50 protein-coding genes, 4 tRNA genes and 4 pseudogenes (2 of these 58 cut by a window edge) are annotated in these 56,518 nt (G+C 68.0%); 31 read left to right on the forward strand and 27 right to left on the reverse strand.

Annotated features, from left to right (window positions below; all coding sequences use genetic code 11):
• Positions 1-507 carry the 5' portion of a thiamine-phosphate kinase gene (locus tag D0C15_RS01870; protein ID WP_116040674.1) on the reverse strand. The gene continues 492 nt to the left of window position 1, outside the view, so only the first 507 of its 999 coding nucleotides appear in the window; it begins with the start codon at positions 505-507; its stop codon lies beyond the left edge, outside the window.
• A gap of 119 nt (positions 508-626) precedes the next feature.
• On the opposite strand from D0C15_RS01870, the gene D0C15_RS01875 reads away from it, so the two are divergent.
• Both D0C15_RS01875 and D0C15_RS01880 read left to right on the forward strand, forming a co-directional pair.
• Positions 627-860 (forward strand): Lrp/AsnC ligand binding domain-containing protein, encoded by a 234-nt coding sequence (locus tag D0C15_RS01875; protein ID WP_091672234.1) that lies wholly within the window; start codon positions 627-629, stop codon positions 858-860.
• 19 nt (positions 861-879) lie between these two features.
• Entirely contained in the window at positions 880-1,425 is a 546-nt protein-coding gene (locus D0C15_RS01880; protein WP_116040675.1) for a DUF3515 domain-containing protein, read from the forward strand.
• Positions 1,426-1,480: 55 nt separating this feature from the next.
• On the opposite strand, the gene D0C15_RS01885 is transcribed toward D0C15_RS01880, so the two are convergent.
• Positions 1,481-2,578, reverse strand: coding sequence for a D-alanine--D-alanine ligase family protein (locus D0C15_RS01885; protein ID WP_116040676.1), 1,098 nt, complete (start codon positions 2,576-2,578; stop codon positions 1,481-1,483).
• A 36-nt stretch (positions 2,579-2,614) separates the two neighbouring features.
• The gene (pdxR, locus tag D0C15_RS01890) at positions 2,615-4,027 is read right to left on the reverse strand and encodes a MocR-like pyridoxine biosynthesis transcription factor PdxR (protein ID WP_245975519.1); all 1,413 of its coding nucleotides are present in this window, start codon (positions 4,025-4,027) and stop codon (positions 2,615-2,617) included.
• Positions 4,028-4,097: 70 nt separating this feature from the next.
• Here pdxR (D0C15_RS01890) and D0C15_RS01895 point away from each other — a divergent pair, with 70 nt between their 5' ends.
• Positions 4,098-4,790: a pyridoxamine 5'-phosphate oxidase family protein gene (locus D0C15_RS01895; RefSeq protein WP_116040677.1), complete on the forward strand. Its 693-nt coding sequence runs from the start codon at positions 4,098-4,100 to the stop codon at positions 4,788-4,790.
• Between the two features lie 257 nt (positions 4,791-5,047).
• Here the strand turns inward: D0C15_RS01895 and D0C15_RS01900 are convergent.
• The 3 genes and pseudogenes from D0C15_RS01900 to D0C15_RS01910 all read right to left on the reverse strand — a co-directional run.
• Positions 5,048-5,464 (reverse strand): annotated as a pseudogene (locus tag D0C15_RS01900) (cysteine dioxygenase); the annotation flags it as partial.
• 205 nt (positions 5,465-5,669) lie between these two features.
• Positions 5,670-6,686, reverse strand: coding sequence for an NAD(P)H-dependent glycerol-3-phosphate dehydrogenase (locus tag D0C15_RS01905; RefSeq protein WP_116040678.1), 1,017 nt, complete (start codon positions 6,684-6,686; stop codon positions 5,670-5,672).
• 164 nt (positions 6,687-6,850) lie between these two features.
• Positions 6,851-7,564 carry a lysophospholipid acyltransferase family protein gene (locus D0C15_RS01910; protein ID WP_116040679.1) on the reverse strand — a complete coding sequence of 238 codons (714 nt, stop codon included), beginning with the start codon at positions 7,562-7,564 and terminating at the stop codon, positions 6,851-6,853.
• Between the two features lie 222 nt (positions 7,565-7,786).
• On the opposite strand from D0C15_RS01910, the gene cofC (D0C15_RS01915) reads away from it, so the two are divergent.
• The 3 genes from cofC (D0C15_RS01915) to D0C15_RS01925 all read left to right on the forward strand — a co-directional run bounded on the left by cofC (D0C15_RS01915) (position 7,787) and on the right by D0C15_RS01925 (position 11,646).
• Positions 7,787-8,404: a 2-phospho-L-lactate guanylyltransferase gene (gene cofC / locus D0C15_RS01915; protein WP_116040709.1), complete on the forward strand. Its 618-nt coding sequence runs from the start codon at positions 7,787-7,789 to the stop codon at positions 8,402-8,404.
• A 126-nt stretch (positions 8,405-8,530) separates the two neighbouring features.
• Positions 8,531-10,675 carry an RNA degradosome polyphosphate kinase gene (locus tag D0C15_RS01920; protein WP_116040710.1) on the forward strand — a complete coding sequence of 715 codons (2,145 nt, stop codon included), beginning with the start codon at positions 8,531-8,533 and terminating at the stop codon, positions 10,673-10,675.
• Entirely contained in the window at positions 10,672-11,646 is a 975-nt protein-coding gene (locus D0C15_RS01925; protein ID WP_116040680.1) for an NUDIX hydrolase, read from the forward strand. The genes D0C15_RS01920 and D0C15_RS01925 overlap by 4 nt, the downstream gene beginning before the upstream one ends.
• A gap of 167 nt (positions 11,647-11,813) precedes the next feature.
• Here D0C15_RS01925 and D0C15_RS01930 read toward each other — a convergent pair whose 3' ends face one another.
• The 3 genes from D0C15_RS01930 to leuC (D0C15_RS01940) all read right to left on the reverse strand — a co-directional run bounded on the left by D0C15_RS01930 (position 11,814) and on the right by leuC (D0C15_RS01940) (position 14,906).
• Complete coding sequence (locus D0C15_RS01930; protein ID WP_116040681.1) at positions 11,814-12,530, reverse strand: HU family DNA-binding protein; 717 nt, start codon at positions 12,528-12,530, stop codon at positions 11,814-11,816.
• A 257-nt stretch (positions 12,531-12,787) separates the two neighbouring features.
• Positions 12,788-13,381 carry a 3-isopropylmalate dehydratase small subunit gene (leuD, locus tag D0C15_RS01935; protein ID WP_116040682.1) on the reverse strand — a complete coding sequence of 198 codons (594 nt, stop codon included), beginning with the start codon at positions 13,379-13,381 and terminating at the stop codon, positions 12,788-12,790.
• A gap of 49 nt (positions 13,382-13,430) precedes the next feature.
• Positions 13,431-14,906, reverse strand: coding sequence for a 3-isopropylmalate dehydratase large subunit (gene leuC / locus D0C15_RS01940; protein WP_116040683.1), 1,476 nt, complete (start codon positions 14,904-14,906; stop codon positions 13,431-13,433).
• Positions 14,907-15,038: 132 nt separating this feature from the next.
• Here leuC (D0C15_RS01940) and D0C15_RS01945 point away from each other — a divergent pair, with 132 nt between their 5' ends.
• Positions 15,039-15,758, forward strand: coding sequence for an IclR family transcriptional regulator (locus D0C15_RS01945; protein ID WP_211323062.1), 720 nt, complete (start codon positions 15,039-15,041; stop codon positions 15,756-15,758).
• 73 nt (positions 15,759-15,831) lie between these two features.
• Here the strand turns inward: D0C15_RS01945 and D0C15_RS01950 are convergent.
• From D0C15_RS01950 to gltX (D0C15_RS01965), 4 genes are all read right to left on the reverse strand, one after another.
• Positions 15,832-15,904: transfer RNA gene (locus tag D0C15_RS01950), tRNA-Glu, on the reverse strand.
• Positions 15,905-15,954: 50 nt separating this feature from the next.
• Positions 15,955-16,026, reverse strand: a tRNA-Gln gene (locus D0C15_RS01955).
• 104 nt (positions 16,027-16,130) lie between these two features.
• The gene (locus D0C15_RS01960) at positions 16,131-16,916 is read right to left on the reverse strand and encodes an HAD family hydrolase (RefSeq protein WP_116040685.1); all 786 of its coding nucleotides are present in this window, start codon (positions 16,914-16,916) and stop codon (positions 16,131-16,133) included.
• A gap of 80 nt (positions 16,917-16,996) precedes the next feature.
• Complete coding sequence (gene gltX / locus D0C15_RS01965) at positions 16,997-18,487, reverse strand: glutamate--tRNA ligase (protein ID WP_116040686.1); 1,491 nt, start codon at positions 18,485-18,487, stop codon at positions 16,997-16,999.
• A gap of 121 nt (positions 18,488-18,608) precedes the next feature.
• Here gltX (D0C15_RS01965) and D0C15_RS01970 point away from each other — a divergent pair, with 121 nt between their 5' ends.
• Positions 18,609-19,841 carry an FAD-dependent oxidoreductase gene (locus D0C15_RS01970; protein ID WP_116040687.1) on the forward strand — a complete coding sequence of 411 codons (1,233 nt, stop codon included), beginning with the start codon at positions 18,609-18,611 and terminating at the stop codon, positions 19,839-19,841.
• 3 nt (positions 19,842-19,844) lie between these two features.
• Here the strand turns inward: D0C15_RS01970 and D0C15_RS01975 are convergent, their stop codons facing one another.
• Positions 19,845-20,618 (reverse strand): fumarylacetoacetate hydrolase family protein, encoded by a 774-nt coding sequence (locus tag D0C15_RS01975; protein WP_116040688.1) that lies wholly within the window; start codon positions 20,616-20,618, stop codon positions 19,845-19,847.
• Positions 20,619-20,851: 233 nt separating this feature from the next.
• Between D0C15_RS01975 and D0C15_RS35640 the strand changes: the two are divergent.
• Positions 20,852-21,481 (forward strand): annotated as a pseudogene (locus D0C15_RS35640) (DUF998 domain-containing protein); the annotation flags it as partial.
• Between the two features lie 48 nt (positions 21,482-21,529).
• Here the strand turns inward: D0C15_RS35640 and cimA (D0C15_RS01985) are convergent.
• Complete coding sequence (gene cimA / locus D0C15_RS01985; RefSeq protein WP_116040690.1) at positions 21,530-23,146, reverse strand: citramalate synthase; 1,617 nt, start codon at positions 23,144-23,146, stop codon at positions 21,530-21,532.
• Positions 23,147-23,616: 470 nt separating this feature from the next.
• Between cimA (D0C15_RS01985) and cimA (D0C15_RS01990) the strand changes: the two genes are divergently transcribed.
• A complete protein-coding gene (cimA, locus tag D0C15_RS01990) occupies positions 23,617-25,233 on the forward strand; it encodes a citramalate synthase (protein ID WP_116040690.1) in 1,617 nt (538 codons plus the stop codon).
• A gap of 48 nt (positions 25,234-25,281) precedes the next feature.
• Here the strand turns inward: cimA (D0C15_RS01990) and D0C15_RS35645 are convergent.
• A pseudogene (locus D0C15_RS35645) lies at positions 25,282-25,911 on the reverse strand (DUF998 domain-containing protein); the annotation flags it as partial.
• 233 nt (positions 25,912-26,144) lie between these two features.
• Between D0C15_RS35645 and D0C15_RS02000 the strand changes: the two are divergent.
• A complete protein-coding gene (locus D0C15_RS02000) occupies positions 26,145-26,918 on the forward strand; it encodes a fumarylacetoacetate hydrolase family protein (RefSeq protein WP_116040688.1) in 774 nt (257 codons plus the stop codon).
• Positions 26,919-26,921: 3 nt separating this feature from the next.
• Here D0C15_RS02000 and D0C15_RS02005 read toward each other — a convergent pair whose 3' ends face one another.
• A complete protein-coding gene (locus D0C15_RS02005) occupies positions 26,922-28,154 on the reverse strand; it encodes an FAD-dependent oxidoreductase (protein ID WP_116040687.1) in 1,233 nt (410 codons plus the stop codon).
• A 121-nt stretch (positions 28,155-28,275) separates the two neighbouring features.
• Between D0C15_RS02005 and gltX (D0C15_RS02010) the strand changes: the two genes are divergently transcribed.
• From gltX (D0C15_RS02010) to D0C15_RS02025, 4 genes are all read left to right on the forward strand, one after another.
• Entirely contained in the window at positions 28,276-29,766 is a 1,491-nt protein-coding gene (gene gltX, locus D0C15_RS02010) for a glutamate--tRNA ligase (protein ID WP_116040686.1), read from the forward strand.
• Positions 29,767-29,846: 80 nt separating this feature from the next.
• Entirely contained in the window at positions 29,847-30,632 is a 786-nt protein-coding gene (locus D0C15_RS02015) for an HAD family hydrolase (protein ID WP_116040685.1), read from the forward strand.
• Between the two features lie 104 nt (positions 30,633-30,736).
• Positions 30,737-30,808, forward strand: a tRNA-Gln gene (locus D0C15_RS02020).
• A 50-nt stretch (positions 30,809-30,858) separates the two neighbouring features.
• Positions 30,859-30,931 (forward strand) — tRNA-Glu (locus D0C15_RS02025).
• A gap of 73 nt (positions 30,932-31,004) precedes the next feature.
• Here D0C15_RS02025 and D0C15_RS02030 read toward each other — a convergent pair.
• Positions 31,005-31,724, reverse strand: coding sequence for an IclR family transcriptional regulator (locus D0C15_RS02030; protein ID WP_211323062.1), 720 nt, complete (start codon positions 31,722-31,724; stop codon positions 31,005-31,007).
• A 132-nt stretch (positions 31,725-31,856) separates the two neighbouring features.
• Between D0C15_RS02030 and leuC (D0C15_RS02035) the strand changes: the two genes are divergently transcribed.
• The 3 genes from leuC (D0C15_RS02035) (at position 31,857) to D0C15_RS02045 (ending at position 34,949) form a co-directional block, all read left to right on the forward strand.
• Positions 31,857-33,332 carry a 3-isopropylmalate dehydratase large subunit gene (gene leuC / locus D0C15_RS02035; protein WP_116040683.1) on the forward strand — a complete coding sequence of 492 codons (1,476 nt, stop codon included), beginning with the start codon at positions 31,857-31,859 and terminating at the stop codon, positions 33,330-33,332.
• A 49-nt stretch (positions 33,333-33,381) separates the two neighbouring features.
• The gene (leuD, locus tag D0C15_RS02040; RefSeq protein WP_116040682.1) at positions 33,382-33,975 is read left to right on the forward strand and encodes a 3-isopropylmalate dehydratase small subunit; all 594 of its coding nucleotides are present in this window, start codon (positions 33,382-33,384) and stop codon (positions 33,973-33,975) included.
• A 257-nt stretch (positions 33,976-34,232) separates the two neighbouring features.
• A complete protein-coding gene (locus D0C15_RS02045) occupies positions 34,233-34,949 on the forward strand; it encodes an HU family DNA-binding protein (protein WP_116040681.1) in 717 nt (238 codons plus the stop codon).
• Positions 34,950-35,116: 167 nt separating this feature from the next.
• On the opposite strand, the gene D0C15_RS02050 is transcribed toward D0C15_RS02045, so the two are convergent.
• The 3 genes from D0C15_RS02050 to cofC (D0C15_RS02060) form a co-directional block, all read right to left on the reverse strand.
• Positions 35,117-36,091 (reverse strand): NUDIX hydrolase, encoded by a 975-nt coding sequence (locus D0C15_RS02050; protein ID WP_116040680.1) that lies wholly within the window; start codon positions 36,089-36,091, stop codon positions 35,117-35,119.
• Positions 36,088-38,232 (reverse strand): RNA degradosome polyphosphate kinase, encoded by a 2,145-nt coding sequence (locus D0C15_RS02055; RefSeq protein WP_116040710.1) that lies wholly within the window; start codon positions 38,230-38,232, stop codon positions 36,088-36,090. Before D0C15_RS02055 ends, D0C15_RS02050 begins: the two co-directional genes overlap by 4 nt.
• 126 nt (positions 38,233-38,358) lie before the next feature.
• On the reverse strand, positions 38,359-38,976 hold the full coding sequence (cofC, locus tag D0C15_RS02060; protein ID WP_116040709.1) for a 2-phospho-L-lactate guanylyltransferase: 618 nt from the start codon (positions 38,974-38,976) through the stop codon (positions 38,359-38,361).
• Positions 38,977-39,198: 222 nt separating this feature from the next.
• Between cofC (D0C15_RS02060) and D0C15_RS02065 the strand changes: the two genes are divergently transcribed.
• The 3 genes and pseudogenes from D0C15_RS02065 to D0C15_RS02075 all read left to right on the forward strand — a co-directional run.
• Positions 39,199-39,912: a lysophospholipid acyltransferase family protein gene (locus tag D0C15_RS02065; RefSeq protein ID WP_116040679.1), complete on the forward strand. Its 714-nt coding sequence runs from the start codon at positions 39,199-39,201 to the stop codon at positions 39,910-39,912.
• Positions 39,913-40,076: 164 nt separating this feature from the next.
• Positions 40,077-41,093: an NAD(P)H-dependent glycerol-3-phosphate dehydrogenase gene (locus D0C15_RS02070; protein ID WP_116040678.1), complete on the forward strand. Its 1,017-nt coding sequence runs from the start codon at positions 40,077-40,079 to the stop codon at positions 41,091-41,093.
• Positions 41,094-41,298: 205 nt separating this feature from the next.
• A pseudogene (locus D0C15_RS02075) lies at positions 41,299-41,715 on the forward strand (cysteine dioxygenase); the annotation flags it as partial.
• Positions 41,716-41,972: 257 nt separating this feature from the next.
• Here D0C15_RS02075 and D0C15_RS02080 read toward each other — a convergent pair.
• Positions 41,973-42,665, reverse strand: a complete 693-nt coding sequence (locus D0C15_RS02080; RefSeq protein WP_116040677.1) for a pyridoxamine 5'-phosphate oxidase family protein — start codon at positions 42,663-42,665, stop codon at positions 41,973-41,975.
• A gap of 70 nt (positions 42,666-42,735) precedes the next feature.
• Here D0C15_RS02080 and pdxR (D0C15_RS02085) point away from each other — a divergent pair, with 70 nt between their 5' ends.
• Both pdxR (D0C15_RS02085) and D0C15_RS02090 read left to right on the forward strand, forming a co-directional pair.
• Positions 42,736-44,148, forward strand: coding sequence for a MocR-like pyridoxine biosynthesis transcription factor PdxR (gene pdxR, locus D0C15_RS02085; protein WP_245975519.1), 1,413 nt, complete (start codon positions 42,736-42,738; stop codon positions 44,146-44,148).
• Between the two features lie 36 nt (positions 44,149-44,184).
• On the forward strand, positions 44,185-45,282 hold the full coding sequence (locus D0C15_RS02090; protein ID WP_116040676.1) for a D-alanine--D-alanine ligase family protein: 1,098 nt from the start codon (positions 44,185-44,187) through the stop codon (positions 45,280-45,282).
• A 55-nt stretch (positions 45,283-45,337) separates the two neighbouring features.
• On the opposite strand, the gene D0C15_RS02095 is transcribed toward D0C15_RS02090, so the two are convergent.
• A complete protein-coding gene (locus tag D0C15_RS02095) occupies positions 45,338-45,883 on the reverse strand; it encodes a DUF3515 domain-containing protein (RefSeq protein WP_116040675.1) in 546 nt (181 codons plus the stop codon).
• A gap of 19 nt (positions 45,884-45,902) precedes the next feature.
• On the reverse strand, positions 45,903-46,136 hold the full coding sequence (locus tag D0C15_RS02100; RefSeq protein ID WP_091672234.1) for an Lrp/AsnC ligand binding domain-containing protein: 234 nt from the start codon (positions 46,134-46,136) through the stop codon (positions 45,903-45,905).
• Positions 46,137-46,255: 119 nt separating this feature from the next.
• Between D0C15_RS02100 and D0C15_RS02105 the strand changes: the two genes are divergently transcribed.
• From D0C15_RS02105 to D0C15_RS02120, 4 genes are read left to right on the forward strand one after another with little or no spacing between them, the layout of a single operon-like run.
• Positions 46,256-47,254 carry a thiamine-phosphate kinase gene (locus D0C15_RS02105; RefSeq protein ID WP_116040674.1) on the forward strand — a complete coding sequence of 333 codons (999 nt, stop codon included), beginning with the start codon at positions 46,256-46,258 and terminating at the stop codon, positions 47,252-47,254.
• Between the two features lie 22 nt (positions 47,255-47,276).
• Positions 47,277-47,753 carry a GNAT family N-acetyltransferase gene (locus D0C15_RS02110; RefSeq protein ID WP_116040673.1) on the forward strand — a complete coding sequence of 159 codons (477 nt, stop codon included), beginning with the start codon at positions 47,277-47,279 and terminating at the stop codon, positions 47,751-47,753.
• 30 nt (positions 47,754-47,783) lie between these two features.
• The gene (locus D0C15_RS02115; protein WP_116040672.1) at positions 47,784-48,305 is read left to right on the forward strand and encodes a gamma carbonic anhydrase family protein; all 522 of its coding nucleotides are present in this window, start codon (positions 47,784-47,786) and stop codon (positions 48,303-48,305) included.
• Positions 48,306-48,337: 32 nt separating this feature from the next.
• The gene (locus D0C15_RS02120) at positions 48,338-49,015 is read left to right on the forward strand and encodes a uracil-DNA glycosylase (RefSeq protein WP_116040706.1); all 678 of its coding nucleotides are present in this window, start codon (positions 48,338-48,340) and stop codon (positions 49,013-49,015) included.
• Between the two features lie 108 nt (positions 49,016-49,123).
• On the opposite strand, the gene rpmB is transcribed toward D0C15_RS02120, so the two are convergent.
• A complete protein-coding gene (gene rpmB / locus D0C15_RS02125; protein WP_116040705.1) occupies positions 49,124-49,315 on the reverse strand; it encodes a 50S ribosomal protein L28 in 192 nt (63 codons plus the stop codon).
• 181 nt (positions 49,316-49,496) lie between these two features.
• On the opposite strand from rpmB, the gene D0C15_RS02130 reads away from it, so the two are divergent.
• Both D0C15_RS02130 and recG read left to right on the forward strand, forming a co-directional pair.
• The gene (locus tag D0C15_RS02130; RefSeq protein WP_116040671.1) at positions 49,497-51,161 is read left to right on the forward strand and encodes a DAK2 domain-containing protein; all 1,665 of its coding nucleotides are present in this window, start codon (positions 49,497-49,499) and stop codon (positions 51,159-51,161) included.
• 146 nt (positions 51,162-51,307) lie between these two features.
• Entirely contained in the window at positions 51,308-53,458 is a 2,151-nt protein-coding gene (gene recG, locus D0C15_RS02135; RefSeq protein ID WP_116040670.1) for an ATP-dependent DNA helicase RecG, read from the forward strand.
• A 21-nt stretch (positions 53,459-53,479) separates the two neighbouring features.
• On the opposite strand, the gene D0C15_RS35390 is transcribed toward recG, so the two are convergent.
• Complete coding sequence (locus tag D0C15_RS35390) at positions 53,480-54,211, reverse strand: peptidoglycan recognition protein family protein (protein ID WP_116040669.1); 732 nt, start codon at positions 54,209-54,211, stop codon at positions 53,480-53,482.
• Positions 54,208-54,402: a hypothetical protein gene (locus tag D0C15_RS02145; RefSeq protein WP_116040668.1), complete on the reverse strand. Its 195-nt coding sequence runs from the start codon at positions 54,400-54,402 to the stop codon at positions 54,208-54,210. Before D0C15_RS02145 ends, D0C15_RS35390 begins: the two co-directional genes overlap by 4 nt.
• A 213-nt stretch (positions 54,403-54,615) precedes the next feature.
• Between D0C15_RS02145 and D0C15_RS02150 the strand changes: the two genes are divergently transcribed.
• Both D0C15_RS02150 and D0C15_RS02155 read left to right on the forward strand, forming a co-directional pair.
• Positions 54,616-55,575 (forward strand): S8 family peptidase, encoded by a 960-nt coding sequence (locus tag D0C15_RS02150; protein WP_116040667.1) that lies wholly within the window; start codon positions 54,616-54,618, stop codon positions 55,573-55,575.
• A gap of 103 nt (positions 55,576-55,678) precedes the next feature.
• Positions 55,679-56,518 carry the 5' portion of a pyruvate carboxylase gene (locus D0C15_RS02155; protein ID WP_116040666.1) on the forward strand. Its footprint extends 2,535 nt past the window's final position, so 840 of the gene's 3,375 nt are visible here — the first part of the coding sequence; it begins with the start codon at positions 55,679-55,681; its stop codon lies beyond the right edge, outside the window.

Below are 56,518 nucleotides of genomic sequence, written 5' to 3' on the forward strand. Positions count from 1 at the left end.
CCGGGTCACCGGTGGTCTTCCGCCGAGGTCGCCGAGCGCCGTAACGCTCAGTACGAGCTGATCCGCTCGGACGACGTCGCCGCCGATGATGCCCGCGCGGGCCCGTTCGGCCTCGGCCCACATGCCGTCGGTCAGCGCCGCGAGCATCCTCGTCTCGGTGTCCGGCGGGCAGGCGATTCCGACCAACACGGAGGTTGGCACGGCACCCATCGCGGCGAGGTCGGCGAGGTTCACCGCGACGGCCTTGCGGCCGATGTGCTCCGGATCGGACCAGTCCAGGCGAAAATGCACCCCCTGCACAAGGACATCGGTGGTCGCCACGACCCGCCCGTCGGGCGCCGCCACCACGGCCGCGTCGTCGCCGGGGCCGAGCAACGTGGTCGAGGGCTGTGTCCTGCCCGTGGTCAACGTGCGGATGAGACCGAACTCACCTGCCGCGGCCACTGTGCCAGGGCGAGGCGAGCCCGGCTGGGCCTCCTCCTGCTGGGGTCTACCGTGCGTCGACACCACACCACCTTCGAATCACCGATAGTCGGATGCCCGATGTTTGCCCGACTGGGGTACGTTGCTGCTGGTTACCGTCCAATGAAACACCGAGCCGATCGATCCAGACGAAGGGGCGCGCCGTGGTCCACGCATACATCCTGATCCAGACCGAGGTCGGCAAGGCGGCTTCGGTCGCTGCCGAGATCGCCGGCATTTCGGGTGTCACCAGCTCCGAGGACGTGACCGGCCCCTACGACGTCATCGTGCGCGCTGCCGCGGACAACGTCGACCAGCTGGGCCAGCTCGTGGTGGCGAAGGTGCAGAACGTCGAGGGGATCACACGGACGCTGACCTGCCCGGTCGTGCACCTGTAGGACGTGCTTCAGTGAAGCCGTGGCTGACACCGAGAGCGGGGCGCCGCCCCGGATACTGATCGTCGTCGCCGCGGTGATCGCGGTGGCACTGGCCGTCGCCGTCGCGATCGCGGGCCTGACAGCGGGTTCCGTCGAAGATTCATCGGCGAATGAGACCGGGCCGTTGCCGCTGGTTCCCGTACCCGCCCCACAGGCGGGCCGACCGGCGTGCGGGACTCTTGTCGACGCATTGCCCGGCGAGCTGATCTCGGCCGGCGAGACGTTGGCGCGGCGCGAGCTGGCGAAACCCGCTCCGGAGGCCACGGCGGCCTGGGGTGGCGCTGAGCCCGTGGTGCTGCGCTGCGGGCTGAACCAGCCGCCAGAGCTGACCGAGACGTCGCAGTTGCGGGTGATCAACGGCGTGCAGTGGCTCCAGGTTCCGGGGGAAGGCAGCGCCACTTGGTTCGTCGTGGACCGGCCGGTGATCGTCGCCCTGACCGTGCCGGACAGCGCGGGCACCGGCCCGCTGCAGCAGATCTCGGACGTGGTTTCCGCGAACCTCGAGCCGGCTCCCCCACGCACCTGACCCCCACCTCCTCGCACTTTCCCGGGAAAGTGCGAGGTTCGGGCGCTGAGGCCGGTTACCTGAGGCCGGTGCCGCGAGCCAGCGCCGTGTCCACGAGGGTGGCGAGCAGGGTCGGGTAGTCGACGCCGGTCACCTCCCACATCTTCGGATAGGCCGAAGTGGTGGTGAAGCCCGGCATCGTGTTCACCTCGTTGATGGTCGGGCGACCGTCGGCGCCGATGAAGAAGTCCACCCTGGCCAGCCCCTGGCAGTCCAGCGCGACGAACGCCCGGACGGCCATCTCTCGCAGCCGCTCGACGGTGACATCGTCCAGCTTGGCCGGAATGTCCAGCTCGGCGGCGTCACCGAGATACTTGGTCTCGAAGTCGTACCAGGCCGACTCGTCGTCAGCCAGCACCCGGATCTCCGCCGGGAGCGAGGCTTCCACCCTGGCGTCCGGGAATTCCAGGACACCGCACTCGATCTCCCTGCCGACTACCGCGGCCTCGACGAGAACCTTCGGATCCGTCTCGCGCGCCAGCGCGATGGCGGCGTCGAGTTCGGCCCAGTCGGTGACCTTGCTGATGCCGATCGAGGAGCCCGCGCGGGCCGGCTTGACGAACACCGGCAGACCGAGGCGCTGCCGCTCCGTATCCGGCAGAGTGGACTGTCCACGACGGATCGTCGCGTACTCCCCGACCGGAAGTCCTTCTGCGGCAAGGAGCTTCTTCGCGTACTCCTTGTCCATAGCGGCCGCACTCGCCAGCACGCCCGCGCCGACGTAGGGCAGCCCTGCCATCTCGAGCAGCCCCTGAACAGTGCCGTCCTCCCCGAAGGCACCGTGCAGCACGGGAAAGACGACGTCGACGCCGGTGAGGGTTTCCAGGTTCGCGCCCGGCTCCAGACTGACCAGCTCGCGTTGCGTGGGATCGCCTGCGAGGACAAGGGACTTGCCGTCCTCAACGGAGGGCAATGCCGTTCCGCGGATCTCCAGCGCCTTCGGATCACTCGTGCCGAGGACCCAGCCGCCCTCCCTGGTGATGCCGATCGGGAGGATCTCGAACCGCTCGGGGTCGAGGTTGGCCAGTACGCTTCCCGCGGATACACACGAGATTGTGTGCTCGGTGCTACGGCCACCGAACACGACGGCGACTCGTGTCTTCCGTTCACTCATGGGCCGTCACCCTACCGGGCGCTTGCGGCCGCGGGGTCAGCGCAGTATCTCGACCAGATCCCCGAGCGCGTCGCGCAACGCGTCCTGGGAACACCCCGCATAAGCGATGGCGATCCCGTGTGCGGAGGGGACTCCCGCGAAGTGCCTGCCGAGGCCGTCGAGCTGAATACCTCTCGCCCTGCCCTCCGCCAGGCGAGCGTGCTCGTCCTCAGGGGACGAGCAGGGCACCACCAGATGTGCCCCCGCGTCGTCCCCGAGTACCGGCACACCTGCCGCTCGCAGCGCGTCGACGAGCAGGGTGCGCCGCTCGGAGAGCTCCCTGCGCAGCCTGCGCAGGTGCCGCCCGAGGTCACCGTTGCGCGCGAGTTCGACCAGCACTCGCTGTCCCGCGGGCGACGGCCGTGTTCCTGTGCGCTCCCGGAACTCCAGCACCGCCGAGGTGACCGGCTGTGGTGCGACCATCCAACCCGCGCCCAGTGTCGGAGTGAGGATCTTGCTGGTGGTCCCGAGATGGGCGACGACATCCGGAGCCAGCGCGGCGAGCAGCGGCAACGGCGCGACGTCGAACCGCAGCTCACCGTCGTAGTCGTCCTCGATGAGCAGGAAGTCCTCAGCGCGTGCCCGCTCCACCAGCTCAACCCGTCGCGAAGCACTCATCCGGCTGCCCATCGGATACTGGTGCGCGGGCGAGCAGTAAACGGCGCGGACACCGGTGGGCACGGAGTCCGGAACTAGTCCCTCTCCGTCGACCGGCAACGGGATAACCTCGATACCCGCCGCTCGGAACGCCTGCACGGCCCGCTGGTATCCGGGCTCCTCGACGGCGACCCGGTCACCCGGCTCCAGGACCGCGCCGGCGAGTTCGACCACCGCTGCCGTCGTACCCCCGGTGGCGAGCACGGACTCCGTGCCGACCGCCAGTCCGCGGTGGCGCAGCAGGTGCTCGGCGATCGCGGCGCGATACTCGGGCAGGCCCGCCCGGTGCGCGGCGGACAACGGCGGTGCGTCCGCCGCCGCTCGCCAGGCCCGCCGCCACGCCGCCCTGTCGAGACCTTCCGCCCAGGGCACACCCGGGGTCAGGTCGAGCAGGCCCGGTGGCGGTCCCTCGCGGCCGACCACCGCCCTTCCCCGCGGGCGCTCCGCGGGCGGTGAGGTGGTGACGTAGGTCCCGGAACCGTGCTTGCCCGCGATCCAGCCCTCGGCGTGCAGCTGTTCGTAGGCGGCCGAGGTGACCGTGCGACTCACCCCGAGCCTGGTGGCCAGCGCGCGGGTGGAGGGCAACCGGTCCCCGCCGCGCAGGTGGCCGGTGGCGGCGGACTCGCGCAGTGCGTCGGCGAGCTGCACCGCCAGCGGTATCGCGGACTCCCGGTCGAGACTGACCGGAAGGGCGGTCGCGCTTCGCGTCGAACTCGGTTGCAGCACAGGCTTGCCCTCGCTTTGGCCATTCACGGCAGTGGCCTTCCAATTCTTTCGAGTAGTGGCCGTTCCATGATGCCACCTGGTCTCGGATGCTGCCTACATGACCGAGACAACCACCACCGGCCTCTCGTCCACCGCCCGCACGACACTGAACCGCAAGAAGGACAGGGCGGCCACCGACCGCGCGAACCTGTACGCGGTTCTCGACGAAGGACTGGTCTGCCACCTCGGCCTGGTGAACGCGGGAGGGGCCCCCATGGTGATCCCGACGGGGTACGGCCGCGATGGAGACACGCTCTACCTGCACGGGTCAACCGGGGCGACCACCATGCGGGCGGGTACGGAGGGGCCCGAGGTCTGCGTGACCGTCACCCTGCTCGACGCCATCATCTACGCCCGCTCGGTGAACAACCATTCGATGAACTACCGCAGTGCCGTCATCTACGGGCGGCTCCGGCAGCCGGTCGACCGCGCGGAGAAACTGCACGGGCTCCGGATGATCACCGACCATCTCGCGCCCGGCTCCTGGGAGCACGCACGTGATGTCAACGAGAAGGAGCTGGCGGCGGTGACGGTGCTGGCACTCGACCTCACCGAAGCCTCGGTGAAGATGCGTTCGGCCGGTGTCATCGACGATCCGGACGATGTGGCTGCCGGGAACGCCTGGGCCGGGGTGCTGCCGGTCCACACCGGATTCGGCGAGCCGCGGCCTGATCCGCAGCTTCCCGAGGGCATCGCCCTGCCGGAGCACGTCAGCCAGCGGCGTCAGGTTCGCCGACCCGACCCGGCCTGAATCCGGCCCACAACAGGCTGTTCAGCCCATTTCCGGCCTCACACGCCGGCCAGGGTCGCCGGGCTCAAAGCCGCGCCCCGGTGGTTCATTGTCCGGGTCGCGCGGTCCTCTGGCCTCACACGCCGGCCGGGCTCCACCGCGCTCAGTGCCGTACCCACATTGTTCACGGTGCGGGTCGCGCGATCCTCTGGCCTCACACGCCGGCCGGGCTCCACCGCGCTCAGTGCCGTACCCACATTGTTCACGGTGCGGGTCGCGCGATACACGTGCACGCTCACTACCGGATCGGTCCCCCGGTTGCTGACCTCATGGACGTAACCGGGACCGAAGACCCGCGACTGGCCAACCGAGACCGTATGCGGTTCCCGCAGGGCCGCGCCATCGGCGGTCCGGCGGGCGACCGACTCCGACAGTTCGCCGGTGACCACGGTGAACGCGCCGGTCGACGGCCCGTGGTCATGCAGGTCGGTGCCCTGACCGGGAAGCCAGCTCATCAACCAGACCTCCTCGTCGGCGGAGCGGGCGATCAGGGCGGCGAATCGGCGATCGGGGTCGTAGCGCAGCAGGTGGCGCCATTGGTCGCGATCCGCGGCGAACTGGAGTGCGACGCGCACCGGATGGCGCAGGATGGGGTTCTCGGCGATGGCGACAGTGTTGTCCGGAACGGCGAACATGAAGGTGTCCTCGAGTTGCGATGACGGCAGGCGGGTGGGTTGGATCACCGGCAACAGCGACACCGCACGCCAGCGGCCCGGCGCAGGTCGAGGCGACCTCGCAGCACGGGGGCATCTGGCGTCAGCACAGGACAAGGAAACCAGCGGCCCTCGCCGCGGTCAATTCATCTCACAAGGTGGACGGCGCCGGTCGCCGTGGCCACGCTCAGGACCACTCGTGCTTGCGTTCCCGGCCGAGCAGTTCGGCACCCAGCGATCTGGGATCGCCGCCCTCATGACACACCCGGTACATCGCGTCCGTGATCGGCATGTCGACACCGAGGCCACCGGCCAGTTCGCGGATCGACGAACAGGACATCACGCCCTCCGCGACCTGGCCACCCGCCGCTGCCTGCGCCTGCTCCACCGTCTCGCCCCTGCCGAGCCGTTCGCCGAAAGTCCGATTTCGCGACAGCGGTGAGGAACAGGTCGCCACCAGGTCACCGACACCGGCCAGGCCGGCGAACGTGAGGGGGTCGGCGCCGATTCGGCTGCCGAGCCGCGCCATCTCGGCCAGACCGCGGGTGATCAGAGTCGCCACCGTGTTGGTGCCGAACCCCATGCCGACGGCCATCCCGCAGCTCAGGGCGATGACGTTCTTGCACGCGCCGCCGAGCTCGCAGCCCGCCACGTCCGTGTTGGTGTAGGGCCGGAAGTAGGAGTTCGAGCACGCGTGCTGCACGGCGACAGCCCGCTCGTGGTCCGTGCAGGCCAGCACCGCTGCCGAGGGCTGCCGCAACGCGATCTCCTTGGCGAGGTTGGGCCCGGAGACCACCACCACCCGCTCCGGTGCGCACTCCGCGACCTCGGCGATGACCTCGCTCATTCGCTTCAGGGTGCCCAGTTCGACGCCCTTGGCGAGACTGACCAGTGGGACATCGGCAGGCAGCAGCTCGCGCCAGTACGCCAGGTTGTCCCGCAGCCGCTGGCTGGGCACGGCGAGAACGACCGCGTGGGCCCCGTCGAGCGCGGCTGCCGCGTCCGTGGTCGCCGTCAGGTTGTCCGGCAATCGGACGTCCGGCAGGTACGCCGTGTTCTTGTGTGCCCTCGCGATCTCGTCCGCGACCTCGGTCCTGCGTGCCCAGACCGTGACGTCACGTCCCGCGTCGGCGAGCACCTTCGCGAAGGTCGTGCCCCACGAGCCCGCCCCGAGCACGACGATGCGCTGGAGTCCTTCGCTCATGCCAGTTGCCTCACTCGCCGGCAGGCTGCACATCGCTCAATGCCGTACCCAACTAACACACGGTGCCGGTCGCTCATGCCCCTTGCCTCACTCGCCGGCAGGCTGCACATCGCTCAATGCCGTACCCGACTAACACACGGTGCCGGTCGCTCATGCCAGTTGCCTCACTCGCCATCGGTCGGGGCGTCGTCCCGGGCGGGTGGACGCTCCCCGCGTACGTCGGAGAGCAGGTCGACGACCTCGCGCATCAGCAGCTCCGTGACCTCACGCAGGACGGCGGGACTGGCCGTGCCGCCCTCCTCGCGATAGCCGGAGAGGTCCACCGGCCTGCCGACCGCGTGCACGACCTTCTTGCGCGGGAACGGGCGGAACTTCTTGTCGTAGCCGTTCCAGATCGCCTGGGTGCCCCAGCGGGCCACCGGGATCACCGGCACGTCGTTCTCCAGCGCCAGCCGGGCGACGCCCGTGTAGGAACGCTTCGGCCAGCCTTCGGGGTCCCTGGTGATCGTGCCCTCCGGGTAGATCACCACGATCTTGCCCTCCTGCAGTGTGCGGTGGGCGGCCCGCAGGCTGTCTCCGGCCGAGCTGGATCCACGGTAGACCGGGATGCCGCCGGAGCCGAGGAAGATCCGGCCGAAGATGGGGGCCTTCGCGACGGTGTCCTTGGCCAGGAACCTCGGCACGCGCTTGTTGCGATGCACGAACACCGCGTCCACCGCCGGGTCAAGGTGGGACACGTGGTTGAGCACGAGCAGTGCTGCTCCTTCGCGGGGAACCCGGTCCGCGTCCACGTACACACGCTTCCCGATCCAGCTCAGCGGGTAGAACAGCGCGGCAGCGGCGCCGACCCAGAACCCGCCCTTCTCCCGATCAGCCACAACTCCTCCTCCATGTCCAACCCACTTTTCGCCTCACTCGCCAGCGGGGCTGCACCACGCTCGATGCCGTTCCCGAGTCGGTCACGGCGCCGGTCGCGCGAGAGTGATCCTCCCTCGCCCCCCATCACGGTCCAACAAGGGGTCCGAGGACGCGGTGGCGCGAAAGGGACCCCAGCCGGTAATGATGGTGACGTGGCTCGCGAGGTGGACCTGATCGTCCCGATGAAACCTCCCCATGCCGGAAAGTCCCGGCTGCGGGGGGCCGCGGGCACACCCCCCGGCGCGGGCGGGCATGCCGAACTGGTGCTCGCGCTGGCCGTGGACACCCTGAACGCGGCGATCGGAGCCGCCGGAGTACGCCGGGTACTGGTGGTCGGCACCGACCCCACCGCACTCGCCGAACTCACCGAACTGGGCGCCGAAGTGGTCCGTGAACGGGGTGCGGGCGGGCTCAACGCCGCGCTGCGGCACGGCGAGACCCTGCTGCGACGCGACGACCCCTGGTCCGTCGTCGCGGCGCTGCAGGCCGACCTGCCCGCGCTGCGCTCGGTCGAACTGGCCGAGGCACTGGCCGAGGCCGACGAGCGCCGCGCGTTCCTCGCCGATCGGCACGGCACCGGCACCACCCTGCTCGTCTCCGCACCTGGCGCCCCCCTCGGGCCGCTCTTCGGTACCGGCTCCGCCCTGGCGCATCTGGAGTCCGGGGCGGTCGCGCTCGACCTGCCCGCCGCGACCCTGCGCAGTGACGTGGACACCCCCGCCGACCTGGTCCACGCCCGTACGCTCGGTCTGGGCAGCCGGACCACGCAACTGGTCGGCGCCCCCTGCTGCGTGACGTAACATTCACTCCCGGGTCGGATCCGGGAAGCGCATCACCCGCCCGAGTGCGGAACAATGCAGGGTGTGAGCAGCGACGAGATCACCACCGCCCAACCGTCATCCACGACCGATGGTCAGTCCCGGCGGATGCCCTCGGCGAACGACAGGGCCCAGGAGAAGCACGCGGTCCCCTCGGCTCCGCCCGCCGTGACGGCGGCGAGCGCCCAGCTCACCGACTCGCTGCCCGACGATCGCTACTTCAACCGGGAACTCTCCTGGCAGGATTTCAACGCGCGCGTGCTCGCCCTCTCGGAGGACCCGTCGCAGCCCCTGCTCGAACGCACCAAGTTCATCGCGATCTTCGCGTCCAATCTGGACGAGTTCTACATGGTCCGGGTCGCCGGCCTCAAACGCAGGGACGAGACGGGGCTGTCGGTGCGCAGCGCGGACGGGCTCACGCCGCGCGAGCAACTGGCGTACATCGCCAAGCGCAATCAGGACCTGGTGGAGCGTCAGACCGAGGCGTTCGAGGAGAACGTTCGGCCCGCGCTCGCCGACGAGGGCATCCGCATCGTGCGCTGGGCGGATCTGGACGCGGCGGACAAGGTTCGCCTGTCGAGCTACTTCAGCGAGCAGATCTTCCCTGTGCTGACTCCGCTCGCGGTGGACCCGGCGCATCCGTTTCCCTACATTTCCGGCCTTTCGCTCAATCTGGCCGTCACGGTTCGCGACCCGGAGGGCGGCACCGAGCGGTTCGCCAGGGTCAAGGTGCCGAACAACGTGCACCGGCTGATCCGGATCGAGCAGCAACGGCAGAGCCGGACCGCGACGTTCCTTCCGCTGGAGGAGCTGATCTCCGCTCACCTCGGCGAACTCTTCACCGGGATGGAAGTCATCGAACACCACGTGTTCAGGGTCACCCGGAACGCGGATTTCGAGGTCGAGGAGGATCGCGACGAGGACCTGTTGCAAGCACTCGAACGCGAACTCGCCCAGCGAAGGTTCGGCCCTCCGGTACGCCTTGAGGTCGCCAGCGACATGAGCGAGCACATGCTCGAGTTGCTGCTGCGCGAACTCGAGGTCGATCCGCACGATGTCGTCGAGGTTCCCGGCCTGCTCGACCTCAGCTGCCTGCACCAGCTCTCCAGTGTGGACCGCAAGGAACTCAAGGACCCACCGTTCGTGCCCGCGACCCACCCGGCGTTCGGGGAGCGGGAGACACCGAAGAGCGTTTTCGCCACCCTCCGCGAGGGCGACGTCCTCGTCCACCATCCCTACGACTCGTTCTCCACGAGCGTGCAGCGATTCATCGAACAAGCGGCGGCCGACAACAAGGTCCTCGCCATCAAACAGACGCTGTACCGAACCTCGGGTGACTCCCCGGTGGTGGACGCGCTCATCGATGCGGCGCAGGCGGGCAAGCAGGTGGTCGCCCTCGTGGAGATCAAGGCACGGTTCGACGAACTGGCCAACATCAGCTGGGCGCGCACACTGGAACGCGCGGGCGTGCACGTGGTCTACGGCCTGGTGGGGCTGAAGACCCACTGCAAGGTCGCGATGGTGGTGCGCCAGGAGGGCTCCACGATCCGCCGCTACTGCCATATCGGAACCGGCAACTACAACCCGAAGACGGCCAGGATCTACGAGGATATGGGCCTGCTCACCGCGGATCCGACGATCGGGGCCGACCTGACCGACCTGTTCAACGTGCTCACCGGCTACTCCAGGCAGGACACCTACCGCAACATCCTGACCTCTCCGCACGGCATCCGGCGCGGCATCCTGCATTGCATCTCACAGGAAATCGAGCAGCAGAAGGCGGGCGGACGAGCCGGGATTCGGATCAAGTGCAACTCACTGGTCGACGAACAGATCATCGACGCCCTGTATCGCGCTTCCCAGGCGGGAGTTCCGGTGGAGATCGTCGTTCGTGGTATCTGCTCACTCAAACCGGGTGTCCCAGGGCTCAGCGACAATATCGTCGTCCGCTCCATTCTCGGGCGATTCCTGGAGCACTCACGTGTCTTTCACTTCAGAGCGGGTAGCTCGTATTGGATCGGCAGTGCGGACATGATGCACCGAAATCTGGACCGGAGGATCGAGGCACTGGTGCGGGTGAAGGATCCGAAACTGACCGCGCAACTGGACGAGGTGCTGGATTCGGCGCTCGACCCGGCGACTCGTTGCTGGGTACTCACCGGCAACGGGGAGTGGGAGCCCTCACCAGCCGACGGATCGCAGGTTCGCGACCACCAGGTCGAGACGCTCGCGAAACATCGGGCCGCCGGATGAGCCGGGCGGATCGTGCTCCGGCGATCAGGGCCGCGGGCGCTGTGTTGTGGCGAAACCGGGAAGCAGGCACGGACAGCGCCATCGAGGTAGCCGTCGTGCACCGGCCGCGCTACGACGACTGGTCGCTGCCGAAGGGAAAGCTGGATCCCGGCGAGACCGTACCGGTGGCGGCGGTTCGTGAACTTCGGGAGGAGACCGGGTTCGAAGCGGTGCTCGGGAGATACCTGCTCCAGGTCGATTACGAGGTCGACCACCGTGGCGTCCGGTCTGACAAGATCGTGGACTTCTTCAGTGCCAGGGCAGTATTCGGCGGGTTCGCGGCGAATGACGAGGTCGATGACCTGCGCTGGCTACCGGTGCGCGAGGCCGAGGCGATGCTGACCTATCACGCGGACGTGGCCGTACTACGTGAGTTCTGCGCACTTCCCGCCCAACTCACGACGGTCCTGTTGATCCGCCACGCCAAAGCGGGCAAGCGGGAGGAATGGACCGGCGACGACGATCTTCGTCCACTCTCGGATGCGGGTCAGCGGCAGGCGGAGGCCGTCCGGACCATGGTGCGCGCGTTCCACCCCGATCGGGTCCTGGCCGCGCCCCGCCTGCGCTGCGTGCAGACCGTGCAGGGCGTCGCGGAGGATCTGGGCACCGAGGTACGACACGAGTCCCTGCTCGCGGAGGAGGGCTACTGGCGGGATCCGGTCCTGGGCACCGCCAGACTGCTCGCCATCGTCGGTGACGGCGGCACCCCGCTGATCTCCAGTCAGGGAGGGGTCATCCCCGCCGTCGTCACGGCCCTGGCCGAACGCGATGGTGTGGCGCTGGCCTCCGGCAAATCCGGGACGGTGTCGGCGAAGAAGGGCTCGCTCTGGTTGTTGTCGTTCCGGCCGCCGACCGAAGCGGACGGGCCACGACTCGTAGCGGCGACCTACTTTCCCAGTCCGCTACCCGCTCCCGCCACCGCGAGGTCCTGACCGGAGACTCCGTCCGGCCTTCCACTGTGGATCACCCGGCTGCCGCAGGGCGGTGACGACGAACTCGGGCAACGAAGGTACGTACATGCGGCAGGGCCCCGCGCGGGTGTGCGCGGGGCCCTGCCGAGAAGCCACCGTAGTGACGAAATCACCAGCTCACAGGCTGGTCACTTCTTTTTCTTGGCTGCGGCGGTGGTCTTCTTCGGAGCCGACTTGGCCGAAGTCTTCGCGGCCGCCTTCGGCGCGGCCTTGGCGGCCGGCTTCTTTGCGGCGGAGCTCTTTGTCGCCGATGACGTCGACGCGGCCTTCGTCGTCTTGGCCGCGGCCTTCGGCGCTGCCTTGGCCGTCGACTTGGTGGCCGCCGTCTTCGGCGCCGCCTTGGTGGCGGTCCGGCTCGCGGTGGTGCTCCGGCTCGACGCCGCACGGGTCGTCGTCGAACGCGGCGTGGTGGCCTTGGTCCGCGAGGTGGTGCTCCGGGTCGTGCTGGGGCGGCTGGCGGTCGCCCTCGTCGCCGCGGTGCGGGTGCCGGTGCTACGCGAGGCGGTCGTGCCCGTGCTACGCGCGGCCGGGGTGGCCCGCTTCACGGCCGTTGCCTTCGGCAGCTTCTTCGCGCCGCTGACAACGTCCTTGAAGGTCGTACCGGCCCGGAAAGCCGGAACGTTGGTCTTCTTCACGCGCACGGTCTCGCCCGTACGCGGGTTGCGAGCGGTGCGAGCGGCACGCGCACGCTTCTCGAACACACCGAAACCGGTGATGTTCACCTTCTCGCCCTTGTTGACCGTCCGGATGATGATGTCGACGAGACCGTCGACAGCTTCCGACGCAACCTTTTTGTCGCCCAAACGCTCGGAGAGCGCTTCGATCAGCTGGGCCTTGTTGGCCATTCCAGTCCTCCAAGAAGAACTACTTGTACACGGCCACGTCGGCCGACTTGCGCACACGGTATTACCAATGCAGCACAAATTCCAAACGGCGCGCGGAAGTTTTCGTTGCCGGAGCGGGATGTTCCGCCCTCTGAGGGACCTCTGGAGTGGTCTCCAGGCCCTTTTCCGGTGCCGTTCGGCGTGGTTTCACCGACCTTCGGCCGGTGCCGGATCCCCTTGCTGAGCAGGGAATCCGTGTCTCCGCCTTCGCTGCGGTGTCAGCCGGGAGTGGTGACCGGCTTCCACGATGGCCTGTCCGACTCGAACTTGTCGATGTCGGCGGCGTGTCGCAGAGTCAGCGCGATGTCGTCGAGTCCCTCCAGCAGGCGCCAGCGGGTGTAGTCATCGATCGTGAAGGGTGCGGTGAAGTCCTTGGCTCGTACCGTCTTCTCCGTGAGGTCCACGGTGACCTCGGTGCCCGGCTCGTTCTCCAGGATCTTCCACAGCTGTTCGACGTCCGACTGCTCACACTCGGCGGCCAGCAGCCCCTGCTTCCCAGAGTTGCCCCGGAAGATGTCCGCGAAGCGGGACGAGATGACCACGCGGAAGCCGTAGTTCATCAGCGCCCAGACGGCGTGCTCCCTGGACGAGCCCGTGCCGAAGTCGGCACCGGCGACCAGCACGCTGCCGGACTTGTAGGGCTCGGAATTGAGCACGAAGTGTTCGTCGGCCCGCCAGGCCGCGAACAGCCCGTCTTCGAAGCCGGTGCGGGTGACCCGCTTGAGGTAGACGGCCGGGATGATCTGGTCAGTGTCCACGTTGGACCTGCGCAGCGGCACTCCGATCCCGGTGTGGGAGGTGAAGGGTTCCATGCTGAGTGGCTCCTGTGTCAGTACGAGGTGAAGGGTCGCGACCTGTGCGTCAACGGGCGCTGTCGGCGGCTGCCGCGGTGCTTGCCGTGCTGGCGGAGTGCGGCAACAGGTCCTCAGGCGAGGACAGGGTGCCGCGAACGGCCGTGGCAGCGGCCACGAGCGGCGACACCAGATGGGTACGCCCGCCCTTGCCCTGCCTGCCCTCGAAGTTCCTGTTGGAGGTCGAGGCACTGCGCTCCCCCGGCTTGAGCTGATCCGGGTTCATCCCGAGGCACATCGAGCACCCCGCCTGCCGCCATTCGGCGCCTGCCGCGGTGAACACCTCGTCGAGCCCCTCGGCCTCAGCGGCCTTGCGTACCCGCATCGAACCAGGGACCACGAGCATGCGAACCCCCTCCGCGACCTGATGCCCGCGAAGTACCTCGGCTGCCGACCGCAGGTCCTCGATCCGCCCGTTCGTGCAGGAACCGAGGAAGACCGTGTCCACCGAAATCTCCCGCAGCGGGGTCCCCGGTTGCAGATCCATGTAGGACAGAGCCTTCTCCGCGGCGAACCGCTCACTCTCGTCGGCGATCTGCTCGGGGTCCGGGATCCTGGCGTGCAGCGGAAGGCCCTGGCCGGGGTTCGTACCCCAGGTCACGAACGGTGTGAGTTCGGCCGCATCCAGGTGAACCTCCGCGTCGAACTCGGCGCCGGAATCGGTTCGCAGCTCACGCCAGTTGGCCACAGCGGTGTCCCAATCGGCTCCGGACGGGGCGTGCGGCTTGCCCTTCAGGTACTCGAAGGTGACCTCGTCCGGTGCAATCATGCCCGCGCGGGCGCCCGCCTCGATCGACATATTGCAGATCGTCATCCTGGCTTCCATCGAAAGGGCTTCGATCGCACTGCCGCGATACTCCAGAACGTAGCCCTGTCCACCACCGGTACCGATCTTCGCGATCACCGCCAGGATGATGTCCTTCGCCGTGACTCCCGGCCGCAACTCGCCGTCCACGGTGATCGCCATCGTCTTGAAGGGACGCAGGGGCAGCGTCTGCGTGGCGAGCACATGCTCCACCTCGGAGGTGCCGATACCGAAGGCCATCGCCCCGAACGCGCCATGCGTGGAGGTGTGGCTGTCGCCGCAAACCACGGTCATCCCGGGCTGGGTCAGGCCGAGCTGTGGACCGATGACGTGCACGATTCCCTGTTCGGCATCGCCCATCGGGTGCAGCCGGACCCCGAACTCCTTGCAGTTGCGCCGGAGTGTGTCCACCTGGGTACGCGAAACGGGATCGGCGATCGGCAGGTCGATATCGATCGTCGGCACGTTGTGGTCTTCGGTGGCGATCGTCAGATCCGGCCTGCGCACGGGCCTGCCCGCGAGGCGGAGACCGTCGAATGCCTGCGGGCTGGTGACCTCGTGCACGAGGTGCAGGTCGATGTAGAGCAGGTCCGGCTCCGCACCCTCACCGCGGCGCACCGTGTGGGAGTCCCACACCTTCTCCGCGAGCGTCTTCGCCTTCGCACCCTGGGTGGTGGTCATCAGGGCTCCTCCCAAAAAGTTGTGGGAGCAAAGGAACTCGGTCGAGCCGACGGGCACGAGCCGGCTGGCGACTCGAGTTCGATTTGTCCCAGGATCTGGACATCCCAAAGTTCGGGAATGTAGTATCGCTACGTGGGACAGCATAGCCCTTCAAACCAGCACAGCGGTATCGGCGTCCTGGACAAGGCCGTGGCCGTTCTCCAAGCGGTGGCCGACGATCCTTGCGGACTCGCCGAACTCTGCGCACGCACGGGACTGCCACGCGCGACCGCACACCGTCTCGCCGTGGGTCTCGAGGTGCACCGGCTCCTGCGCCGGGGCGCCGACGGCAGATGGCGCCCCGGCAGCGCGCTGGCGGAACTGTCGGGCGGCACGACCGACCCATTACTCGACGCCGCGAGTTCGATCCTGCCGAAGCTGCGCGACATCACCGGCGAAAGCGTGCAGCTGTACCGCAGGGACGGCGTACAGCGCATCTGTGTGTCCACTGCGGAGCCGCCAAGCGGACTCCGGGACACCGTCCCGATCGGCTCCCGGCTGCCGATGACGGCAGGCTCAGGGGCCAAAGTGCTCGCCGCGTGGTCCGACCCGCACACACAGCGCACGATCCTGACCGACGCCGTCTACGGCGAGCGGACATTGCTCGAAGTACGCAGGCGTGGCTGGGCACAGAGTGTCGCCGAGCGCGAGCCGGGCGTCGCGAGTGTCTCCGCGCCGGTGCGGGACTCCTCCGGCTCGGTTGTCGCCGCGGTATCGGTGTCCGGCCCGATCGAGCGGATCGGCCGCAAGCCGGGCTCCCGCTGGGCCGCCGATCTCCTCGCGGCCGCCGAAGCCCTCCAGGATCGCTTGTAAGCCCCCCGAGACACGCAAAAACACCGGAGGCCCATCCGCCGGAACGGATGGGCCTCCGGTGTTCTTCTTCGCGTACCCCCGATGGGATTCGAACCCACGCTACCGGCGTGAGAGGCCGGCGTCCTAGGCCGCTAGACGACGGGGGCTTGCCTTGTTGCGAGAGAGAACTTACCAGACTGAAATTTTCCCTCTGCAGCTGGGGTACCAGGACTCGAACCTAGACTAACTGAACCAGAATCAGTCGTGCTGCCGATTACACCATACCCCAATACTCGGCGCTCTCCGGGAGAACTCCTGTCGAACACCGCCGGGAAGAAATACTAGACCACCCCGAATTCGGGGTCGCAGGCGGCCCCGGCACACGCCCCTTGATCATCGCTGTATCGGCACTCCCACGCTGGCGAACTCGCAGATCAGCAGCTCGGGAAGCTCGGCGAGGCTGTCGATCTCGTGCACCCCCGTTGGCACGTCCTCGGTTACCGCGCGCCGGTTCAGCCAGACACCGCCGAGACCGGCGTCCCGGGCCCCGATCGCATCGGTGTCGAGTTTGTCCCCCACATGCGCCGCCTCGGACGGGTCACAACCCATTGTCAGGCAAACAGTGTGAAACATCACTGGATCGGGTTTCGCGGTTCCCATTTCGCCTGCGATCGCCACGTGATCAAAGAACCGCGCCAGTCCGAGGTCCGCCAGCTTCGCCCGCTGGTGCCCGCCAGAGGCGTTGGTCACCGCGGCGAGCTGCACGCCGGCCGCGTTCAGCCAGTCGAGACAGGGCAACACATCGTCGAACAGCCGCCACGAGCGGCGCAGCAACTCCCGTCGCCTGGCCTCGAAACCGACGACGTCACCGGTGTCCATCTCCGCGCCGAGTTCGGCGAGAAAGCACCGGCTGCGAGTGAGGTGCATATCGGCGTATGCGAGGTCGCCTGCGACGACCTTGGCCACATGCTCGTCGGTGATCCGCTCCCAGAGCGACCACATGTCGGCCCTGCCGATCAGCTCGGCCAGCGCACGGCTGCCTGCCGAGGTGAAGTCGATCAGGGTGTCGTCGATGTCGAGACAGACCAGCCGGAGCGCCGGAGGGGACCAGGGCCCAGGAGGGGCGGCCCGTTCGGCCGTTGCCTGCGATGCCGTCGGGGTAGCGAACGCAAAATCCACTCAGCGAGGCTAGGCCACTTTCGGCCGTACCGATTCGACTATCGAGGTGATTAGTGCTGCTCTGTTCCGGTGTATGTCTTCTACCCTGCGTTGGACGGGAGGGCGCGACGCAGCCGTCCGAGCGATTTGTCCCGGCCGAGCAGCTCCATCGATTCGTACAACGGTGGCGACACCGTACGCCCCGTGACGGCCACCCGAACAGGGGCGAACGCCTTGCGGGGCTTCAGCCCGAGGCCTTCGACCAGCGCGTCCTTGAGCGCCTGCTCGATGGCGCCGGTCTCCCAGGAATCCAGTGCCTCCAACGACTCGAGCGCGGACCGCAGCACGGGCTCGGAGTCCGGCCCCAGCGCCTTCGTCGCGGACGCCTCCTCCGGGGCGAAGCTTTCCTCATCGATAAAGAGAAAGCGCAGCATGTCGGTGGCGTCGGAGAGCACGGTCACCCGCTCCTGCACCAGTGGCGCGATCTCCCGCAGCGCGGCGAGCTGCTCCTCCCCCGGCGTCTCCGGCAGCACTCCCGCGGCTGTGAGGTAGGGCACCACCCGGCTCGCGAAGTCCGCGTTGTCCAGTGCGCGGACATGCGTACCGTTGATCGCCTCGGCCTTTTTGACGTCGAACCGCGCAGGATTGGCGCTCACCTTGGTGATCTCGAAAGCGGCCACGAGTTCGTCGACACCGAACACGTCCCGGTCGTCGGCGATCGACCAGCCGAGCAGCGCCAGATAGTTGAGCAGCCCCTCCGGGATGAAGCCCCGGTCGCGGTAGTTGAAAAGATTCGAGGAGGGGTCGCGTTTGGACAACTTCTTGTTGCCCTCGCCCATCACGTACGGCAGGTGGCCGAACTCGGGCACGAACTCCGCGACGCCGATGCGCCGCAACGCCTGGTACAACGCGATCTGGCGTGGAGTGGAGGGCAGGAGGTCCTCGCCGCGCAGCACGTGGGTGATGCGCATCATCGCGTCGTCGACGGGATTGGTCAGTGTGTACAGCGGATCGCCGTTGCCACGCACCAGAACGGGATCGGGAATGGTTCCTGCCGGGAAACTGATCTCACCACGCACCAGGTCGGTCCAGGCGAGGTCCTCGCCGGGCATCCGCAACCGCAGCACCGGAGAACGGCCCTGCGCGCGGAACTCCTCCCGCTGCTGCTCGGTCAGTTCGCGGTCGAAGTTGTCGTAGCCGAGCTTCGGGTCCTGCCCCGCCGCCTTGCGCCGCGCCTCCACCTCATCGTTCGTGGAGAACGCCTCGTACAGCTCGCCTGCCTCCAGCAACCGGCGAGCCACGTCGGCGTAGATGTCGCCCCGCAGGCTCTGTCGGTACGGGCCGAAGTCGCCACCGATCTCGGGACCCTCGTCCCAGTCGAGGCCGAGCCAGCGCAGCGCGTCGAGCAGCGCCTCGTAGGACTCCTCCGAATCCCGCGCGGCGTCGGTGTCCTCGATCCGGAACACCAGGCTTCCGCCGTGATGCCGGGCGAAGGCCCAGTTGAACAACGCCGTTCGGATCAACCCGACATGCGGGGTTCCGGTCGGCGAGGGACAGAAGCGGGCGCGCACTGGCGAAGGCATCTCAGTCATAGCCCGATCAGCGTATCGGGCCGCCCGCAAGCTCGAAACGCGAGCGCCTCCCCTTGACGTCGGAACTCCGGCGGGCCACAGTTGAAGTTATTCAACACGCGCTGAAAAAGGGGTGGTAGCGATGTCCGACCGGACGACCTGTGCCGTCATCGGTGGCGGTCCCGCTGGAATGGTGCTCGGCCTGTTGCTCGCCAGGGCCGGGATCGAGGTCACGGTGCTGGAGAAGCACGGGGACTTTCTCCGGGACTTCCGGGGCGACACGGTGCACCCGACCACGCTGGATCTGCTGGACGAGCTCGGCCTCGGCGAGAAGTTCGCCGCACTGCCGCAAAGCAGACTCGAAGAGGTGGCCTTCCCGATCGACGACACCCGCCGCGTCGTCGTCGGTGACCTCCGCAGGCTCAAGGTCCGCCACCCGTACATCGCGATGGTGCCCCAGTGGGATCTGCTCAATCTGCTCGCCGAAGCGGGCAGCGCGGAACCGGCCTTCACCCTGCGCATGCGGACCGAGGCGACCGGCCTGATCCGGGAAGCGGGCAAGGTCGCCGGAGTGCGCTATCGCACCGCGGACGGCGGTGAAGGCGAGTTGCGGGCGGATCTCACAGTGGCCTGCGACGGACGTACCTCGATGGCCAGAAGTGCGGCAGATCTTCGCCCGAAAGAGTTCTCCGTGCCCATCGACGCGTGGTGGTTCCGGCTGCCCCGGAAACCACAGGAGCAGGCTTCCGCGCTGACTCCGCGAATGCGACGGGGCAGCTTCGCCATCGTCATCCCCCGTGAAGGCTTCTTCCAGATCGCCTACATCGCCCGCAAGGGCGTCGACGCCCGGTTCCGGGCCGAAGGCATCGAGCGATTCCGGCAGGGGCTGACCGAACTGATCCCGGCACTGGCCGACCGGGTGGACCAGCTCGAGTCGATGGACGAGGTCAAACACCTCGACATCCGGTTGAACCGGCTGAACCACTGGCACGTCGACGGGCTGCTGTGCATCGGTGACGCCGCACACGCGATGTCACCGATCGGCGGCGTGGGAATCAATCTGGCGGTTCAGGACGCCGTCGCGACCGCGACCCTGCTCGCCACGGCCCTGCGCGGCGGCAGAGTGGACACCGCGCAGTTGGCGAAGGTCCGGCGGAGGCGGCTGCTGCCGACGATCCTTGTCCAAGGCCTGCAACGGCTGCTGCACAGGGCCGTGGTGGCACCGGTGGTCAATGGCCGGAAGGCGGGACCGCCGAAGCCGGTCATCGCCCTGATGCGCGTTGTCCCCAAGGCCTCGTTCATCCCGGCCTATCTCATCGGCGTCGGGTTCCGCCCCGAGCACGCGCCCGAATTCGCCCGCAGGCAGCCCGGATAGCGCTCAGCCCGCGGCCACGGGGTTCGACAGTGTGCCGATGCCCTCGACAGTGATCGACACCTGCTGTCCCGCCGTCATCGGACCGACGCCCTCCGGGGTGCCGGTGATGATGACATCGCCCGGCAGCAGGGTCATCACCGAGGACACGAACTCGATCAGGTCCGGAATCTTGTGCACCAGAGCCGAGGTGCGCGAATCCTGCCGGACCTCACCGTCCAGTTCGGTGCGCAGCGCGAGGTCACTGGGGTCCAATGAGGTCTCGATCCACGGACCGAGCGGGCAGAAGGTGTCGTACCCCTTGGCCCTGCCCCACTGCCCGTCGGACTTCTGCTGATCGCGCGCGCTGACGTCGTTGGCGATGGTGTAACCGAGGATCGCCGCACTCGCGCGGGCCGCGGGCACGTTCTTCACCGGCTGTCCGATGACGATGGCGAGCTCGCCCTCGAAGTCCACTCGGGACGAACTCGGCGGAAGCTTGATGGCGGCGTTGGGGCCGATGACGCTCGTGGACGGCTTGATGAAGATCATCGGTTCGGCCGGCACCTCGTTGCCGAACTCACCCGCGTGCGCGGCGTAGTTGCGCCCGACAGCGATGATCTTCGAAGGCAGGATGGGTGCGAGCAGCCGGACATCGGCCAGCGGCCAGCGGCGACCGGTGAAGTTGGGCTGACCGAACGGGTGTTCGGCGATCTCCAGAACCTGGGCGTCCGCGTCATCCCCCTCGATGGCGGCGAAAGCGACGCCACCGGCCGGATGAGCAATTCGAGCAAGTCGCATGACCACACCCTACGGTAAGCAACCCCAGTCACCCCCAACCGCACTTTCCCGGGAAAGCGCGCTGGGACAAGCCCGGCTACCTCGACAGCGACGTCCGCCGCCTCGCACTTTCCCGGGAAAGTGCGAGGGGCGGAACGGGGGTAAACCCTGAGGAGCGGGTAGGGACAACACCAGGAAGGAATCGGGAGGATGCCCGATGGTTTCGTGGCCTCCCGCGGACCAACGTTGTCCACATGGCGAATGTCGCGATTGCACCAGCCGGGCCGAAGAGTTCTGGGCCGGAGATCTCCGTCCTCCAGTTGGCTTCGAGCCTCGGAATCGGCGGCGCCGCACTGGCCATGCTGACGATGGCCCTCCTGCACCTCGGCGGAAGCGGCCGGATCGACCCGATGTCCACAACGCTGTCCGACTACATCTTCCTGGACGGGGTGGGCTGGCTGTTCAACGCCAGTGTGCTGAGTATCGCCGTCGCGGGCATCGGGATCATCCTCGGACTCCACGTGACCGGCCGGGCGCGGGATCCACTGCTACTGGGGACACTGTGGCTGGCAGTCGCCGGTTCGGTGCTGGTGGCCGCGTTTCCCACCGACCCCGGCGAGTCGGTTTCGCTGTCCGCGCAGATTCACCGTTACGCCGCTGGGGTCGTCTTCTTCTGCCTGCCGATCGCCGCGGCGCTAATGGCGTCCCGGCTGGGTCGCGATGGCGGATCAGCGGGACAACGCGGGCGCCTGCTGGGCGGCATCGCCTGCACCTGCCTGGCGCTCGCGGTGTTCCTCACGAGCCAGTCGGCAGCCGCCCCTGCGGATCTGTACGCCACTCTCGGTCTGTGGCAACGGGTGTTGTTCATGACCGAGTTGCTCCTGCTGGTACAGCTCACATCGCTCACCACCCGGCTGTCCCCGGGCCGCGACTCACGCGCGCAGACTCTTGTGCACCAGCGCATCGCACAGCGCGAGCCAGCTCGCCTCGACGATGTTCTCGTGCACGCCGACGGTCGTCCACTCACCCCGGCCGTCCGAGGACTCGACGAGCACCCTGGTGACCGCGTCGGTACCGGGATGCCCCGGCAGGATCCGCACCTTGTAGTCAGCCAGTTCCACACTGTCCAACCAGGACAGATGCGGCGCGAGCGCCTCGCGCAGGGCCGCGTCGAGCGCGTGCACAGGACCGTTTCCCTCCGCGGTGGCGATCACGCGGTGCCCGGCGACGTGCACCTTGACGGTGGCCTCCGAACTCACCTCGCCGTCGGCGCGATGGTCGAGCACGACACGGTAGGACTCGAGCACGAACGGCGGCTCGTCGAGAACGTCTCGCTGCGGTCCGTCGATCTCCCTGCGCAGCAACAGTTCCAGTGAGGCATCGGCGGCCTCGAAGGACCAGCCCTGCGCCTCGAGGCTCTTTACCTTGCGCACTGCGCTGGTCAATGCGTCGGGTTGGCCGGCGAGGTCAACCCCGAGCTCACGTCCCTTGAGCTCGAGGCTGGCCCTGCCGGCCATTTCGGTGACCAGTACCCGCATGTCATTGCCGACAGAAGCTGGATCGATGTGGTTGTACAACAACGGATCCACCTTGATCGCGCTCGCGTGCAGCCCCGCCTTGTGAGCGAAGGCCGAATGCCCGACATAAGCCTGGTGGGTGTCGGGTGCGATATTCGCGATTTCGGCAAGGGCATGGGAGACGCGGGTGAGCTCGGCCGCGCCCCCTGTGGGGAGCACCTCCATGCCGAGCTTGGCCACCAGGTTTCCCGTTACGGCGAAGAGGTCGGCATTACCTGCCCGCTCGCCGTAACCGTTCGCGGTGCACTGCACATGCGTGGCACCGGCCTGCACAGCGGCGACACTGTTGGCCACCGCGCAGGACGTGTCGTCCTGACAGTGAATGCCCAGCCGCAGCCCCGTGCGCTCGGCCACCTCCCGCACGGTGTCGGCGAGCTGCAGGGGCAGCTGCCCGCCGTTGGTGTCGCACAGCACCACCACGTCGGCCCCGGCCTCGCCACCGGCCTCCAGCACACGCAGTGCCGTGTCCGGATCGAAGGCGTAGCCGTCGAAGAAGTGTTCCGCGTCAAGAAAGACCCGCCTGCCCTCGCCGACGAGAAAGGCCACTGTGTCCCGCACCATGGCGCAGGCTTCGTCCACGTCCACCCGTAGCGCACGCTCGATATGCCTGCGGTCCGATTTGGCCACGAGCGTCACGACCGGCGCGAGCGAGTCGAGCAGCCCGCGTACCTGCGAGTCCTCGGCGGCGCTGGTGCCCGCCTTCCTCGTCGATCCGAACGCGACCAATGCCGCGTGTTTCAGTGCCAGCTCTCCCCGAGCCGCCCGCGCGAAGAACTCGGTGTCCTTCGGCATCGCCCCGGGCCAGCCGCCCTCGATGAATCCCACTCCGAGCTCGTCCAGCAACCGTGCCACCGCGAGCTTGTCGGTGACCGAGTAGGAAATGCCCTCACGCTGCGCACCATCGCGCAGTGTCGTGTCGTAGAGGTGGAAATCATCGCCGAGTGGGGTGTCGGCCGGTTCCGTGCGAGTCACGGTCACTCCTGTGTCTTGGAAAAGACGTCTCTGAAAAGAGCTGTACCAAACAAAAAGACCCCCCGCGGATGCGAGAGGTCTGCGCGCCGGGTGCTCGATGAGCTCTATCCGGCGCGCCTGCCGATAATGATCACGGCACGAGAAGTCATGCCAGCCATCATGCCACAACGCCGCCCGACTTCCAAAGCCTGGGCGGGTTCTCCCACCATCTGGTCAAGTCCCCTCGCACTTTCCCGGGAAAGTGCGAGGGGACTTGACCAGATGGTGGGAGAACCCGCCCAGGCTTTGGAAGTCGGGCGGCGTTGTGGCATGATGGCTGGCATGACTTCTCGTGCCGTGATCATTATCGGCAGGCGCGCCGGATAGAGCTCATCGAGCACCCGGCGCGCAGACCTCTCGCATCCGCGGGGGGTCTTTTTGTTTGGTACAGCTCTTTTCAGAGACGTCTTTTCCAAGACACAGGAGTGACCGTGACTCGCACGGAACCGGCCGACACCCCACTCGGCGATGATTTCCACCTCTACGACACGACACTGCGCGATGGTGCGCAGCGTGAGGGCATTTCCTACTCGGTCACCGACAAGCTCGCGGTGGCACGGTTGCTGGACGAGCTCGGAGTGGGATTCATCGAGGGCGGCTGGCCCGGGGCGATGCCGAAGGACACCGAGTTCTTCGCGCGGGCGGCTCGGGGAGAGCTGGCACTGAAACACGCGGCATTGGTCGCGTTCGGATCGACGAGGAAGGCGGGCACCAGCGCCGCCGAGGACTCGCAGGTACGCGGGCTGCTCGACTCGCTCGCGCCGGTCGTGACGCTCGTGGCCAAATCGGACCGCAGGCATATCGAGCGTGCGCTACGGGTGGACGTGGACGAAGCCTGCGCCATGGTGCGGGACACAGTGGCCTTTCTCGTCGGCGAGGGCAGGCGGGTCTTTCTTGACGCGGAACACTTCTTCGACGGCTACGCCTTCGATCCGGACACGGCACTGCGTGTGCTGGAGGCCGGTGGCGAGGCCGGGGCCGACGTGGTGGTGCTGTGCGACACCAACGGCGGGCAGCTGCCCCTGCAGCTCGCCGACACCGTGCGGGAGGTGGCCGAGCGCACGGGGCTGCGGCTGGGCATTCACTGTCAGGACGACACGTCCTGCGCGGTGGCCAACAGTGTCGCCGCTGTGCAGGCCGGTGCCACGCATGTGCAGTGCACCGCGAACGGTTACGGCGAGCGGGCAGGTAATGCCGACCTCTTCGCCGTAACGGGAAACCTGGTGGCCAAGCTCGGCATGGAGGTGCTCCCCACAGGGGGCGCGGCCGAGCTCACCCGCGTCTCCCATGCCCTTGCCGAAATCGCGAATATCGCACCCGACACCCACCAGGCTTATGTCGGGCATTCGGCCTTCGCTCACAAGGCGGGGCTGCACGCGAGCGCGATCAAGGTGGATCCGTTGTTGTACAACCACATCGATCCAGCTTCTGTCGGCAATGACATGCGGGTACTGGTCACCGAAATGGCCGGCAGGGCCAGCCTCGAGCTCAAGGGACGTGAGCTCGGGGTTGACCTCGCCGGCCAACCCGACGCATTGACCAGCGCAGTGCGCAAGGTAAAGAGCCTCGAGGCGCAGGGCTGGTCCTTCGAGGCCGCCGATGCCTCACTGGAACTGTTGCTGCGCAGGGAGATCGACGGACCGCAGCGAGACGTTCTCGACGAGCCGCCGTTCGTGCTCGAGTCCTACCGTGTCGTGCTCGACCATCGCGCCGACGGCGAGGTGAGTTCGGAGGCCACCGTCAAGGTGCACGTCGCCGGGCACCGCGTGATCGCCACCGCGGAGGGAAACGGTCCTGTGCACGCGCTCGACGCGGCCCTGCGCGAGGCGCTCGCGCCGCATCTGTCCTGGTTGGACAGTGTGGAACTGGCTGACTACAAGGTGCGGATCCTGCCGGGGCATCCCGGTACCGACGCGGTCACCAGGGTGCTCGTCGAGTCCTCGGACGGCCGGGGTGAGTGGACGACCGTCGGCGTGCACGAGAACATCGTCGAGGCGAGCTGGCTCGCGCTGTGCGATGCGCTGGTGCACAAGAGTCTGCGCGCGTGAGTCGCGGCCCGGGGACAGCCGGGTGGTGAGCGATGTGAGCTGTACCAGCAGGAGCAACTCGGTCATGAACAACACCCGTTGCCACAGACCGAGAGTGGCGTACAGATCCGCAGGGGCGGCTGCCGACTGGCTCGTGAGGAACACCGCGAGCGCCAGGCAGGTGCAGGCGATGCCGCCCAGCAGGCGCCCGCGTTGTCCCGCTGATCCGCCATCGCGACCCAGCCGGGACGCCATTAGCGCCGCGGCGATCGGCAGGCAGAAGAAGACGACCCCAGCGGCGTAACGGTGAATCTGCGCGGACAGCGAAACCGACTCGCCGGGGTCGGTGGGAAACGCGGCCACCAGCACCGAACCGGCGACTGCCAGCCACAGTGTCCCCAGTAGCAGTGGATCCCGCGCCCGGCCGGTCACGTGGAGTCCGAGGATGATCCCGATGCCCGCGACGGCGATACTCAGCACACTGGCGTTGAACAGCCAGCCCACCCCGTCCAGGAAGATGTAGTCGGACAGCGTTGTGGACATCGGGTCGATCCGGCCGCTTCCGCCGAGGTGCAGGAGGGCCATCGTCAGCATGGCCAGTGCGGCGCCGCCGATTCCGAGGCTCGAAGCCAACTGGAGGACGGAGATCTCCGGCCCAGAACTCTTCGGCCCGGCTGGTGCAATCGCGACATTCGCCATGTGGACAACGTTGGTCCGCGGGAGGCCACGAAACCATCGGGCATCCTCCCGATTCCTTCCTGGTGTTGTCCCTACCCGCTCCTCAGGGTTTACCCCCGTTCCGCCCCTCGCACTTTCCCGGGAAAGTGCGAGGCGGCGGACGTCGCTGTCGAGGTAGCCGGGCTTGTCCCAGCGCGCTTTCCCGGGAAAGTGCGGTTGGGGGTGACTGGGGTTGCTTACCGTAGGGTGTGGTCATGCGACTTGCTCGAATTGCTCATCCGGCCGGTGGCGTCGCTTTCGCCGCCATCGAGGGGGATGACGCGGACGCCCAGGTTCTGGAGATCGCCGAACACCCGTTCGGTCAGCCCAACTTCACCGGTCGCCGCTGGCCGCTGGCCGATGTCCGGCTGCTCGCACCCATCCTGCCTTCGAAGATCATCGCTGTCGGGCGCAACTACGCCGCGCACGCGGGTGAGTTCGGCAACGAGGTGCCGGCCGAACCGATGATCTTCATCAAGCCGTCCACGAGCGTCATCGGCCCCAACGCCGCCATCAAGCTTCCGCCGAGTTCGTCCCGAGTGGACTTCGAGGGCGAGCTCGCCATCGTCATCGGACAGCCGGTGAAGAACGTGCCCGCGGCCCGCGCGAGTGCGGCGATCCTCGGTTACACCATCGCCAACGACGTCAGCGCGCGCGATCAGCAGAAGTCCGACGGGCAGTGGGGCAGGGCCAAGGGGTACGACACCTTCTGCCCGCTCGGTCCGTGGATCGAGACCTCATTGGACCCCAGTGACCTCGCGCTGCGCACCGAACTGGACGGTGAGGTCCGGCAGGATTCGCGCACCTCGGCTCTGGTGCACAAGATTCCGGACCTGATCGAGTTCGTGTCCTCGGTGATGACCCTGCTGCCGGGCGATGTCATCATCACCGGCACCCCGGAGGGCGTCGGTCCGATGACGGCGGGACAGCAGGTGTCGATCACTGTCGAGGGCATCGGCACACTGTCGAACCCCGTGGCCGCGGGCTGAGCGCTATCCGGGCTGCCTGCGGGCGAATTCGGGCGCGTGCTCGGGGCGGAACCCGACGCCGATGAGATAGGCCGGGATGAACGAGGCCTTGGGGACAACGCGCATCAGGGCGATGACCGGCTTCGGCGGTCCCGCCTTCCGGCCATTGACCACCGGTGCCACCACGGCCCTGTGCAGCAGCCGTTGCAGGCCTTGGACAAGGATCGTCGGCAGCAGCCGCCTCCGCCGGACCTTCGCCAACTGCGCGGTGTCCACTCTGCCGCCGCGCAGGGCCGTGGCGAGCAGGGTCGCGGTCGCGACGGCGTCCTGAACCGCCAGATTGATTCCCACGCCGCCGATCGGTGACATCGCGTGTGCGGCGTCACCGATGCACAGCAGCCCGTCGACGTGCCAGTGGTTCAGCCGGTTCAACCGGATGTCGAGGTGTTTGACCTCGTCCATCGACTCGAGCTGGTCCACCCGGTCGGCCAGTGCCGGGATCAGTTCGGTCAGCCCCTGCCGGAATCGCTCGATGCCTTCGGCCCGGAACCGGGCGTCGACGCCCTTGCGGGCGATGTAGGCGATCTGGAAGAAGCCTTCACGGGGGATGACGATGGCGAAGCTGCCCCGTCGCATTCGCGGAGTCAGCGCGGAAGCCTGCTCCTGTGGTTTCCGGGGCAGCCGGAACCACCACGCGTCGATGGGCACGGAGAACTCTTTCGGGCGAAGATCTGCCGCACTTCTGGCCATCGAGGTACGTCCGTCGCAGGCCACTGTGAGATCCGCCCGCAACTCGCCTTCACCGCCGTCCGCGGTGCGATAGCGCACTCCGGCGACCTTGCCCGCTTCCCGGATCAGGCCGGTCGCCTCGGTCCGCATGCGCAGGGTGAAGGCCGGTTCCGCGCTGCCCGCTTCGGCGAGCAGATTGAGCAGATCCCACTGGGGCACCATCGCGATGTACGGGTGGCGGACCTTGAGCCTGCGGAGGTCACCGACGACGACGCGGCGGGTGTCGTCGATCGGGAAGGCCACCTCTTCGAGTCTGCTTTGCGGCAGTGCGGCGAACTTCTCGCCGAGGCCGAGCTCGTCCAGCAGATCCAGCGTGGTCGGGTGCACCGTGTCGCCCCGGAAGTCCCGGAGAAAGTCCCCGTGCTTCTCCAGCACCGTGACCTCGATCCCGGCCCTGGCGAGCAACAGGCCGAGCACCATTCCAGCGGGACCGCCACCGATGACGGCACAGGTCGTCCGGTCGGACATCGCTACCACCCCTTTTTCAGCGCGTGTTGAATAACTTCAACTGTGGCCCGCCGGAGTTCCGACGTCAAGGGGAGGCGCTCGCGTTTCGAGCTTGCGGGCGGCCCGATACGCTGATCGGGCTATGACTGAGATGCCTTCGCCAGTGCGCGCCCGCTTCTGTCCCTCGCCGACCGGAACCCCGCATGTCGGGTTGATCCGAACGGCGTTGTTCAACTGGGCCTTCGCCCGGCATCACGGCGGAAGCCTGGTGTTCCGGATCGAGGACACCGACGCCGCGCGGGATTCGGAGGAGTCCTACGAGGCGCTGCTCGACGCGCTGCGCTGGCTCGGCCTCGACTGGGACGAGGGTCCCGAGATCGGTGGCGACTTCGGCCCGTACCGACAGAGCCTGCGGGGCGACATCTACGCCGACGTGGCTCGCCGGTTGCTGGAGGCAGGCGAGCTGTACGAGGCGTTCTCCACGAACGATGAGGTGGAGGCGCGGCGCAAGGCGGCGGGGCAGGACCCGAAGCTCGGCTACGACAACTTCGACCGCGAACTGACCGAGCAGCAGCGGGAGGAGTTCCGCGCGCAGGGCCGTTCTCCGGTGCTGCGGTTGCGGATGCCCGGCGAGGACCTCGCCTGGACCGACCTGGTGCGTGGTGAGATCAGTTTCCCGGCAGGAACCATTCCCGATCCCGTTCTGGTGCGTGGCAACGGCGATCCGCTGTACACACTGACCAATCCCGTCGACGACGCGATGATGCGCATCACCCACGTGCTGCGCGGCGAGGACCTCCTGCCCTCCACTCCACGCCAGATCGCGTTGTACCAGGCGTTGCGGCGCATCGGCGTCGCGGAGTTCGTGCCCGAGTTCGGCCACCTGCCGTACGTGATGGGCGAGGGCAACAAGAAGTTGTCCAAACGCGACCCCTCCTCGAATCTTTTCAACTACCGCGACCGGGGCTTCATCCCGGAGGGGCTGCTCAACTATCTGGCGCTGCTCGGCTGGTCGATCGCCGACGACCGGGACGTGTTCGGTGTCGACGAACTCGTGGCCGCTTTCGAGATCACCAAGGTGAGCGCCAATCCTGCGCGGTTCGACGTCAAAAAGGCCGAGGCGATCAACGGTACGCATGTCCGCGCACTGGACAACGCGGACTTCGCGAGCCGGGTGGTGCCCTACCTCACAGCCGCGGGAGTGCTGCCGGAGACGCCGGGGGAGGAGCAGCTCGCCGCGCTGCGGGAGATCGCGCCACTGGTGCAGGAGCGGGTGACCGTGCTCTCCGACGCCACCGACATGCTGCGCTTTCTCTTTATCGATGAGGAAAGCTTCGCCCCGGAGGAGGCGTCCGCGACGAAGGCGCTGGGGCCGGACTCCGAGCCCGTGCTGCGGTCCGCGCTCGAGTCGTTGGAGGCACTGGATTCCTGGGAGACCGGCGCCATCGAGCAGGCGCTCAAGGACGCGCTGGTCGAAGGCCTCGGGCTGAAGCCCCGCAAGGCGTTCGCCCCTGTTCGGGTGGCCGTCACGGGGCGTACGGTGTCGCCACCGTTGTACGAATCGATGGAGCTGCTCGGCCGGGACAAATCGCTCGGACGGCTGCGTCGCGCCCTCCCGTCCAACGCAGGGTAGAAGACATACACCGGAACAGAGCAGCACTAATCACCTCGATAGTCGAATCGGTACGGCCGAAAGTGGCCTAGCCTCGCTGAGTGGATTTTGCGTTCGCTACCCCGACGGCATCGCAGGCAACGGCCGAACGGGCCGCCCCTCCTGGGCCCTGGTCCCCTCCGGCGCTCCGGCTGGTCTGTCTCGACATCGACGACACCCTGATCGACTTCACCTCGGCAGGCAGCCGTGCGCTGGCCGAGCTGATCGGCAGGGCCGACATGTGGTCGCTCTGGGAGCGGATCACCGACGAGCATGTGGCCAAGGTCGTCGCAGGCGACCTCGCATACGCCGATATGCACCTCACTCGCAGCCGGTGCTTTCTCGCCGAACTCGGCGCGGAGATGGACACCGGTGACGTCGTCGGTTTCGAGGCCAGGCGACGGGAGTTGCTGCGCCGCTCGTGGCGGCTGTTCGACGATGTGTTGCCCTGTCTCGACTGGCTGAACGCGGCCGGCGTGCAGCTCGCCGCGGTGACCAACGCCTCTGGCGGGCACCAGCGGGCGAAGCTGGCGGACCTCGGACTGGCGCGGTTCTTTGATCACGTGGCGATCGCAGGCGAAATGGGAACCGCGAAACCCGATCCAGTGATGTTTCACACTGTTTGCCTGACAATGGGTTGTGACCCGTCCGAGGCGGCGCATGTGGGGGACAAACTCGACACCGATGCGATCGGGGCCCGGGACGCCGGTCTCGGCGGTGTCTGGCTGAACCGGCGCGCGGTAACCGAGGACGTGCCAACGGGGGTGCACGAGATCGACAGCCTCGCCGAGCTTCCCGAGCTGCTGATCTGCGAGTTCGCCAGCGTGGGAGTGCCGATACAGCGATGATCAAGGGGCGTGTGCCGGGGCCGCCTGCGACCCCGAATTCGGGGTGGTCTAGTATTTCTTCCCGGCGGTGTTCGACAGGAGTTCTCCCGGAGAGCGCCGAGTATTGGGGTATGGTGTAATCGGCAGCACGACTGATTCTGGTTCAGTTAGTCTAGGTTCGAGTCCTGGTACCCCAGCTGCAGAGGGAAAATTTCAGTCTGGTAAGTTCTCTCTCGCAACAAGGCAAGCCCCCGTCGTCTAGCGGCCTAGGACGCCGGCCTCTCACGCCGGTAGCGTGGGTTCGAATCCCATCGGGGGTACGCGAAGAAGAACACCGGAGGCCCATCCGTTCCGGCGGATGGGCCTCCGGTGTTTTTGCGTGTCTCGGGGGGCTTACAAGCGATCCTGGAGGGCTTCGGCGGCCGCGAGGAGATCGGCGGCCCAGCGGGAGCCCGGCTTGCGGCCGATCCGCTCGATCGGGCCGGACACCGATACCGCGGCGACAACCGAGCCGGAGGAGTCCCGCACCGGCGCGGAGACACTCGCGACGCCCGGCTCGCGCTCGGCGACACTCTGTGCCCAGCCACGCCTGCGTACTTCGAGCAATGTCCGCTCGCCGTAGACGGCGTCGGTCAGGATCGTGCGCTGTGTGTGCGGGTCGGACCACGCGGCGAGCACTTTGGCCCCTGAGCCTGCCGTCATCGGCAGCCGGGAGCCGATCGGGACGGTGTCCCGGAGTCCGCTTGGCGGCTCCGCAGTGGACACACAGATGCGCTGTACGCCGTCCCTGCGGTACAGCTGCACGCTTTCGCCGGTGATGTCGCGCAGCTTCGGCAGGATCGAACTCGCGGCGTCGAGTAATGGGTCGGTCGTGCCGCCCGACAGTTCCGCCAGCGCGCTGCCGGGGCGCCATCTGCCGTCGGCGCCCCGGCGCAGGAGCCGGTGCACCTCGAGACCCACGGCGAGACGGTGTGCGGTCGCGCGTGGCAGTCCCGTGCGTGCGCAGAGTTCGGCGAGTCCGCAAGGATCGTCGGCCACCGCTTGGAGAACGGCCACGGCCTTGTCCAGGACGCCGATACCGCTGTGCTGGTTTGAAGGGCTATGCTGTCCCACGTAGCGATACTACATTCCCGAACTTTGGGATGTCCAGATCCTGGGACAAATCGAACTCGAGTCGCCAGCCGGCTCGTGCCCGTCGGCTCGACCGAGTTCCTTTGCTCCCACAACTTTTTGGGAGGAGCCCTGATGACCACCACCCAGGGTGCGAAGGCGAAGACGCTCGCGGAGAAGGTGTGGGACTCCCACACGGTGCGCCGCGGTGAGGGTGCGGAGCCGGACCTGCTCTACATCGACCTGCACCTCGTGCACGAGGTCACCAGCCCGCAGGCATTCGACGGTCTCCGCCTCGCGGGCAGGCCCGTGCGCAGGCCGGATCTGACGATCGCCACCGAAGACCACAACGTGCCGACGATCGATATCGACCTGCCGATCGCCGATCCCGTTTCGCGTACCCAGGTGGACACACTCCGGCGCAACTGCAAGGAGTTCGGGGTCCGGCTGCACCCGATGGGCGATGCCGAACAGGGAATCGTGCACGTCATCGGTCCACAGCTCGGCCTGACCCAGCCCGGGATGACCGTGGTTTGCGGCGACAGCCACACCTCCACGCATGGCGCGTTCGGGGCGATGGCCTTCGGTATCGGCACCTCCGAGGTGGAGCATGTGCTCGCCACGCAGACGCTGCCCCTGCGTCCCTTCAAGACGATGGCGATCACCGTGGACGGCGAGTTGCGGCCGGGAGTCACGGCGAAGGACATCATCCTGGCGGTGATCGCGAAGATCGGTACCGGTGGTGGACAGGGCTACGTTCTGGAGTATCGCGGCAGTGCGATCGAAGCCCTTTCGATGGAAGCCAGGATGACGATCTGCAATATGTCGATCGAGGCGGGCGCCCGCGCGGGCATGATTGCACCGGACGAGGTCACCTTCGAGTACCTGAAGGGCAAGCCGCACGCCCCGTCCGGAGCCGATTGGGACACCGCTGTGGCCAACTGGCGTGAGCTGCGAACCGATTCCGGCGCCGAGTTCGACGCGGAGGTTCACCTGGATGCGGCCGAACTCACACCGTTCGTGACCTGGGGTACGAACCCCGGCCAGGGCCTTCCGCTGCACGCCAGGATCCCGGACCCCGAGCAGATCGCCGACGAGAGTGAGCGGTTCGCCGCGGAGAAGGCTCTGTCCTACATGGATCTGCAACCGGGGACCCCGCTGCGGGAGATTTCGGTGGACACGGTCTTCCTCGGTTCCTGCACGAACGGGCGGATCGAGGACCTGCGGTCGGCAGCCGAGGTACTTCGCGGGCATCAGGTCGCGGAGGGGGTTCGCATGCTCGTGGTCCCTGGTTCGATGCGGGTACGCAAGGCCGCTGAGGCCGAGGGGCTCGACGAGGTGTTCACCGCGGCAGGCGCCGAATGGCGGCAGGCGGGGTGCTCGATGTGCCTCGGGATGAACCCGGATCAGCTCAAGCCGGGGGAGCGCAGTGCCTCGACCTCCAACAGGAACTTCGAGGGCAGGCAGGGCAAGGGCGGGCGTACCCATCTGGTGTCGCCGCTCGTGGCCGCTGCCACGGCCGTTCGCGGCACCCTGTCCTCGCCTGAGGACCTGTTGCCGCACTCCGCCAGCACGGCAAGCACCGCGGCAGCCGCCGACAGCGCCCGTTGACGCACAGGTCGCGACCCTTCACCTCGTACTGACACAGGAGCCACTCAGCATGGAACCCTTCACCTCCCACACCGGGATCGGAGTGCCGCTGCGCAGGTCCAACGTGGACACTGACCAGATCATCCCGGCCGTCTACCTCAAGCGGGTCACCCGCACCGGCTTCGAAGACGGGCTGTTCGCGGCCTGGCGGGCCGACGAACACTTCGTGCTCAATTCCGAGCCCTACAAGTCCGGCAGCGTGCTGGTCGCCGGTGCCGACTTCGGCACGGGCTCGTCCAGGGAGCACGCCGTCTGGGCGCTGATGAACTACGGCTTCCGCGTGGTCATCTCGTCCCGCTTCGCGGACATCTTCCGGGGCAACTCTGGGAAGCAGGGGCTGCTGGCCGCCGAGTGTGAGCAGTCGGACGTCGAACAGCTGTGGAAGATCCTGGAGAACGAGCCGGGCACCGAGGTCACCGTGGACCTCACGGAGAAGACGGTACGAGCCAAGGACTTCACCGCACCCTTCACGATCGATGACTACACCCGCTGGCGCCTGCTGGAGGGACTCGACGACATCGCGCTGACTCTGCGACACGCCGCCGACATCGACAAGTTCGAGTCGGACAGGCCATCGTGGAAGCCGGTCACCACTCCCGGCTGACACCGCAGCGAAGGCGGAGACACGGATTCCCTGCTCAGCAAGGGGATCCGGCACCGGCCGAAGGTCGGTGAAACCACGCCGAACGGCACCGGAAAAGGGCCTGGAGACCACTCCAGAGGTCCCTCAGAGGGCGGAACATCCCGCTCCGGCAACGAAAACTTCCGCGCGCCGTTTGGAATTTGTGCTGCATTGGTAATACCGTGTGCGCAAGTCGGCCGACGTGGCCGTGTACAAGTAGTTCTTCTTGGAGGACTGGAATGGCCAACAAGGCCCAGCTGATCGAAGCGCTCTCCGAGCGTTTGGGCGACAAAAAGGTTGCGTCGGAAGCTGTCGACGGTCTCGTCGACATCATCATCCGGACGGTCAACAAGGGCGAGAAGGTGAACATCACCGGTTTCGGTGTGTTCGAGAAGCGTGCGCGTGCCGCTCGCACCGCTCGCAACCCGCGTACGGGCGAGACCGTGCGCGTGAAGAAGACCAACGTTCCGGCTTTCCGGGCCGGTACGACCTTCAAGGACGTTGTCAGCGGCGCGAAGAAGCTGCCGAAGGCAACGGCCGTGAAGCGGGCCACCCCGGCCGCGCGTAGCACGGGCACGACCGCCTCGCGTAGCACCGGCACCCGCACCGCGGCGACGAGGGCGACCGCCAGCCGCCCCAGCACGACCCGGAGCACCACCTCGCGGACCAAGGCCACCACGCCGCGTTCGACGACGACCCGTGCGGCGTCGAGCCGGAGCACCACCGCGAGCCGGACCGCCACCAAGGCGGCGCCGAAGACGGCGGCCACCAAGTCGACGGCCAAGGCAGCGCCGAAGGCCGCGGCCAAGACGACGAAGGCCGCGTCGACGTCATCGGCGACAAAGAGCTCCGCCGCAAAGAAGCCGGCCGCCAAGGCCGCGCCGAAGGCGGCCGCGAAGACTTCGGCCAAGTCGGCTCCGAAGAAGACCACCGCCGCAGCCAAGAAAAAGAAGTGACCAGCCTGTGAGCTGGTGATTTCGTCACTACGGTGGCTTCTCGGCAGGGCCCCGCGCACACCCGCGCGGGGCCCTGCCGCATGTACGTACCTTCGTTGCCCGAGTTCGTCGTCACCGCCCTGCGGCAGCCGGGTGATCCACAGTGGAAGGCCGGACGGAGTCTCCGGTCAGGACCTCGCGGTGGCGGGAGCGGGTAGCGGACTGGGAAAGTAGGTCGCCGCTACGAGTCGTGGCCCGTCCGCTTCGGTCGGCGGCCGGAACGACAACAACCAGAGCGAGCCCTTCTTCGCCGACACCGTCCCGGATTTGCCGGAGGCCAGCGCCACACCATCGCGTTCGGCCAGGGCCGTGACGACGGCGGGGATGACCCCTCCCTGACTGGAGATCAGCGGGGTGCCGCCGTCACCGACGATGGCGAGCAGTCTGGCGGTGCCCAGGACCGGATCCCGCCAGTAGCCCTCCTCCGCGAGCAGGGACTCGTGTCGTACCTCGGTGCCCAGATCCTCCGCGACGCCCTGCACGGTCTGCACGCAGCGCAGGCGGGGCGCGGCCAGGACCCGATCGGGGTGGAACGCGCGCACCATGGTCCGGACGGCCTCCGCCTGCCGCTGACCCGCATCCGAGAGTGGACGAAGATCGTCGTCGCCGGTCCATTCCTCCCGCTTGCCCGCTTTGGCGTGGCGGATCAACAGGACCGTCGTGAGTTGGGCGGGAAGTGCGCAGAACTCACGTAGTACGGCCACGTCCGCGTGATAGGTCAGCATCGCCTCGGCCTCGCGCACCGGTAGCCAGCGCAGGTCATCGACCTCGTCATTCGCCGCGAACCCGCCGAATACTGCCCTGGCACTGAAGAAGTCCACGATCTTGTCAGACCGGACGCCACGGTGGTCGACCTCGTAATCGACCTGGAGCAGGTATCTCCCGAGCACCGCTTCGAACCCGGTCTCCTCCCGAAGTTCACGAACCGCCGCCACCGGTACGGTCTCGCCGGGATCCAGCTTTCCCTTCGGCAGCGACCAGTCGTCGTAGCGCGGCCGGTGCACGACGGCTACCTCGATGGCGCTGTCCGTGCCTGCTTCCCGGTTTCGCCACAACACAGCGCCCGCGGCCCTGATCGCCGGAGCACGATCCGCCCGGCTCATCCGGCGGCCCGATGTTTCGCGAGCGTCTCGACCTGGTGGTCGCGAACCTGCGATCCGTCGGCTGGTGAGGGCTCCCACTCCCCGTTGCCGGTGAGTACCCAGCAACGAGTCGCCGGGTCGAGCGCCGAATCCAGCACCTCGTCCAGTTGCGCGGTCAGTTTCGGATCCTTCACCCGCACCAGTGCCTCGATCCTCCGGTCCAGATTTCGGTGCATCATGTCCGCACTGCCGATCCAATACGAGCTACCCGCTCTGAAGTGAAAGACACGTGAGTGCTCCAGGAATCGCCCGAGAATGGAGCGGACGACGATATTGTCGCTGAGCCCTGGGACACCCGGTTTGAGTGAGCAGATACCACGAACGACGATCTCCACCGGAACTCCCGCCTGGGAAGCGCGATACAGGGCGTCGATGATCTGTTCGTCGACCAGTGAGTTGCACTTGATCCGAATCCCGGCTCGTCCGCCCGCCTTCTGCTGCTCGATTTCCTGTGAGATGCAATGCAGGATGCCGCGCCGGATGCCGTGCGGAGAGGTCAGGATGTTGCGGTAGGTGTCCTGCCTGGAGTAGCCGGTGAGCACGTTGAACAGGTCGGTCAGGTCGGCCCCGATCGTCGGATCCGCGGTGAGCAGGCCCATATCCTCGTAGATCCTGGCCGTCTTCGGGTTGTAGTTGCCGGTTCCGATATGGCAGTAGCGGCGGATCGTGGAGCCCTCCTGGCGCACCACCATCGCGACCTTGCAGTGGGTCTTCAGCCCCACCAGGCCGTAGACCACGTGCACGCCCGCGCGTTCCAGTGTGCGCGCCCAGCTGATGTTGGCCAGTTCGTCGAACCGTGCCTTGATCTCCACGAGGGCGACCACCTGCTTGCCCGCCTGCGCCGCATCGATGAGCGCGTCCACCACCGGGGAGTCACCCGAGGTTCGGTACAGCGTCTGTTTGATGGCGAGGACCTTGTTGTCGGCCGCCGCTTGTTCGATGAATCGCTGCACGCTCGTGGAGAACGAGTCGTAGGGATGGTGGACGAGGACGTCGCCCTCGCGGAGGGTGGCGAAAACGCTCTTCGGTGTCTCCCGCTCCCCGAACGCCGGGTGGGTCGCGGGCACGAACGGTGGGTCCTTGAGTTCCTTGCGGTCCACACTGGAGAGCTGGTGCAGGCAGCTGAGGTCGAGCAGGCCGGGAACCTCGACGACATCGTGCGGATCGACCTCGAGTTCGCGCAGCAGCAACTCGAGCATGTGCTCGCTCATGTCGCTGGCGACCTCAAGGCGTACCGGAGGGCCGAACCTTCGCTGGGCGAGTTCGCGTTCGAGTGCTTGCAACAGGTCCTCGTCGCGATCCTCCTCGACCTCGAAATCCGCGTTCCGGGTGACCCTGAACACGTGGTGTTCGATGACTTCCATCCCGGTGAAGAGTTCGCCGAGGTGAGCGGAGATCAGCTCCTCCAGCGGAAGGAACGTCGCGGTCCGGCTCTGCCGTTGCTGCTCGATCCGGATCAGCCGGTGCACGTTGTTCGGCACCTTGACCCTGGCGAACCGCTCGGTGCCGCCCTCCGGGTCGCGAACCGTGACGGCCAGATTGAGCGAAAGGCCGGAAATGTAGGGAAACGGATGCGCCGGGTCCACCGCGAGCGGAGTCAGCACAGGGAAGATCTGCTCGCTGAAGTAGCTCGACAGGCGAACCTTGTCCGCCGCGTCCAGATCCGCCCAGCGCACGATGCGGATGCCCTCGTCGGCGAGCGCGGGCCGAACGTTCTCCTCGAACGCCTCGGTCTGACGCTCCACCAGGTCCTGATTGCGCTTGGCGATGTACGCCAGTTGCTCGCGCGGCGTGAGCCCGTCCGCGCTGCGCACCGACAGCCCCGTCTCGTCCCTGCGTTTGAGGCCGGCGACCCGGACCATGTAGAACTCGTCCAGATTGGACGCGAAGATCGCGATGAACTTGGTGCGTTCGAGCAGGGGCTGCGACGGGTCCTCCGAGAGGGCGAGCACGCGCGCGTTGAAATCCTGCCAGGAGAGTTCCCGGTTGAAGTAGCGATCGTCGGGCAGCGAGTCGGTGAGCTGGGCGCTCGCCGCCGTCACGGCGGGCGGAGCCGAGGGGACCGCGTGCTTCTCCTGGGCCCTGTCGTTCGCCGAGGGCATCCGCCGGGACTGACCATCGGTCGTGGATGACGGTTGGGCGGTGGTGATCTCGTCGCTGCTCACACCCTGCATTGTTCCGCACTCGGGCGGGTGATGCGCTTCCCGGATCCGACCCGGGAGTGAATGTTACGTCACGCAGCAGGGGGCGCCGACCAGTTGCGTGGTCCGGCTGCCCAGACCGAGCGTACGGGCGTGGACCAGGTCGGCGGGGGTGTCCACGTCACTGCGCAGGGTCGCGGCGGGCAGGTCGAGCGCGACCGCCCCGGACTCCAGATGCGCCAGGGCGGAGCCGGTACCGAAGAGCGGCCCGAGGGGGGCGCCAGGTGCGGAGACGAGCAGGGTGGTGCCGGTGCCGTGCCGATCGGCGAGGAACGCGCGGCGCTCGTCGGCCTCGGCCAGTGCCTCGGCCAGTTCGACCGAGCGCAGCGCGGGCAGGTCGGCCTGCAGCGCCGCGACGACGGACCAGGGGTCGTCGCGTCGCAGCAGGGTCTCGCCGTGCCGCAGCGCGGCGTTGAGCCCGCCCGCACCCCGTTCACGGACCACTTCGGCGCCCAGTTCGGTGAGTTCGGCGAGTGCGGTGGGGTCGGTGCCGACCACCAGTACCCGGCGTACTCCGGCGGCTCCGATCGCCGCGTTCAGGGTGTCCACGGCCAGCGCGAGCACCAGTTCGGCATGCCCGCCCGCGCCGGGGGGTGTGCCCGCGGCCCCCCGCAGCCGGGACTTTCCGGCATGGGGAGGTTTCATCGGGACGATCAGGTCCACCTCGCGAGCCACGTCACCATCATTACCGGCTGGGGTCCCTTTCGCGCCACCGCGTCCTCGGACCCCTTGTTGGACCGTGATGGGGGGCGAGGGAGGATCACTCTCGCGCGACCGGCGCCGTGACCGACTCGGGAACGGCATCGAGCGTGGTGCAGCCCCGCTGGCGAGTGAGGCGAAAAGTGGGTTGGACATGGAGGAGGAGTTGTGGCTGATCGGGAGAAGGGCGGGTTCTGGGTCGGCGCCGCTGCCGCGCTGTTCTACCCGCTGAGCTGGATCGGGAAGCGTGTGTACGTGGACGCGGACCGGGTTCCCCGCGAAGGAGCAGCACTGCTCGTGCTCAACCACGTGTCCCACCTTGACCCGGCGGTGGACGCGGTGTTCGTGCATCGCAACAAGCGCGTGCCGAGGTTCCTGGCCAAGGACACCGTCGCGAAGGCCCCCATCTTCGGCCGGATCTTCCTCGGCTCCGGCGGCATCCCGGTCTACCGTGGATCCAGCTCGGCCGGAGACAGCCTGCGGGCCGCCCACCGCACACTGCAGGAGGGCAAGATCGTGGTGATCTACCCGGAGGGCACGATCACCAGGGACCCCGAAGGCTGGCCGAAGCGTTCCTACACGGGCGTCGCCCGGCTGGCGCTGGAGAACGACGTGCCGGTGATCCCGGTGGCCCGCTGGGGCACCCAGGCGATCTGGAACGGCTACGACAAGAAGTTCCGCCCGTTCCCGCGCAAGAAGGTCGTGCACGCGGTCGGCAGGCCGGTGGACCTCTCCGGCTATCGCGAGGAGGGCGGCACGGCCAGTCCCGCCGTCCTGCGTGAGGTCACGGAGCTGCTGATGCGCGAGGTCGTCGACCTGCTCTCCGACGTACGCGGGGAGCGTCCACCCGCCCGGGACGACGCCCCGACCGATGGCGAGTGAGGCAACTGGCATGAGCGACCGGCACCGTGTGTTAGTCGGGTACGGCATTGAGCGATGTGCAGCCTGCCGGCGAGTGAGGCAAGGGGCATGAGCGACCGGCACCGTGTGTTAGTTGGGTACGGCATTGAGCGATGTGCAGCCTGCCGGCGAGTGAGGCAACTGGCATGAGCGAAGGACTCCAGCGCATCGTCGTGCTCGGGGCGGGCTCGTGGGGCACGACCTTCGCGAAGGTGCTCGCCGACGCGGGACGTGACGTCACGGTCTGGGCACGCAGGACCGAGGTCGCGGACGAGATCGCGAGGGCACACAAGAACACGGCGTACCTGCCGGACGTCCGATTGCCGGACAACCTGACGGCGACCACGGACGCGGCAGCCGCGCTCGACGGGGCCCACGCGGTCGTTCTCGCCGTGCCCAGCCAGCGGCTGCGGGACAACCTGGCGTACTGGCGCGAGCTGCTGCCTGCCGATGTCCCACTGGTCAGTCTCGCCAAGGGCGTCGAACTGGGCACCCTGAAGCGAATGAGCGAGGTCATCGCCGAGGTCGCGGAGTGCGCACCGGAGCGGGTGGTGGTGGTCTCCGGGCCCAACCTCGCCAAGGAGATCGCGTTGCGGCAGCCCTCGGCAGCGGTGCTGGCCTGCACGGACCACGAGCGGGCTGTCGCCGTGCAGCACGCGTGCTCGAACTCCTACTTCCGGCCCTACACCAACACGGACGTGGCGGGCTGCGAGCTCGGCGGCGCGTGCAAGAACGTCATCGCCCTGAGCTGCGGGATGGCCGTCGGCATGGGGTTCGGCACCAACACGGTGGCGACTCTGATCACCCGCGGTCTGGCCGAGATGGCGCGGCTCGGCAGCCGAATCGGCGCCGACCCCCTCACGTTCGCCGGCCTGGCCGGTGTCGGTGACCTGGTGGCGACCTGTTCCTCACCGCTGTCGCGAAATCGGACTTTCGGCGAACGGCTCGGCAGGGGCGAGACGGTGGAGCAGGCGCAGGCAGCGGCGGGTGGCCAGGTCGCGGAGGGCGTGATGTCCTGTTCGTCGATCCGCGAACTGGCCGGTGGCCTCGGTGTCGACATGCCGATCACGGACGCGATGTACCGGGTGTGTCATGAGGGCGGCGATCCCAGATCGCTGGGTGCCGAACTGCTCGGCCGGGAACGCAAGCACGAGTGGTCCTGAGCGTGGCCACGGCGACCGGCGCCGTCCACCTTGTGAGATGAATTGACCGCGGCGAGGGCCGCTGGTTTCCTTGTCCTGTGCTGACGCCAGATGCCCCCGTGCTGCGAGGTCGCCTCGACCTGCGCCGGGCCGCTGGCGTGCGGTGTCGCTGTTGCCGGTGATCCAACCCACCCGCCTGCCGTCATCGCAACTCGAGGACACCTTCATGTTCGCCGTTCCGGACAACACTGTCGCCATCGCCGAGAACCCCATCCTGCGCCATCCGGTGCGCGTCGCACTCCAGTTCGCCGCGGATCGCGACCAATGGCGCCACCTGCTGCGCTACGACCCCGATCGCCGATTCGCCGCCCTGATCGCCCGCTCCGCCGACGAGGAGGTCTGGTTGATGAGCTGGCTTCCCGGTCAGGGCACCGACCTGCATGACCACGGGCCGTCGACCGGCGCGTTCACCGTGGTCACCGGCGAACTGTCGGAGTCGGTCGCCCGCCGGACCGCCGATGGCGCGGCCCTGCGGGAACCGCATACGGTCTCGGTTGGCCAGTCGCGGGTCTTCGGTCCCGGTTACGTCCATGAGGTCAGCAACCGGGGGACCGATCCGGTAGTGAGCGTGCACGTGTATCGCGCGACCCGCACCGTGAACAATGTGGGTACGGCACTGAGCGCGGTGGAGCCCGGCCGGCGTGTGAGGCCAGAGGATCGCGCGACCCGCACCGTGAACAATGTGGGTACGGCACTGAGCGCGGTGGAGCCCGGCCGGCGTGTGAGGCCAGAGGACCGCGCGACCCGGACAATGAACCACCGGGGCGCGGCTTTGAGCCCGGCGACCCTGGCCGGCGTGTGAGGCCGGAAATGGGCTGAACAGCCTGTTGTGGGCCGGATTCAGGCCGGGTCGGGTCGGCGAACCTGACGCCGCTGGCTGACGTGCTCCGGCAGGGCGATGCCCTCGGGAAGCTGCGGATCAGGCCGCGGCTCGCCGAATCCGGTGTGGACCGGCAGCACCCCGGCCCAGGCGTTCCCGGCAGCCACATCGTCCGGATCGTCGATGACACCGGCCGAACGCATCTTCACCGAGGCTTCGGTGAGGTCGAGTGCCAGCACCGTCACCGCCGCCAGCTCCTTCTCGTTGACATCACGTGCGTGCTCCCAGGAGCCGGGCGCGAGATGGTCGGTGATCATCCGGAGCCCGTGCAGTTTCTCCGCGCGGTCGACCGGCTGCCGGAGCCGCCCGTAGATGACGGCACTGCGGTAGTTCATCGAATGGTTGTTCACCGAGCGGGCGTAGATGATGGCGTCGAGCAGGGTGACGGTCACGCAGACCTCGGGCCCCTCCGTACCCGCCCGCATGGTGGTCGCCCCGGTTGACCCGTGCAGGTAGAGCGTGTCTCCATCGCGGCCGTACCCCGTCGGGATCACCATGGGGGCCCCTCCCGCGTTCACCAGGCCGAGGTGGCAGACCAGTCCTTCGTCGAGAACCGCGTACAGGTTCGCGCGGTCGGTGGCCGCCCTGTCCTTCTTGCGGTTCAGTGTCGTGCGGGCGGTGGACGAGAGGCCGGTGGTGGTTGTCTCGGTCATGTAGGCAGCATCCGAGACCAGGTGGCATCATGGAACGGCCACTACTCGAAAGAATTGGAAGGCCACTGCCGTGAATGGCCAAAGCGAGGGCAAGCCTGTGCTGCAACCGAGTTCGACGCGAAGCGCGACCGCCCTTCCGGTCAGTCTCGACCGGGAGTCCGCGATACCGCTGGCGGTGCAGCTCGCCGACGCACTGCGCGAGTCCGCCGCCACCGGCCACCTGCGCGGCGGGGACCGGTTGCCCTCCACCCGCGCGCTGGCCACCAGGCTCGGGGTGAGTCGCACGGTCACCTCGGCCGCCTACGAACAGCTGCACGCCGAGGGCTGGATCGCGGGCAAGCACGGTTCCGGGACCTACGTCACCACCTCACCGCCCGCGGAGCGCCCGCGGGGAAGGGCGGTGGTCGGCCGCGAGGGACCGCCACCGGGCCTGCTCGACCTGACCCCGGGTGTGCCCTGGGCGGAAGGTCTCGACAGGGCGGCGTGGCGGCGGGCCTGGCGAGCGGCGGCGGACGCACCGCCGTTGTCCGCCGCGCACCGGGCGGGCCTGCCCGAGTATCGCGCCGCGATCGCCGAGCACCTGCTGCGCCACCGCGGACTGGCGGTCGGCACGGAGTCCGTGCTCGCCACCGGGGGTACGACGGCAGCGGTGGTCGAACTCGCCGGCGCGGTCCTGGAGCCGGGTGACCGGGTCGCCGTCGAGGAGCCCGGATACCAGCGGGCCGTGCAGGCGTTCCGAGCGGCGGGTATCGAGGTTATCCCGTTGCCGGTCGACGGAGAGGGACTAGTTCCGGACTCCGTGCCCACCGGTGTCCGCGCCGTTTACTGCTCGCCCGCGCACCAGTATCCGATGGGCAGCCGGATGAGTGCTTCGCGACGGGTTGAGCTGGTGGAGCGGGCACGCGCTGAGGACTTCCTGCTCATCGAGGACGACTACGACGGTGAGCTGCGGTTCGACGTCGCGCCGTTGCCGCTGCTCGCCGCGCTGGCTCCGGATGTCGTCGCCCATCTCGGGACCACCAGCAAGATCCTCACTCCGACACTGGGCGCGGGTTGGATGGTCGCACCACAGCCGGTCACCTCGGCGGTGCTGGAGTTCCGGGAGCGCACAGGAACACGGCCGTCGCCCGCGGGACAGCGAGTGCTGGTCGAACTCGCGCGCAACGGTGACCTCGGGCGGCACCTGCGCAGGCTGCGCAGGGAGCTCTCCGAGCGGCGCACCCTGCTCGTCGACGCGCTGCGAGCGGCAGGTGTGCCGGTACTCGGGGACGACGCGGGGGCACATCTGGTGGTGCCCTGCTCGTCCCCTGAGGACGAGCACGCTCGCCTGGCGGAGGGCAGGGCGAGAGGTATTCAGCTCGACGGCCTCGGCAGGCACTTCGCGGGAGTCCCCTCCGCACACGGGATCGCCATCGCTTATGCGGGGTGTTCCCAGGACGCGTTGCGCGACGCGCTCGGGGATCTGGTCGAGATACTGCGCTGACCCCGCGGCCGCAAGCGCCCGGTAGGGTGACGGCCCATGAGTGAACGGAAGACACGAGTCGCCGTCGTGTTCGGTGGCCGTAGCACCGAGCACACAATCTCGTGTGTATCCGCGGGAAGCGTACTGGCCAACCTCGACCCCGAGCGGTTCGAGATCCTCCCGATCGGCATCACCAGGGAGGGCGGCTGGGTCCTCGGCACGAGTGATCCGAAGGCGCTGGAGATCCGCGGAACGGCATTGCCCTCCGTTGAGGACGGCAAGTCCCTTGTCCTCGCAGGCGATCCCACGCAACGCGAGCTGGTCAGTCTGGAGCCGGGCGCGAACCTGGAAACCCTCACCGGCGTCGACGTCGTCTTTCCCGTGCTGCACGGTGCCTTCGGGGAGGACGGCACTGTTCAGGGGCTGCTCGAGATGGCAGGGCTGCCCTACGTCGGCGCGGGCGTGCTGGCGAGTGCGGCCGCTATGGACAAGGAGTACGCGAAGAAGCTCCTTGCCGCAGAAGGACTTCCGGTCGGGGAGTACGCGACGATCCGTCGTGGACAGTCCACTCTGCCGGATACGGAGCGGCAGCGCCTCGGTCTGCCGGTGTTCGTCAAGCCGGCCCGCGCGGGCTCCTCGATCGGCATCAGCAAGGTCACCGACTGGGCCGAACTCGACGCCGCCATCGCGCTGGCGCGCGAGACGGATCCGAAGGTTCTCGTCGAGGCCGCGGTAGTCGGCAGGGAGATCGAGTGCGGTGTCCTGGAATTCCCGGACGCCAGGGTGGAAGCCTCGCTCCCGGCGGAGATCCGGGTGCTGGCTGACGACGAGTCGGCCTGGTACGACTTCGAGACCAAGTATCTCGGTGACGCCGCCGAGCTGGACATTCCGGCCAAGCTGGACGATGTCACCGTCGAGCGGCTGCGAGAGATGGCCGTCCGGGCGTTCGTCGCGCTGGACTGCCAGGGGCTGGCCAGGGTGGACTTCTTCATCGGCGCCGACGGTCGCCCGACCATCAACGAGGTGAACACGATGCCGGGCTTCACCACCACTTCGGCCTATCCGAAGATGTGGGAGGTGACCGGCGTCGACTACCCGACCCTGCTCGCCACCCTCGTGGACACGGCGCTGGCTCGCGGCACCGGCCTCAGGTAACCGGCCTCAGCGCCCGAACCTCGCACTTTCCCGGGAAAGTGCGAGGAGGTGGGGGTCAGGTGCGTGGGGGAGCCGGCTCGAGGTTCGCGGAAACCACGTCCGAGATCTGCTGCAGCGGGCCGGTGCCCGCGCTGTCCGGCACGGTCAGGGCGACGATCACCGGCCGGTCCACGACGAACCAAGTGGCGCTGCCTTCCCCCGGAACCTGGAGCCACTGCACGCCGTTGATCACCCGCAACTGCGACGTCTCGGTCAGCTCTGGCGGCTGGTTCAGCCCGCAGCGCAGCACCACGGGCTCAGCGCCACCCCAGGCCGCCGTGGCCTCCGGAGCGGGTTTCGCCAGCTCGCGCCGCGCCAACGTCTCGCCGGCCGAGATCAGCTCGCCGGGCAATGCGTCGACAAGAGTCCCGCACGCCGGTCGGCCCGCCTGTGGGGCGGGTACGGGAACCAGCGGCAACGGCCCGGTCTCATTCGCCGATGAATCTTCGACGGAACCCGCTGTCAGGCCCGCGATCGCGACGGCGACGGCCAGTGCCACCGCGATCACCGCGGCGACGACGATCAGTATCCGGGGCGGCGCCCCGCTCTCGGTGTCAGCCACGGCTTCACTGAAGCACGTCCTACAGGTGCACGACCGGGCAGGTCAGCGTCCGTGTGATCCCCTCGACGTTCTGCACCTTCGCCACCACGAGCTGGCCCAGCTGGTCGACGTTGTCCGCGGCAGCGCGCACGATGACGTCGTAGGGGCCGGTCACGTCCTCGGAGCTGGTGACACCCGAAATGCCGGCGATCTCGGCAGCGACCGAAGCCGCCTTGCCGACCTCGGTCTGGATCAGGATGTATGCGTGGACCACGGCGCGCCCCTTCGTCTGGATCGATCGGCTCGGTGTTTCATTGGACGGTAACCAGCAGCAACGTACCCCAGTCGGGCAAACATCGGGCATCCGACTATCGGTGATTCGAAGGTGGTGTGGTGTCGACGCACGGTAGACCCCAGCAGGAGGAGGCCCAGCCGGGCTCGCCTCGCCCTGGCACAGTGGCCGCGGCAGGTGAGTTCGGTCTCATCCGCACGTTGACCACGGGCAGGACACAGCCCTCGACCACGTTGCTCGGCCCCGGCGACGACGCGGCCGTGGTGGCGGCGCCCGACGGGCGGGTCGTGGCGACCACCGATGTCCTTGTGCAGGGGGTGCATTTTCGCCTGGACTGGTCCGATCCGGAGCACATCGGCCGCAAGGCCGTCGCGGTGAACCTCGCCGACCTCGCCGCGATGGGTGCCGTGCCAACCTCCGTGTTGGTCGGAATCGCCTGCCCGCCGGACACCGAGACGAGGATGCTCGCGGCGCTGACCGACGGCATGTGGGCCGAGGCCGAACGGGCCCGCGCGGGCATCATCGGCGGCGACGTCGTCCGAGCGGATCAGCTCGTACTGAGCGTTACGGCGCTCGGCGACCTCGGCGGAAGACCACCGGTGACCCGGTCCGGCGCGCGGCCGGGCGACATCCTCGCCGTCTGCGGCAGGCTGGGCTGGGCGGCCGCCGGGCTCGCGGTGCTCGGGCGTGGATTCCGTTCGCCAGTGGGGGTCGTCAACGCACAGCGATACCCGCAACCGGCGTACCAGGCAGGTCCGGCGGCGGCGGTCGCGGGCGCGACGTCGATGATCGACGTGTCCGACGGGCTGCTGGCCGATCTCGGCCATCTCGCGTCGGCCTCCGAGGTGGGCCTCGACGTGCAGACCGCGCGGCTGACCGTCGACCAGCGGCTTGTCGACGTCGGGACGGCCCTTGGCGCCGATCCGCTGCGCTGGGTGCTCACCGGTGGCGAGGATCACGCGCTGGCGGCGACGTTCCCTTCGTACACGGACTTACCGGAAGGATGGGTGCAGATCGGCACGGTGCTGCTGCCGGACACCGGCGTGACCGTCGACGGGCAACCCTACGAGGGCGTCTCCGGCTGGGAGCACTGGCGCTGATCCTGCCGGTTATCGTGACCGGGTGGAGATTCGCGTGGTGCCCTACGACGATCCGGATGCCCGGAAGCTGATGGACGAGGTCCAGCAGGAGTACGTCCGCCGCTACGGCGAACCCGACATCAGTCCGATGGACCCAGCCGAATTCGCCCCGCCCCGAGGGCTGTTCCTCGTCGGGTACGAGGACGGCACTCCGGTCGCTACGGGGGCGTGGCGAGCCCACGACGGCCCGCCACCCGCGCTTCAGCCGGGTGACGCCGAACTGAAGCGGATGTACGTCGCGCTTGCCGCGCGGGGCCGCGGTTACGCCCGTGCGGTGCTGGCGGAACTCGAGCGGACGGCGGTGCGGGCCGGCCGGTCGCGAGCCGTGCTGGAGACCGGGACCGAACAGCCCGAGGCCATCGCGCTCTACCGTTCCTGCGGCTACCGGGACATGCAGAAGTTCGGGCTGTACAAGAACGACGAACGCAGTCTCTGTCTCGCGAAGTCCTTGGTGGACTGAGGCGTGGCCGGATCGATATGAGGAGAGACGATGCCGATCTACGCACTGGGTGAGCTGCGACCGAGTATCCACCCCGAGTCCTATGTGCATCCCGACGCGACCGTGATCGGCGACGTGCGGATCGGGCCCGGCGCTTCGGTGTGGCCGCAGGCGGTGCTGCGTGGAGATCACGGGTACATCGAGATCGGTGAGCGGTCCAACGTGCAGGACGGCAGCGTGCTGCACTGCACCGAGCGGGACCCGCTGGTGCTGGGGCCGAACTCGGCGATCGGCCACGCGGTGCACGTCGAGGGCGCTCGTATCGGTAGCGGCTGCCTGATCGCCTCCGGGGCGGTCGTGCTGAACGGCAGCGTCGTCGCCGATGGCGGCATGGTCGGTGCGGGCGCGGTGCTGTCCTACGGCGGCAGGGTCGGGCCTGGCGAGGTGGCACTCGGCGTGCCAGCGAAGAACCGGCCGAACACCTCGTTCGGGCCGGACAAGATCCAGGCGGTGGTGGAGAGCTACGTCAAGCGCGGCGAGTGGTTCCGAACCGAACTCCGGCGCCTGGACTGACTCCCGTCGCCGGTGCGCTAGAGTCGCTGCCCGTGACCGCACGACCGCTGCACGAGATCGTCGAAGCAGGCTGGGCGCAGGCCCTCGAACCGGTGGCGGACCGGATCTCCGCGATGGGGGATTTCCTCCGCGCCGAGATCGCGGCGGGACGCCGCTATCTACCGGCGGGCGAGCACGTGCTGCGTGCGTTCCAGCAGCCGTTCGCCGATGTCCGGGTGCTGATCGTCGGCCAGGACCCCTATCCGACGCCCGGACACCCCATCGGCCTGTGTTTCGCGGTCGCGCCGGACGTCCGGCCGCTGCCGAAGAGCCTGGTCAACATCTACAAGGAGTACGCCGACGACCTCGGCCACCCACTGCCGTCCAACGGTGACCTCACCCCGTGGACCGAGCAGGGGGCGCTGCTGCTCAACCGCGCCCTCACCGTTCGCCCCGGAACGCCGAACTCACATCAGGGCAAGGGCTGGGAGGAGGTCACCGAACAGGCCATCAAGGCCCTCGCGGCGCGCGGTGGCCCGCTCGTCGCGATCCTGTGGGGCAGCAACGCGCGCAAACTCAAGCCGCTGCTGGCGCCGGTGCCCTGCATCGAGTCGGTGCATCCGAGCCCGCTGTCGGCGTACAACGGTTTCTTCGGGTCGAAGCCGTTCAGCCGGGCGAACGCCCTGCTCACCGAACAGGGCGCGCAGCCGCTGGACTGGAAGCTGCCCTGACTCCGGCACGACCACGCCTGGACGCAACCACTCCGGGACACAACCACGCCGAGATACAACAATGGCCCGGCGGATCGAGATCCACCGGGCCATTGGAGAGTCTGGGGTTCAGCCGCGAACGACCTTACCTGCCTTGAGGCAGGATGTGCACACGTTCATCCGCTTGCGCTGCGAGATGCCAATCTTGGCGTGCACGGTCTGGATGTTCGGGTTCCACCGACGGTTGGTACGCCGGTGGGAGTGTGAGACCGACTTGCCGAAGCCGGGCCCCTTGCCACAGACGTCGCACACGGCAGCCACGTCGAACACTCCTCGAAATCTGGGGAAACGCTGAGCTCTTACTAGCGCTGACCCGGCGGCGCCGGGCAACTCGAACAGCGTAGCCGGTGCGCTCTCAGAGGTCGAAACGGGGTCGATACCCTCGCCGTGGACCTCGAAGACTTCAAACGAACCGGGTGCTGCCCGGCAATGATGACAGGCGGTGGCGAGGGTGGACGCGGCGGCGGTGGCGAAATGGGCCGACGCGTGCGTGCGCAGCCTCGATGTGCTGTGTGCGGACATCAACGGCATCAATGTCTATCCCGTCGCCGATTCCGACACCGGCTCGAATCTGCTGTACACCGTCACCGGGGCCAGGGACGCGCTTCGCGCGGAAACCGTGTCGGCCGATGTGGGCGCGGCCCTGGGCGTGCTGGCGCGTGGAGCGGTTCGTGCCGCGAGGGGAAACTCCGGCGTGATCCTGTCGCAGGTGCTGCGCGGGCTCGCGGAGTCGGCAGGTCCCGGCCGGGAAAGCCTTGATGGTCCCGCACTGGCCGATGCCCTGACGAGGGCCGACAGCGTGGCGACGGCGGCGGTCGCCAGGCCGGTCGAGGGCACCATGCTCACCGTGCTGCATGCGGTGTCGGTGACGGTGTCCGAGCCCTCCGCTGCGGCCGCTACGGCCGCCGAGGTCGCGGCAACGGCCGCGGCCGCCGCGGCGACGGCCCTCGAACGCACCCCGGCGCAGCTGCCGGTGCTCGCGTCGGCGGGTGTGGTCGACGCCGGTGGCCGAGGGCTGCTCGCCGTGCTGGACGCGCTGGTGTGCGTCCTCACCGGGCGGACCACCGAGCCGCAGCACACACTGACCGCGCCAAGGGGCATGGCGAACGTCCCCGCTGCCCCGCTGGAATTGATGACCGTGCAAGCGTGGGAGGTCATGTACCTGCTCGACGGCGTCAACAGCCTCGACGACGTCAACGGCACCGGCGGCACCGCACCTGACCCCCTGGCGAGGTTGCGGGCGGCGCTGAGCGAACTGGGGGACAGCGTCACCGTGGCGGGGGACGGCGCGGGCAGTTACGCCGTCCACGTGCACTGCGGGGATATCGGGGCCGCGATCGAGGCGGGTCTTTCCGCGGGAAGGCCACACCGGATCCGCGTCGAGCCACTGCTCGCACATCCGCCGCCCGAACCCGCCGAGCCCGGCAGGGACCGGGCGGTGGTGGCCGTCGTGCACGGGGACGAGCTCGCCGCGCTGATCCATGCCGAGGGCGTGCGGGTACTCGCCGTGGGTACCGGGGAGGTGCCGAATGCGGAGGAGTTGCTCGGCCTGATCACCGGTACGGGCGCGGCGCACGTCACCGTGCTGCCTGGCGGGATGGAACTCACCGCGGCAGCCGACCGGATCGCCGGGCACGCGATGCTGGAGGAACGCGACATCGTCGTGGTCCCGTGTGCCTCGCCCGTGCAGGTGCTGGCCGCGCTGGCCGTGCATGACATCGCCAGGCGGACCAACGATGATGTCGTCGCCATGGCCGAGGCGGCAGCGGCGACCCGGCGCGGTGAGCTGCGGGTGGCTGACTCCGAGGCGATCACCTGGGTGGGACGGGCACACACCGGCGATGTGCTGGGCCTGGTCGACGGGGAGGTCCAGCTGATCGGGCCGGGCCCCGCCACGGCGGACAACGTCCTCGCCGCCGCGATGGACGTGCTGGGCCGGATGCTGGACCTCGGTGGCGAACTCGTCACCGTCCTCACCGGGACGGCGGCACCGCCGGACATCGGCGCCGTCCTCGGTCTTCGCCTGCGTGCCGAACGACCGGAAGTCGAACTGGTGTGCTATTCCAGTGGTGCGACCGATGCGGTGTTGCTGATCGGCGTGGAGTGATCGGGGCCGTGAGGGTTGTTCACGATCGGCCGGACGGGGGTGGCCCAGGTGAGCTGCGTGCGGCGGTGACGTGCGTCGTGTGGAACACCCTCAGCTGAATATGACACTGTGCACATCCTGGAGCGACGAGCGAGGCAGATCGGACAATGAGCGGGCTGCGCGACAAGTTGACCTCACTGGTCGGCGACAAGACCGCGAAGGCGCTGGCGTCCGCACTGGACATTCACACCGTGGGTGACCTGCTGCGGCACTACCCGAGGCGCTACGCCGCACGTGGGGAACTCACCGATATCGCGGGTCTCGAGATCGGTGAGCACGCGACGGTGATGGCCAGGATCGAGCACGTGAGCAAGCGCAGGATGCGCGCGCGTCCCGGCTCGATCCTGGAGATGACCATCACCGACGGCCACCGCAGGCTGTCCTGCGCGTTCTTCAACCAGGCGTGGCGGGAACGGGAGCTGCGGCCCGGCCGCACCGGGTTGTTCGCCGGAAAGGTCACCGCCTTCCGCAACACCCTGCAGCTGGCCAATCCCGAGTACGAGCTCATCGACGACGACGACATGTCCTCGGTGGACAGCTTTCTCGCCGAGATCATCCCGGTGTATCCGGCGGCGCAGGGAATGCCGTCGTGGTCGATCGGCAGGGCTGTGCAGCAGGTACTCGGAACGTTCGAACCCGAGGAGGACCCGCTACCGGACTGGCTGCGTATGCGGTACGACCTCGACCACCTGCACCCGGCGCTGCGTAATATCCACCGGCCGGAGAACTGGGCGGCACTCGAGTCGGCGCGCACGAGGCTGAAGTGGGACGAGGCGATGGCCGTCCAGCTGATCTTCGCCCAGCGCAGGTACTCGGCCGTGTCCCGGCCCGCGCCGGCGTGCCCGCCCAAGCCGGGCGGACTCGCCGACACCTTCGACAAGCGCCTGCCGTTCGAACTCACCGAGGGCCAGCGCGAGGTCGGCGCGAAGATCGCCACCGACCTCACGGGCGAGCATCCGATGAATCGGCTCCTGCAGGGCGAGGTGGGTAGCGGTAAGACCATCGTCGCGCTGCGGGCGATGCTGCAGGCGGTCGACGCGGGCAGGCAGGCCGCGATGCTGGCGCCGACCGAGGTACTGGCCGCGCAGCACGCGCGTTCCCTGCGCGAACTACTCGGCGACCTCGCCATGGCGGGCGAACTCGGTGGTGCTGATATCGCCACGAGGATCACCCTGCTCACGGGCTCGATGTCGGCGAAAGAACGCAAGCAGGCGCTGCTGGACATCGCAGGTGGGGCGGCTGGCATCGTCGTCGGAACGCACGCACTGATCCAGGAAACCGTTTCCTTCGCCGATCTCGGCTTCGTCGTGGTGGACGAGCAGCATCGGTTCGGCGTCGAGCAGCGGGACGCGTTGCGCTCGAGGGGAGCGGACTTCACCAGCCCGCACGTGCTGGTGATGACCGCGACGCCGATCCCGCGCACGGTCGCCATGACCGTTTACGGGGATCTGGAGATCTCCGCCCTGCGCGAGCTACCCGCCGGCCGTTCGCCGATCTCCACCACGGTTGTTCCGACCGCCGAGAAGCCGACCTGGCTGGACCGGGCGTGGCAGCGGGTGGCCGAGGAGGTCCGCAAGGGACATCAGGCCTATGTGGTCTGTCCCAGGATCGGCGACGAACCGGCCTCGGACAAGTCCGAGAAACGTCCGGCGCTGGCCGTGCTGGACATCGCGCCGGAACTGGCCGAGGGCCCGCTGAAGGGGCTGCGCGTCGGGGTGCTGCACGGCAGGCTGCCCAGTGACGAGAAGGACGCGGTGATGCGGGCGTTCGCCGCGGGCGAGGTGGACGTGCTGGTCGCCACGACGGTCATCGAGGTCGGCGTGAACGTGCCCAACGCGACCGTGATGGTGATCATGGACGCGGATCGCTTCGGGGTAAGCCAGCTGCACCAGCTGCGTGGGCGGGTCGGCCGCGGTTCGGTTCCCGGACTGTGTCTGCTGGTCACCGAAGCACTGGACGGTACCGCGACCCGGGAACGGCTCGCGGCGGTGGAATCCACACTGGACGGCTTCGAGCTGTCCAGACTGGACCTCGAACTGCGCAGGGAGGGCGACATCCTCGGCGCGGCACAGTCCGGGAAGCGGTCGGGGCTTAAGCAGCTGTCGCTGCTGCGCGACGAGGACGTGATCGCCGAGGCGCGGGAGTGCGCCCAGCGGATCGTCGCAGAGGACCCGGCGCTGGGTGAGCACCTCGGCCTCGCGCACCTGGTGGCCGACGTCGTGGACGCCGACCGCGCCGAGTACCTGGAGAAGACCTGACAGCGTGCTGGCTCGCCGCCGTCAGGCCCAGGTGGCGTCCCAGGTGGCCGGTCCGACGATGCCGTCGGCGGTGAGGCCGTTGTCGCGCTGGAACGAGGTACACGCGGATTTCGAAGCGGGGCCGTACGCTCCGTCGGCGGTGATGGACCAGCCGCGTACTCGCATCTGTTTCTGCCACGTCGTGACGCTGCTGCCGCGCATGATCGGCGGATAGCTCAGGTAGATCCCCGGCCACGGCGGCGCGACGCCGGGGCCGGGGGTCAGCGTCCCTTCGGTGACCATCTCGTACAGCTTCTCGCCGGGACAGGTCGTCGCGACGTGATCCCGGTGGCCGGTGACTCCTCGTCCTGCGCCGCCGGAGGTACGCAGGTCGACGATGGCTGACTTGTAGGCGTCGACCAGTTTTTCGCCGATCGCGTCCCCGTCGCCCACCAGGCCACATACCGCGTACCAGTTCTGATTTCCGGAACTCGATCCGTTCGCGGCCGTTCGCACATTCTTTCCCCGGCCGACGAAAATGTGATCGTGCGCGCAGACCAGGTAGGTGTACGCGATATCGGACCAGGTCTTTTCGTCCATGTGAAAATTCTGGATGCCGCGCACCTGTGCCGCGCATTGCGAATGGTCGGGCCTGGCGACCGAGCCGGTGCCGACATGATGGATCGCCACACCGCCGTTTGCGGGAGTGATGTTGTTCGACACGTTGCGCGGCGCGCGCGCTCCCCACTGTGCCCTGGTCACGACGGTCGTCATAGCTGGCGCTCCCGGTCGCAGTCGATTCCGGCGTCGAGCGGCTCGCCGGTCGCGGCGTCGACTCCTGCCGTGCGGCCGGCCGGGGCCGCCGCGAAAGCAGTTGCCGGAAGCAGGGACAGTGCGGTTGCCGCGGTCAGTGTCTTTCCGGCCGAGGCGAAAAACGCACGCCTCGAACGCTCGATCTCGGACATGTTTTTCTCGTTTCGTACGCGAGACGACGAAGAATCTGCCGAATCAATTTCGGCTGAATGCGTTGATCGTACAACCGGATACTGGAGACAATCAACGCCGGAAAGATTTTGGCTTTATTTTGGGGGCAGCCCGCCACATTGCTCGATGTCGCAGGCCCCGATCGGGGGAACGCTCGCGTTGCCGGGCCAGCCCACAGCGGGTAAGCCCTTCGCATGGGACTTCGAGGCGCACGGGCCGTGCTCGCGACGACGGCGGTTGTTCTTGTGACGTCGGGGACGGGGCTGGTGGTGCCATCGGCGGCAGCGGTGCCCGTCGAACCCCCGGTGACGGAGCCGGGGGAGCAGGCGGATCCGCCGAGCTGGGGCCTGGATCGGATCGATCAGCGTGAAGGTCTCGACCAGCTGTACCGCTACCCGGCGAGAGCGGGCGAGGTGACCGTCTACGTCATCGACACCGGTGTCGACGGCACCAATCCGGAGTTCGACGGGCGGGTGTGGCCTGGCAAGGACTTCGTCGACGACGACAATCACGCTACCGACGGCAACGGGCACGGCACCCACCTGGCAGGAGTGATCGGCGCCGAGCGGCACGGTATCGCCAAGGACGTGCGGATCATGCCGGTCCGGGTGCTCGACGACAACGGTGCCGGGAATCTCCTGGACATCCTGGCCGGAATCGAGTGGGTCACGGTGAACGCCACCCAGCCGGCCGTCGCGGTGTTCGGTATCGGTGGTCCGCCGGAGGAGGCGCTCGACGAGGCCGTCCGCGAACTCGCCACAGTGATGCCGGTCGCGGTGCCCGCGGGTAGCTCCGGAGCGTCGGCAGCCGAATTCTCGCCGGGCAGGGTGGCCGAGGCGTTGACCGTCGCGGCGGCCGACCGTGACGACGCCGCGATCGCGCGGTCGAACTCCGGCTCCGCGGTGGACCTCTTCGCCCCTGGTGCGGAGATTCCCGCGCCGAGCACCGGCGGCGCCGTCTCCGTGCAGTCGGGTACCTCGACGGCTGCGGCGCATGTCGCGGGCGCGGCGGCGCTCTACCGGGCGCAGCATCCGGACGCCACACCTGCCGAGGTCAGCGCGGCGATCGTGGCCGCGGCGACGGAGGATGCGCTCACGGATGTGCCGGACGGAACGGCCAACCGCCTGCTGTTCACCGGGAGTGTGCAGCCGTAGGACACACCGCAATGATGTCCATCACTTGGTACGGAACTCCCGCCCACCGGGAGTCAGACGGTAACGTGCGCCATCTACCGATCCGTACAAGGGAAGGACCGGCATGTTCCGCAAGGTACTCGTCGCCAACCGTGGTGAGATCGCCATCCGTGCGTTCCGTGCAGGCTACGAACTCGGCGCAGGCACCGTCGCCGTGTTCCCGCACGAGGACCGCAACTCGCTGCACCGGCTGAAGGCCGACGAGGCCTACGAGATCGGGGAAGAAGGACACCCGGTCCGTGCCTATCTGTCTGTCGAGGAGATCGTCGAAGCGGCCCGCAAGGCCGGTGCCGACGCCGTCTACCCGGGTTACGGGTTCCTCTCGGAGAACCCCGACCTCGCTCGCGCTTGCCAAGAGGCAGGAATCACATTCGTCGGGCCCAGCGCGGAGATCCTCGAGCTGACCGGCAACAAGGCCAGGGCGGTGGCCGCGGCGCGCGCCGCGGGTGTGCCCGTACTCGGGTCCTCGCAGCCGTCCTCGGACATCGACCAGCTGATGGCGGACGCGGAGGAGCTGGGCTACCCGCTGTTCGTGAAGGCGGTCGCCGGTGGTGGCGGGCGGGGCATGCGCCGGGTCAGCGAGCCGAAGGTGCTGCGCGAGTCCATCGAGGCCGCCGCGCGTGAGGCCGAGTCCGCGTTCGGTGACCCGACGGTGTTCCTGGAGAAGGCCGTGGTGGATCCGCGGCATATCGAGGTGCAGATCCTCGCCGACGGCGAGGGCAACGTCATCCACCTGTACGAGCGGGACTGCTCTGTGCAGCGCAGGCACCAGAAGGTCATCGAGCTCGCACCTGCCCCGAACCTCGATCCCGAACTCCGGGACCGGATCTGCTCCGACGCGGTCGCCTTTGCCGAGCAGATCGGCTACCGCAACGCGGGCACGGTCGAATTCCTGCTCGACCCC

Origin of the sequence: Amycolatopsis palatopharyngis, assembly GCF_003385185.1 — a bacterium.
Taxonomy (GTDB): Bacteria; Actinomycetota; Actinomycetes; order Mycobacteriales; family Pseudonocardiaceae; genus Amycolatopsis; species Amycolatopsis palatopharyngis.

Bases quoted from the DNA above. Each gene is read 5' to 3' on its own strand.
- D0C15_RS01885 (WP_116040676.1), bottom strand. From the start codon at position 2,578: ATGAGTGAACGGAAGACACGAGTCGCCGTCGTGTTCGGTGGCCGTAGC.
- D0C15_RS01895 (WP_116040677.1), top strand. From the start codon at position 4,098: ATGACCGAGACAACCACCACCGGCCTCTCGTCCACCGCCCGCACGACA.
- D0C15_RS01905 (WP_116040678.1), bottom strand. From the start codon at position 6,686: ATGAGCGAAGGACTCCAGCGCATCGTCGTGCTCGGGGCGGGCTCGTGG.
- cofC (WP_116040709.1), top strand. From the start codon at position 7,787: ATGAAACCTCCCCATGCCGGAAAGTCCCGGCTGCGGGGGGCCGCGGGC.
- D0C15_RS01920 (WP_116040710.1), top strand. From the start codon at position 8,531: ATGCCCTCGGCGAACGACAGGGCCCAGGAGAAGCACGCGGTCCCCTCG.
- D0C15_RS01925 (WP_116040680.1), top strand. From the start codon at position 10,672: ATGAGCCGGGCGGATCGTGCTCCGGCGATCAGGGCCGCGGGCGCTGTG.
- D0C15_RS01930 (WP_116040681.1), bottom strand. From the start codon at position 12,530: ATGGCCAACAAGGCCCAGCTGATCGAAGCGCTCTCCGAGCGTTTGGGC.
- leuD (WP_116040682.1), bottom strand. From the start codon at position 13,381: ATGGAACCCTTCACCTCCCACACCGGGATCGGAGTGCCGCTGCGCAGG.
- leuC (WP_116040683.1), bottom strand. From the start codon at position 14,906: ATGACCACCACCCAGGGTGCGAAGGCGAAGACGCTCGCGGAGAAGGTG.
- gltX (WP_116040686.1), bottom strand. From the start codon at position 18,487: ATGACTGAGATGCCTTCGCCAGTGCGCGCCCGCTTCTGTCCCTCGCCG.
- D0C15_RS01970 (WP_116040687.1), top strand. From the start codon at position 18,609: ATGTCCGACCGGACGACCTGTGCCGTCATCGGTGGCGGTCCCGCTGGA.
- D0C15_RS01975 (WP_116040688.1), bottom strand. From the start codon at position 20,618: ATGCGACTTGCTCGAATTGCTCATCCGGCCGGTGGCGTCGCTTTCGCC.
- D0C15_RS02000 (WP_116040688.1), top strand. From the start codon at position 26,145: ATGCGACTTGCTCGAATTGCTCATCCGGCCGGTGGCGTCGCTTTCGCC.
- D0C15_RS02005 (WP_116040687.1), bottom strand. From the start codon at position 28,154: ATGTCCGACCGGACGACCTGTGCCGTCATCGGTGGCGGTCCCGCTGGA.
- gltX (WP_116040686.1), top strand. From the start codon at position 28,276: ATGACTGAGATGCCTTCGCCAGTGCGCGCCCGCTTCTGTCCCTCGCCG.
- leuC (WP_116040683.1), top strand. From the start codon at position 31,857: ATGACCACCACCCAGGGTGCGAAGGCGAAGACGCTCGCGGAGAAGGTG.
- leuD (WP_116040682.1), top strand. From the start codon at position 33,382: ATGGAACCCTTCACCTCCCACACCGGGATCGGAGTGCCGCTGCGCAGG.
- D0C15_RS02045 (WP_116040681.1), top strand. From the start codon at position 34,233: ATGGCCAACAAGGCCCAGCTGATCGAAGCGCTCTCCGAGCGTTTGGGC.
- D0C15_RS02050 (WP_116040680.1), bottom strand. From the start codon at position 36,091: ATGAGCCGGGCGGATCGTGCTCCGGCGATCAGGGCCGCGGGCGCTGTG.
- D0C15_RS02055 (WP_116040710.1), bottom strand. From the start codon at position 38,232: ATGCCCTCGGCGAACGACAGGGCCCAGGAGAAGCACGCGGTCCCCTCG.
- cofC (WP_116040709.1), bottom strand. From the start codon at position 38,976: ATGAAACCTCCCCATGCCGGAAAGTCCCGGCTGCGGGGGGCCGCGGGC.
- D0C15_RS02070 (WP_116040678.1), top strand. From the start codon at position 40,077: ATGAGCGAAGGACTCCAGCGCATCGTCGTGCTCGGGGCGGGCTCGTGG.
- D0C15_RS02080 (WP_116040677.1), bottom strand. From the start codon at position 42,665: ATGACCGAGACAACCACCACCGGCCTCTCGTCCACCGCCCGCACGACA.
- D0C15_RS02090 (WP_116040676.1), top strand. From the start codon at position 44,185: ATGAGTGAACGGAAGACACGAGTCGCCGTCGTGTTCGGTGGCCGTAGC.
- D0C15_RS02115 (WP_116040672.1), top strand. From the start codon at position 47,784: ATGCCGATCTACGCACTGGGTGAGCTGCGACCGAGTATCCACCCCGAG.
- recG (WP_116040670.1), top strand. From the start codon at position 51,308: ATGAGCGGGCTGCGCGACAAGTTGACCTCACTGGTCGGCGACAAGACC.
- D0C15_RS35390 (WP_116040669.1), bottom strand. From the start codon at position 54,211: ATGACGACCGTCGTGACCAGGGCACAGTGGGGAGCGCGCGCGCCGCGC.
- D0C15_RS02145 (WP_116040668.1), bottom strand. From the start codon at position 54,402: ATGTCCGAGATCGAGCGTTCGAGGCGTGCGTTTTTCGCCTCGGCCGGA.
- D0C15_RS02150 (WP_116040667.1), top strand. From the start codon at position 54,616: ATGGGACTTCGAGGCGCACGGGCCGTGCTCGCGACGACGGCGGTTGTT.